46 protein-coding genes, 1 pseudogene and 1 riboswitch are annotated in these 52,188 nt (G+C 70.4%); of the genes and pseudogenes, 12 read left to right on the top strand and 35 right to left on the bottom strand.

Features of this window, described 5'->3' with window-relative positions; translation table 11 throughout:
* Both AC08OV_RS05885 and AC08OV_RS05880 read left to right on the top strand, forming a co-directional pair.
* Window positions 1-583, top strand: a 583-nt coding sequence (locus tag AC08OV_RS05885; RefSeq protein WP_476619420.1) for a carboxyl transferase domain-containing protein, incomplete at its 5' end; no start/stop codon positions are given.
* A 161-nt stretch (window positions 584-744) separates the two neighbouring features.
* Window positions 745-1,260: pseudogene (locus AC08OV_RS05880) on the top strand (esterase/lipase family protein); the annotation flags it as partial.
* A gap of 384 nt (window positions 1,261-1,644) precedes the next feature.
* Here AC08OV_RS05880 and pcrA read toward each other — a convergent pair.
* The 4 genes from pcrA to guaA form a co-directional block, all read right to left on the bottom strand.
* Entirely contained in the window at window positions 1,645-4,173 is a 2,529-nt protein-coding gene (pcrA, locus tag AC08OV_RS05875; RefSeq protein WP_476619419.1) for a DNA helicase PcrA, read from the bottom strand.
* Window positions 4,170-4,313, bottom strand: a complete 144-nt coding sequence (locus tag AC08OV_RS05870; RefSeq protein WP_476614864.1) for a hypothetical protein — start codon at window positions 4,311-4,313, stop codon at window positions 4,170-4,172. The genes pcrA and AC08OV_RS05870 overlap by 4 nt, the downstream gene beginning before the upstream one ends.
* Window positions 4,314-4,463: 150 nt before the next feature.
* Window positions 4,464-5,618, bottom strand: a complete 1,155-nt coding sequence (locus tag AC08OV_RS05865) for a threonine ammonia-lyase (protein ID WP_476614863.1) — start codon at window positions 5,616-5,618, stop codon at window positions 4,464-4,466.
* A gap of 232 nt (window positions 5,619-5,850) precedes the next feature.
* A complete protein-coding gene (gene guaA / locus AC08OV_RS05860; protein WP_462187523.1) occupies window positions 5,851-7,419 on the bottom strand; it encodes a glutamine-hydrolyzing GMP synthase in 1,569 nt (522 codons plus the stop codon).
* Between the two features lie 539 nt (window positions 7,420-7,958).
* Here guaA and AC08OV_RS05855 point away from each other — a divergent pair.
* The 4 genes from AC08OV_RS05855 to AC08OV_RS05840 are packed head-to-tail and all read left to right on the top strand — an operon-like array spanning window position 7,959 to window position 13,251.
* The gene (locus AC08OV_RS05855) at window positions 7,959-11,870 is read left to right on the top strand and encodes a nitrate- and nitrite sensing domain-containing protein (RefSeq protein WP_476619418.1); all 3,912 of its coding nucleotides are present in this window, start codon (window positions 7,959-7,961) and stop codon (window positions 11,868-11,870) included.
* Complete coding sequence (locus tag AC08OV_RS05850) at window positions 11,867-12,289, top strand: roadblock/LC7 domain-containing protein (protein ID WP_011435096.1); 423 nt, start codon at window positions 11,867-11,869, stop codon at window positions 12,287-12,289. The genes AC08OV_RS05855 and AC08OV_RS05850 overlap by 4 nt, the downstream gene beginning before the upstream one ends.
* A gap of 25 nt (window positions 12,290-12,314) precedes the next feature.
* Window positions 12,315-12,674, top strand: a complete 360-nt coding sequence (locus AC08OV_RS05845; protein ID WP_476615482.1) for a DUF742 domain-containing protein — start codon at window positions 12,315-12,317, stop codon at window positions 12,672-12,674.
* Window positions 12,655-13,251 carry a GTP-binding protein gene (locus AC08OV_RS05840; RefSeq protein ID WP_462185733.1) on the top strand — a complete coding sequence of 199 codons (597 nt, stop codon included), beginning with the start codon at window positions 12,655-12,657 and terminating at the stop codon, window positions 13,249-13,251. The genes AC08OV_RS05845 and AC08OV_RS05840 overlap by 20 nt, the downstream gene beginning before the upstream one ends.
* Window positions 13,252-13,310: 59 nt before the next feature.
* On the opposite strand, the gene AC08OV_RS05835 is transcribed toward AC08OV_RS05840, so the two are convergent.
* The 5 genes from AC08OV_RS05835 to guaB form a co-directional block, all read right to left on the bottom strand.
* Window positions 13,311-14,672, bottom strand: coding sequence for an ABC transporter substrate-binding protein (locus AC08OV_RS05835; RefSeq protein ID WP_476598502.1), 1,362 nt, complete (start codon window positions 14,670-14,672; stop codon window positions 13,311-13,313).
* A 194-nt stretch (window positions 14,673-14,866) separates the two neighbouring features.
* Entirely contained in the window at window positions 14,867-15,454 is a 588-nt protein-coding gene (locus AC08OV_RS05830) for a hypothetical protein (protein ID WP_476615481.1), read from the bottom strand.
* Between the two features lie 2,536 nt (window positions 15,455-17,990).
* The gene (locus tag AC08OV_RS05825; protein ID WP_476619417.1) at window positions 17,991-18,842 is read right to left on the bottom strand and encodes a hypothetical protein; all 852 of its coding nucleotides are present in this window, start codon (window positions 18,840-18,842) and stop codon (window positions 17,991-17,993) included.
* Window positions 18,843-19,384: 542 nt separating this feature from the next.
* On the bottom strand, window positions 19,385-20,515 hold the full coding sequence (locus AC08OV_RS05820) for a GuaB3 family IMP dehydrogenase-related protein (RefSeq protein ID WP_476613229.1): 1,131 nt from the start codon (window positions 20,513-20,515) through the stop codon (window positions 19,385-19,387).
* 182 nt (window positions 20,516-20,697) lie between these two features.
* Window positions 20,698-22,299: an IMP dehydrogenase gene (gene guaB / locus AC08OV_RS05815; protein ID WP_462185727.1), complete on the bottom strand. Its 1,602-nt coding sequence runs from the start codon at window positions 22,297-22,299 to the stop codon at window positions 20,698-20,700.
* A gap of 397 nt (window positions 22,300-22,696) precedes the next feature.
* Between guaB and AC08OV_RS05810 the strand changes: the two genes are divergently transcribed.
* Together AC08OV_RS05810 and AC08OV_RS05805 are read left to right on the top strand one after the other, a co-directional pair.
* Entirely contained in the window at window positions 22,697-23,113 is a 417-nt protein-coding gene (locus tag AC08OV_RS05810) for a DUF5319 domain-containing protein (RefSeq protein WP_462185726.1), read from the top strand.
* Between the two features lie 408 nt (window positions 23,114-23,521).
* Window positions 23,522-23,854 carry a WhiB family transcriptional regulator gene (locus AC08OV_RS05805; protein WP_462185725.1) on the top strand — a complete coding sequence of 111 codons (333 nt, stop codon included), beginning with the start codon at window positions 23,522-23,524 and terminating at the stop codon, window positions 23,852-23,854.
* A 216-nt stretch (window positions 23,855-24,070) separates the two neighbouring features.
* Here the strand turns inward: AC08OV_RS05805 and groL are convergent, their stop codons facing one another.
* Both groL and groES read right to left on the bottom strand, forming a co-directional pair.
* Window positions 24,071-25,711 (bottom strand): chaperonin GroEL, encoded by a 1,641-nt coding sequence (groL, locus tag AC08OV_RS05800; RefSeq protein WP_476613228.1) that lies wholly within the window; start codon window positions 25,709-25,711, stop codon window positions 24,071-24,073.
* A gap of 124 nt (window positions 25,712-25,835) precedes the next feature.
* The gene (gene groES / locus AC08OV_RS05795; RefSeq protein WP_011435085.1) at window positions 25,836-26,141 is read right to left on the bottom strand and encodes a co-chaperone GroES; all 306 of its coding nucleotides are present in this window, start codon (window positions 26,139-26,141) and stop codon (window positions 25,836-25,838) included.
* A 349-nt stretch (window positions 26,142-26,490) separates the two neighbouring features.
* On the opposite strand from groES, the gene AC08OV_RS05790 reads away from it, so the two are divergent.
* Entirely contained in the window at window positions 26,491-26,772 is a 282-nt protein-coding gene (locus AC08OV_RS05790) for a hypothetical protein (protein WP_476619416.1), read from the top strand.
* Here AC08OV_RS05790 and rimI read toward each other — a convergent pair.
* From rimI to AC08OV_RS05765, 5 genes are all read right to left on the bottom strand, one after another.
* Window positions 26,750-27,337, bottom strand: a complete 588-nt coding sequence (rimI, locus tag AC08OV_RS05785) for a ribosomal protein S18-alanine N-acetyltransferase (RefSeq protein ID WP_462185722.1) — start codon at window positions 27,335-27,337, stop codon at window positions 26,750-26,752. The genes AC08OV_RS05790 and rimI overlap by 23 nt on opposite strands.
* Complete coding sequence (gene tsaB / locus AC08OV_RS05780; protein WP_476613225.1) at window positions 27,334-28,098, bottom strand: tRNA (adenosine(37)-N6)-threonylcarbamoyltransferase complex dimerization subunit type 1 TsaB; 765 nt, start codon at window positions 28,096-28,098, stop codon at window positions 27,334-27,336. Before tsaB ends, rimI begins: the two co-directional genes overlap by 4 nt.
* A 112-nt stretch (window positions 28,099-28,210) precedes the next feature.
* Complete coding sequence (gene tsaE / locus AC08OV_RS05775) at window positions 28,211-28,684, bottom strand: tRNA (adenosine(37)-N6)-threonylcarbamoyltransferase complex ATPase subunit type 1 TsaE (RefSeq protein ID WP_476613224.1); 474 nt, start codon at window positions 28,682-28,684, stop codon at window positions 28,211-28,213.
* On the bottom strand, window positions 28,681-29,922 hold the full coding sequence (locus AC08OV_RS05770) for an alpha/beta fold hydrolase (protein WP_476613223.1): 1,242 nt from the start codon (window positions 29,920-29,922) through the stop codon (window positions 28,681-28,683). Before AC08OV_RS05770 ends, tsaE begins: the two co-directional genes overlap by 4 nt.
* A gap of 161 nt (window positions 29,923-30,083) precedes the next feature.
* Window positions 30,084-31,346 carry a serine hydroxymethyltransferase gene (locus AC08OV_RS05765; protein WP_476613232.1) on the bottom strand — a complete coding sequence of 421 codons (1,263 nt, stop codon included), beginning with the start codon at window positions 31,344-31,346 and terminating at the stop codon, window positions 30,084-30,086.
* Window positions 31,347-31,373: 27 nt separating this feature from the next.
* Window positions 31,374-31,460, bottom strand: a riboswitch (ZMP/ZTP riboswitch).
* Window positions 31,461-31,472: 12 nt separating this feature from the next.
* Between AC08OV_RS05765 and AC08OV_RS05760 the strand changes: the two genes are divergently transcribed.
* Window positions 31,473-32,054 carry a hypothetical protein gene (locus AC08OV_RS05760; RefSeq protein WP_476613222.1) on the top strand — a complete coding sequence of 194 codons (582 nt, stop codon included), beginning with the start codon at window positions 31,473-31,475 and terminating at the stop codon, window positions 32,052-32,054.
* Window positions 32,055-32,116: 62 nt separating this feature from the next.
* On the opposite strand, the gene alr is transcribed toward AC08OV_RS05760, so the two are convergent.
* The 4 genes from alr to AC08OV_RS05740 all read right to left on the bottom strand — a co-directional run bounded on the left by alr (window position 32,117) and on the right by AC08OV_RS05740 (window position 36,409).
* Window positions 32,117-33,271, bottom strand: coding sequence for an alanine racemase (gene alr / locus AC08OV_RS05755; RefSeq protein ID WP_476613221.1), 1,155 nt, complete (start codon window positions 33,269-33,271; stop codon window positions 32,117-32,119).
* Window positions 33,272-33,275: 4 nt separating this feature from the next.
* Window positions 33,276-34,904 (bottom strand): NAD(P)H-hydrate dehydratase, encoded by a 1,629-nt coding sequence (locus AC08OV_RS05750; protein WP_476613220.1) that lies wholly within the window; start codon window positions 34,902-34,904, stop codon window positions 33,276-33,278.
* A gap of 72 nt (window positions 34,905-34,976) precedes the next feature.
* Window positions 34,977-35,333: a holo-ACP synthase gene (locus AC08OV_RS05745; protein WP_476592311.1), complete on the bottom strand. Its 357-nt coding sequence runs from the start codon at window positions 35,331-35,333 to the stop codon at window positions 34,977-34,979.
* A 128-nt stretch (window positions 35,334-35,461) separates the two neighbouring features.
* Window positions 35,462-36,409 (bottom strand): PadR family transcriptional regulator, encoded by a 948-nt coding sequence (locus AC08OV_RS05740; protein WP_476613231.1) that lies wholly within the window; start codon window positions 36,407-36,409, stop codon window positions 35,462-35,464.
* Window positions 36,410-36,545: 136 nt separating this feature from the next.
* Here AC08OV_RS05740 and AC08OV_RS05735 point away from each other — a divergent pair, with 136 nt between their 5' ends.
* The gene (locus tag AC08OV_RS05735) at window positions 36,546-37,115 is read left to right on the top strand and encodes an SWIM zinc finger family protein (protein ID WP_476613219.1); all 570 of its coding nucleotides are present in this window, start codon (window positions 36,546-36,548) and stop codon (window positions 37,113-37,115) included.
* A gap of 201 nt (window positions 37,116-37,316) precedes the next feature.
* Here the strand turns inward: AC08OV_RS05735 and glmS are convergent, their stop codons facing one another.
* From glmS to rplM, 4 genes are all read right to left on the bottom strand, one after another.
* Window positions 37,317-39,209, bottom strand: coding sequence for a glutamine--fructose-6-phosphate transaminase (isomerizing) (glmS, locus tag AC08OV_RS05730; protein ID WP_476613812.1), 1,893 nt, complete (start codon window positions 39,207-39,209; stop codon window positions 37,317-37,319).
* A 105-nt stretch (window positions 39,210-39,314) separates the two neighbouring features.
* On the bottom strand, window positions 39,315-40,682 hold the full coding sequence (gene glmM / locus AC08OV_RS05725) for a phosphoglucosamine mutase (protein WP_476613813.1): 1,368 nt from the start codon (window positions 40,680-40,682) through the stop codon (window positions 39,315-39,317).
* A 108-nt stretch (window positions 40,683-40,790) separates the two neighbouring features.
* Complete coding sequence (gene rpsI / locus AC08OV_RS05720; protein WP_476598530.1) at window positions 40,791-41,198, bottom strand: 30S ribosomal protein S9; 408 nt, start codon at window positions 41,196-41,198, stop codon at window positions 40,791-40,793.
* A gap of 93 nt (window positions 41,199-41,291) precedes the next feature.
* Complete coding sequence (gene rplM, locus AC08OV_RS05715; protein ID WP_476619415.1) at window positions 41,292-41,849, bottom strand: 50S ribosomal protein L13; 558 nt, start codon at window positions 41,847-41,849, stop codon at window positions 41,292-41,294.
* A gap of 220 nt (window positions 41,850-42,069) precedes the next feature.
* Between rplM and AC08OV_RS05710 the strand changes: the two genes are divergently transcribed.
* Entirely contained in the window at window positions 42,070-43,494 is a 1,425-nt protein-coding gene (locus AC08OV_RS05710) for a hypothetical protein (RefSeq protein WP_476613814.1), read from the top strand.
* Window positions 43,495-43,535: 41 nt separating this feature from the next.
* Here AC08OV_RS05710 and truA read toward each other — a convergent pair whose 3' ends face one another.
* The 11 genes from truA to secY all read right to left on the bottom strand — a co-directional run bounded on the left by truA (window position 43,536) and on the right by secY (window position 51,966).
* Window positions 43,536-44,360 (bottom strand): tRNA pseudouridine(38-40) synthase TruA, encoded by an 825-nt coding sequence (gene truA / locus AC08OV_RS05705; protein WP_462202429.1) that lies wholly within the window; start codon window positions 44,358-44,360, stop codon window positions 43,536-43,538.
* A 222-nt stretch (window positions 44,361-44,582) separates the two neighbouring features.
* Window positions 44,583-45,182 carry a 50S ribosomal protein L17 gene (gene rplQ / locus AC08OV_RS05700; RefSeq protein WP_476613815.1) on the bottom strand — a complete coding sequence of 200 codons (600 nt, stop codon included), beginning with the start codon at window positions 45,180-45,182 and terminating at the stop codon, window positions 44,583-44,585.
* Window positions 45,183-45,314: 132 nt separating this feature from the next.
* On the bottom strand, window positions 45,315-46,364 hold the full coding sequence (locus AC08OV_RS05695; protein WP_476613816.1) for a DNA-directed RNA polymerase subunit alpha: 1,050 nt from the start codon (window positions 46,362-46,364) through the stop codon (window positions 45,315-45,317).
* A 177-nt stretch (window positions 46,365-46,541) separates the two neighbouring features.
* Entirely contained in the window at window positions 46,542-47,171 is a 630-nt protein-coding gene (gene rpsD / locus AC08OV_RS05690) for a 30S ribosomal protein S4 (RefSeq protein ID WP_011435062.1), read from the bottom strand.
* 95 nt (window positions 47,172-47,266) lie between these two features.
* Window positions 47,267-47,671, bottom strand: a complete 405-nt coding sequence (gene rpsK, locus AC08OV_RS05685; RefSeq protein WP_011435061.1) for a 30S ribosomal protein S11 — start codon at window positions 47,669-47,671, stop codon at window positions 47,267-47,269.
* An 81-nt stretch (window positions 47,672-47,752) separates the two neighbouring features.
* On the bottom strand, window positions 47,753-48,133 hold the full coding sequence (gene rpsM, locus AC08OV_RS05680; protein WP_462202433.1) for a 30S ribosomal protein S13: 381 nt from the start codon (window positions 48,131-48,133) through the stop codon (window positions 47,753-47,755).
* A 201-nt stretch (window positions 48,134-48,334) separates the two neighbouring features.
* On the bottom strand, window positions 48,335-48,448 hold the full coding sequence (gene rpmJ, locus AC08OV_RS05675; RefSeq protein WP_003956441.1) for a 50S ribosomal protein L36: 114 nt from the start codon (window positions 48,446-48,448) through the stop codon (window positions 48,335-48,337).
* Window positions 48,449-48,527: 79 nt separating this feature from the next.
* Window positions 48,528-48,749 carry a translation initiation factor IF-1 gene (gene infA / locus AC08OV_RS05670; protein WP_006541558.1) on the bottom strand — a complete coding sequence of 74 codons (222 nt, stop codon included), beginning with the start codon at window positions 48,747-48,749 and terminating at the stop codon, window positions 48,528-48,530.
* A 282-nt stretch (window positions 48,750-49,031) separates the two neighbouring features.
* The gene (gene map, locus AC08OV_RS05665; protein ID WP_462202436.1) at window positions 49,032-49,877 is read right to left on the bottom strand and encodes a type I methionyl aminopeptidase; all 846 of its coding nucleotides are present in this window, start codon (window positions 49,875-49,877) and stop codon (window positions 49,032-49,034) included.
* Between the two features lie 143 nt (window positions 49,878-50,020).
* Window positions 50,021-50,674: an adenylate kinase gene (locus AC08OV_RS05660; protein ID WP_462185702.1), complete on the bottom strand. Its 654-nt coding sequence runs from the start codon at window positions 50,672-50,674 to the stop codon at window positions 50,021-50,023.
* Complete coding sequence (secY, locus tag AC08OV_RS05655) at window positions 50,674-51,966, bottom strand: preprotein translocase subunit SecY (protein WP_476591756.1); 1,293 nt, start codon at window positions 51,964-51,966, stop codon at window positions 50,674-50,676. Before secY ends, AC08OV_RS05660 begins: the two co-directional genes overlap by 1 nt.
* Between the last annotated feature and the right edge of the window lie 222 nt (window positions 51,967-52,188).

The raw sequence follows: 52,188 nt of genomic DNA, 5'->3' as shown, positions 1-52,188 counted from the left end.
GCGGGGAGGGCCGATGCGTGCGGTGGTTGTAGCTGTCGGGGCCCGTCGCGGCGACGCCCCGGGGCCGGCCGGGTACCGGTTGTTGGTCCGCGCCGCCCGGCTCGCGGGGAAGCTGGGGATCGGTCTCGTGACCCTGGTCGACACGCCCGGCGCGGCGAACGACGCGGACGCCGAGGCCGCGGGCATCGCGGCGGCGATCGGGGACGCGATGGCCGCGGTGTTGGCCTGCCCCTCGCCGACGCTGTCGATCGTGTTGGGTGAGGGCGGCTCCGGCGGGGCTCTCGCCGCGGCGGTCACCGACATCGTGGCCATGACCCCGGACAGTTACTTCACCGCGCTCTCCCCGGAGGGCACCGCCGTCACGCTGCGGGTACCGGTCGAGCGGGCCGCAAACGTCTCCGGGCTACGGCCGACCGACCTAAACGCGCTGGGATTCGCCGATCGGCTCCTGTCCGCCACCACCGCGGCCGAGACGGCGCGCGACGCTGCATCGCTGCTCGCATCCCTGAGCCGGGAGGACCAGGGCGATCGGCTGCGCCGGCGGCAGGCTCGATGGTCGACAGGGCTACCTAACAGTCTGTAGTATCTCTCTCCGGTCTTTACTTGGTCACCGGGATATCTGCCGACCTGGGGGCGAGCACCACGGCTGGCGGCCCGGATGGTACGGCGAGGGAAGGCGAGCGGGCCATCGGCGAGCAGATACTGCCATCGTTGGCTGCGGCCACGGCCCGCCTGAGGCGGGCCGTGGCCGCAGACATCGTCGCCGCTCCAGGGCGGTCGGTCCTCCTCGGCCTGCGCACGACCCCGGTGAACGCCCGCGGGCTCGCCGTGGAAGCGGCCTGGATCGCCACCCACCTCGCCCTCTACCCGGCGAGTGCGCTGCGCCGGCAGCGCCCGCGCGAGCACGAGCCCTACTCGCTGAGCGCCCTCTCCCCCCTGCACCGCAGCCTGCTGGTCAACGCTCCCGACGCGGCAGGCACCCCGATCCTGCTGATCCACGGCCTGATCGACAACCGGTCCGTGTTCACCCGGTTGGGCCGGTCGCTGCGCCGCCGCGGTTTCCGCCGGGTGCGCACGGTGGAGCTGCCGCTGCTCGTACCGACAGTGCAGGACGCGGCGCTCCGACTCGCCGCGTCCGTGCACGCCGCCATGGCGGACAGCGGCAGGCAGCGCGTGCACATCGTCGCCCATTCACTCGGCGGGCTGGTGGCCCGTTACTACGTGCAGCAACTCGGGGGCGATCAGTACGTGGACACGCTGATCACTCTCGCGACGCCTCATTCCGGCACCCGTCTCGCCGGGCTTGTCCCCCGGTCGGTGCCGTACCGGCTCGTCACCCAGCTACGGCCGGGATCGGCGCTCCTACGCGAACTCGCCGCACCCGCCCCCGGCTGCCGGACCCGGTTCGTCGCGATCGGCGCCGGGCTGGACAGCGTGGTGCGGCCCGCCGAGGCGGCGCTCGACCATCCCGATCTCGACATCGAAAATCACACCGTGCCGGGCCTCGGGCATCATTCCCTGGCGTTCAGCGGCAAGGTTGCCCACCTGGTCGCGAGCTGCCTCGCCGGGGCGGCGGACCGGCCGGGACCGGTCCCCCGAGCGGAACGGTCCCGGCGGCCCGGACCGTCGGGACCCTCGGGACCGTCAGAGCTTCTCGACGGGGGCGTACCGCAGGAGCAGGCGCTTCGTGCCGGCGTTCTCGCCGAAGTCGATGGTCGCCTCGGCGGAGTCACCGACCCCGCCGGTGGCGACGACAACCCCGAGACCGAAACTGTCATGGGTCACCCGGTCGCCTTGGCGCAGTTCCAGGACGGCCCGCGCGGCCGGCCGCGCGCGGCCCGAGAACGGCGAGTTCGGTAGCGGTTTACGCGCCGCCGGGGCGTCGGCGGCGCCCCGGCGGGTCCCGCCCAGCCCAAACCCGCCAGACGAGCCCCAGGACGTCCCCGCGGGCGCCGGCGGGGGATCGGCCAGCCGACGCCAGTCAACCAGCGTGTCCGGCACCTCGCCAAGGAAGCGCGACGGCGGGTTGTAGGCCGGTTGGCCCCAGGCGCTGCGCATCACCGCGCGGGTCAGGTAGAGCCGGGTCCGGGCCCGGGTGACGCCCACATAGGCGAGCCGGCGTTCCTCCTCGAGCTGGGTGGGATCTCCCAAGGTCCGTAGGTGCGGGAAGACGCCGTCCTCGAGACCGGTGAGGAAGACGACGGGGAACTCGAGGCCCTTGGCGCTGTGCAGCGTCATAAGGGTGACCACACCATCGGAACCGTCGTCGGTCGGAACCTGGTCCGCGTCGGCGACGAGCGAGACCTGCTCGAGGAACTCCGCGAGCGTGCCCTCGGGCAGCCGCTGGGTGAACTCCTGGACCACTCCGACCAGTTCCTGCAGGTTCTCCACCCGGCCCTGGGACTCGACGGTGTCCTCGGCGAGGAGTTCCGACAGGTAGCCGGTGCGTTCAAGCACCGCCTCGACCACGGCCACCGGGTCGTCGGCCGCCACCGTGCGTAGCTCGGCGAGCAGCGCAGTAAACTCTCGCACCGCCTTCGCCGAGCGCGCGGCGATCCCCGGCACCTCGTCGACACGCTCCAGTGCCTGCGCGAACCCGATCCGCTCGACATCGGCGAAGCCCGCCAGGGCCGCCTCGGCCCGCTCGCCGATCCCGCGGCGGGGCACGTTCAGGATGCGACGCAGGTTCACCGTGTCGCTGGGATTGACGAGGACCCGCAGGTAGGCAAGGAGATCACGGATCTCCTTGCGCTCGTAGAACCGCACCCCGCCGACCACCCGGTAGGGCAGCCCGACCCGGACAAAGATCTCCTCAAACACCCGGCTCTGGGCGTTGGTCCGGTAGAACACCGCGACGTCGGCGGACCGCGCGAGCTTCGCGTCCGAGAGCCGGTCGACCTCCTCGGCGACAAAGGCCGCCTCGTCGTGCTCGTTGTCGGCGGCGAATCCGACGATCTTCTCACCGTCACCGGCGTCCGACCACAGCCGCTTGGCCTTGCGCTGGTTGTTACGCGCGATCATCGCGTTCGCGGCGGAGAGGATGGTCTGGGTGGAGCGGTAGTTCTGTTCCAGCAGGATCACCGCGGCGTTCGGGAAGTCCTCCTCGAACTCCACGATATTGCGGATGTTCGCCCCGCGGAAGGCGTAGATCGACTGGTCCGCGTCGCCAACCACGCACAGCTCCGCCGGTGGGACGGCGCCCGAGGCCCAGGTACCCGACCCGGCCGCTGGCTCGGCCGCCGGCTCCTCCGACTCCACCGGCGCGGACCCGCCACCGAAGTACGCCGGCTGGCCGACGAGCTCGCGCACCAAAACGTACTGCGCGTGGTTGGTGTCCTGGTACTCGTCCACGAGCACATGTCGGAAGCGGCGCCGGTAGTGCTCGGCGACGTCGGGGAACGCCTGGAGGAGGTTCACCGTCGTCATGATCAGATCGTCGAAGTCGAGGGCGTTGGCCTGAGCCAGCCGCTGTTGATAAGCGGCGTAGACCTCGGCGACGGTCCGCTCGAGGTGGTTCGTGGCCCGGTCCCGTGCGGCCTCCCAGTCGATCAGTTCGTTCTTCAGGTTGCTGATCTGTGCCGCCAGACCTCGGGCGGGATGCCGCTTGGGATCAAGATCGAGGTCGCGGGTGACCAGAGTGATCAGACGCTGCGCGTCGGCAGCGTCGTAGATGGAGAAGGTCGAGCTGAACCCGAGACTCTTCGCCTCGGACCTCAGGATGCGCACGCAGGCCGAGTGGAAGGTGCTCACCCACATCGCCCGCGCCCGAGGACCGACCAGTGCCGAGACCCGTTCGCGCATCTCGCTGGCGGCCTTGTTGGTGAACGTGATCGCCAGAATCTCCCCCGGCCGGACCCCCCGGGCAGCCAGCAGATACGCGATACGGTGAGTCAGCACCCGCGTCTTGCCGGACCCCGCGCCCGCGACGACAAGCAGGGGTGCTCCGATGTGCACCACCGCCGCCCGCTGCTGCAGGTTGAGCCCGTCGAGCAGACCCTCGGCATCCAGGCGCGGCGAGGAGGAGTCACCGGGCCCGTCCCCGCCCACCGGCGGCGCCAGCACCGCTGGGCCGAACAGGTCGTAGGGCACGTGCGCACCGCCGTGGACATCCGTCCCGACCGACCCGGCGATGCCGGATCCGCCGCCGTGGGAATCGCCGAAAAAGCCGCTCATGGGACTCCGATCGTACGTTCGACGTCGAGCGGGTCGGACCGCGGCATGCCCGGAGCGCACCCGACGACCCGGTTCGCGGTGTGGTTCGCGAGATGCACCGACAGCCCCACCCCGCCGCGGTCCTCGCGCGTCCGTGCCACCACATGACCATCACGCGTCCACGCCCAGTGGTCGTCGACCCGCGTGCTGACCAGCCTATTGTCCGTCGTTCCCGCCCCGCCCCGCGCGCGAGGGCGGGTCGTCGATGGCCGTGGTCCGCGTCAACGCCCGGCCCACCGGCGGTCACGCGGTCACGCGGTGCTCGACGCGCTCGGCGGGATGGCCGCGAGCGCCTTCACCCTGCTGGCCACCCCCGGGTCGATGTTGCCGCCCGACAGGATCGCCACCGTCGGGCCCTGCGCGAGATCACCTTGACGCAACAAAGCCGCAACCCCCGCGGCGCCGGCCGGTTCCACCTGGTGGCCGGCCCGGTGCAGCAACACCATCGCCTCCCAGAACGCTGCCTCATCGACCGTGACGATCTCGTCCACCAGGCGTGCGGCAAGGGCGAAGGTCAGAACCCCGGGAGCGTTCACCGCCATACCGTCGGCGATCGTGGTCAACGCCGAGACCACCCGTGACGAACGTGGCGCCGTCGGCTGTTCGGACGTCCGGCTGCCCGGAATCGTCCCGGCTTCCCACAGTGTTCCGGCACCAGGCGTCGTTCCGGCACCAGGCGTCACCACCCCACCGGGGGGCACCGGGAGCCGCCGGCCAGCCCGCAGCGACGCGGCGAACGCCGACGACAGCACGGACTGCACACCGACCACTCGCACATCGGGGCGCCGGGACCGCACCGCCGCAGCCAGCCCGCTGATCAGTCCTCCGCCGCCCACCCCGACCAGAACGGTGCCGAGATCGGGCACCTGATCGAGCAACTCCAAGCCGATCGTGCCCTGCCCGGCCACCACCCTCGGGTCGTCGAATGGGTGGACCAGCAGCCGGTCTCCCCGGGCGGCGAAGGCGGCGGCCGCCGCGAGCGCCGCCTCCACCCCCCCGGGTATCTTCTCGACCCGGGCGCCCCACCGGCGCGTCCGCGCCACTTTGACCGGATTGGCCCCCACCGGCACGAAGATGGTCGCCTCGACGCCGAAGGTCGCGGCCGCGAAGGCCACTCCCTGGGCGTGGTTACCGGCGCTGGCCGCCACCACCCCCCGGGCCCGCGTCGCCGGATCCGCGGTGGCCACCCGGTGGTAGGCACCCCGAAGCTTGAACGAACCGGTGTGCTGCTCGTGCTCACACTTGAGCCAGACGGGCGCACCGATCGCCGCCGACAGGGCGAGATCCCGGACGACTCTGGTCTGTCGTGCCACCCCGGCAAGGACGCGGGCCGCGGCGCGGATGTCCGACGCCCAGAGTTCGGCGTCCGGGGCTACCGATCGGTCGTCTGCGGCTGCTGCGGTCATGGAGCATCTCCCGGCGGCTGAGCGGCCACCCCACCATGACCGCGGCAACAAAAAAGCCCCCCACCAGGACAAGGCGGAAGGGCGAGGCGCGGACCCGATGATCGGTCGCGCGCCTAGGTAATGGCCATCTCGTGCGGGGTCACATCATCCAGGGTGCTCCGGTCCCGCCCGGACGTCAAACGTGCCCGTCGGCGGGGGTCGCCCGACGGGCACGCGCTCCGATCCGGGATCGTCACTCCCACTCAATCGTGCCGGGGGGCTTGGAGGTGATGTCGTACACCACCCGGTTGACCTGCGGCACCTCGTTGACCACCCGGTTCGAGATGCGTTCCAGCAGGCCGTAGGGCAGCCGGGCCCAGTCGGCGGTCATCGCGTCCTCGCTGGTGACCGCGCGCAGGACGATCGGGAAGCCGTACGTACGCTCGTCACCCTGGACGCCTACCGACCGCACGTCGGCGAGCAGCACCGCGAAGACCTGCCAGATCTCGCGGTCCAGGCCGGCCTTGCGAATCTCCTCCCGGATCACCGCGTCGGCCGCCCGCACCACGTCGAGCCGCTCGGGCGTGACCTCGCCGATGATGCGGACGGCGAGGCCCGGGCCCGGGAACGGCTGGCGCCAGACGATCTCCTCGGGCAGCCCGAGCTCCTCGCCGAGCCGACGGACCTCGTCCTTGAACAGGGTCCGAAGCGGCTCGACCAGACCGAACCGCAGGTCCTCGGGCAGTCCGCCGACGTTGTGATGAGACTTGATCTTCGCGGCCGTCGGCGAACCGGATTCGATCACGTCGGGATACAATGTCCCCTGCACGAGAAAGTCGATCGTCGCGCCCTCCGCCTCCGCCCGGGCCTCCAATTCGCGGGCGGACTCCTCGAAGACCCGGATGAACTCTCGGCCGATAATCTTCCTCTTCCGTTCCGGGTCGGTCACTCCGGACAGCGCGGCGGCAAACCGGTCGGCCGCCTTGACATGGACCAGATCCACACCGGTGGTCGCGACGAAATCGCGTTCGACCTGTTCCGCCTCGCCGGCCCGCAACAAACCATGATCGACAAAGACGCAGGTGAGCGCGTCTCCCACCGCCCGGTGCACGAGCGCGGCAGCGACCGCGGAGTCCACCCCGCCGGACAGGCCGCAGATCAACCGTCCGGTCCCGACCTGGGCCCGGACGGCCGCGACAGCCTCGTCAACAATGTTGATCATTGTCCAGGTGGGCCGGCAGCCCGCGCCCACGAACAGGAAGTGCCGCAGCACGTCCATGCCTCGCTCGCTGTGGACCACCTCCGGGTGGAACTGCACGCCGTAGAGACGACGCGCGGGGTCCTCAAAGGCGGCGACCGGGGCCGACGGTGTGGAAGCCGTCACCCGGAAGCCGGGCGGCGCGGCGGTCACCGAGTCGCCATGCGACATCCAGACCTGCTGGACAACGGGCAGACCGTCGAAGAGAACCCCGGGACCCGACACCGACAGACGAGTTGCTCCGTACTCGGCGGTTCCCGTGCGCGCGACGGCGCCGTCAAGCGCCTGAGCCATGACCTGATGGCCATAACAGATACCGAGAATAGGCACTCCGGTAGCGAACAACGCAGGATCCACCCGGGGCGCGCCAGGCGAGTAGACGGACTTCGGGCCGCCAGAAAGGATCAGTGCGGACGGACGCCGGGCGAGGATCTCGTCCACCGACATATCCCACGGGACGATCTCCGAATACACATGACATTCGCGTATGCGCCGGGCGATCAGTTGGGCATACTGGGCACCGAAATCGATCACCAGCACGGTGTCATAGCCCGGATGCCCCACCGCGGACGGGCCGGTGGGGCCGTCCGCCGGGGACCGCGGAACATCCCGAACCGCGCCGGTATCCGGCGGCTCCGCACCGCGACCAGCACTGCTACGCTGCAACTCACTCACCCCGCAAGCCTACGGACACGGCGACCCCACCGGTCCGCCCAGGCGCCCAACCATCTCCCACGGCCTTCACCGGAACAGACGAAGCACGCCGGACGCCGCCGCGAAGGCGGTAAGGGCTCATGTCGGAGATGTCTAGGATGCCGAGTTTGCGTCTTCAGTCCGGTTCACTGACCCCGACAAGCGCTTCGATCATCAGTGACGCCCGATGTCGGGCTTCCCCGGCGGTTACGGTAGTGGTGACTCCGCGCGCAGTAGCGACAACTGACGTGCAGCCACCAAGGCGCTTACGGTGGGCGCCTTTCGGATGCCGACTTCGTACCGCTATGGTGCCTGACAAGGGACATCCGGGCCCGATACCGAGCCATCCTGGTACGACCTGTTCCGGGAGGCTGGCGGAGAGGTTGCGAAGGTACGTGCGCAGACAACCGATGGCCAGCAGCACGGGCATCGCCGCAGACTCGGAGCCGACAGTGGCGCCGGGTTCGCCCGTGGACGCCGAAGACGGCGGGCAGCGCGATGGCCGATTCGCCGCGCCACCGAACCCAGCCGGGTCGGGACTGGCGCGCCTTCACCGCGCCGCCGCCAACCCCACCAACTGGCGGGTACGCACCAAGCTGATCGCGATTCTGGCCGTGCCTGTCATCGCGATCCTCGCCTACTCGTCCATCGAGGCGGGTACGGTGCTGACGAGCACGCGGGACGTCAACCGGATGTCCGACCTGACCGAGATCAGCCGCTCGGCGTCCGGGCTGGTCCACGCCCTGCAGGCCGAGCGCACCTACAGCACCGGATTCATCGCCAGCGGTCCCGTCGGCGCCCGGGACGGGAGCACGATTCCAACCCGCCGGGCGGCGGTCGATGAAGCTTACAAGGCGTACAAGTCAGCTGCCAGCGAGCGGCGAGGATCCTTCGGCAGCGAGGTACGCCGCGCCCTCGACGACATCAGCAGCCGGATGGACACGCTGCCCGCCAAGCGGCAGACGATCGAAAGGCTGATCGACAGGAAGGCGGTCGAGACCGCCTTTCAGCCGATCATCAACTCGCTGATCAACCTGATCCGGCTGATCCCGCAGGGAAATGACGACCAGGAGCTCAACGCCGGGGTCAACACGGCCTACTTCTTGATGTCCGGGACGGAGCTTCTCGCCGAGGAGCAGGCACTTATCCACGGCCTGCTCACCCGCAACGGGAACCATGTCCTCACGGCAGACGACTATCGCGAGTTCCTGTCGGCCGAGACCCAGCGGGGCCGCCAGCGCAACGATCTCGAGAACGTCGCTCTACCGGACCAGCTCGCGGTCTACGAACCGACGGTCGACACCGAGACCAACGGGGACATCCGCAACACCCAGAATTATGTCGAAGAAATTCTGAATGCGCCCATCGGTCAGCCGCTGACCGCGCTGGAAGCCGAGAAATGGGACCAGGCGACCCAGCAGACCATCGACACCGGTACGGAGGCCGTCGACAAGCTCTTGGGCCTCGTCGACGCCCGCATAGGCACCCTGCGGGGCAACATCCAGCGCCACGCGCTGCTGTCCGGTCTACTGATCGTGCTCATCCTGGCCCTCGCCCTGCTCGCCGCACTGGTCGTCGCGCGCTCGCTGGTCCGCCCCCTGCTGGCGCTGCGGACCGCCGCGCTGGACATCGCCGATCACCGGCTTCCCGAGGCCGTCCGTCGGTTGCGCGATTCCACCGAGCTGGACATCGACGACTCGATCGAACCGGTCGGTATCGACACTGACGAGGAGGTCGGCGAAGTCGCGCGGGCTTTCGACGAGGTTCACCGGGAGGCGATCCGGCTGGCCTCCGAACAGGCGTCGCTGCGGAACAACGTCAACGCGATGTTCGTGAACCTCTCCCGGCGCAGTCAGGGACTGGTCGAACGGCAGCTGCGTCTCATCGACGAGCTGGAGAACCGCGAGCAGGATCCGGACCAGTTGTCCAACCTGTTCAAGCTGGATCACCTCGCCACCCGTATGCGGCGGAACAACGAAAGCCTGCTCGTCCTCGCCGGCACGGACACCGCTCGGCGCTGGACACACCCCGTCCCGCTGAACGAGGTCGTACTGGCGGCCATCTCCGAGGTGGAGCAGTACACCAGGGTCAAGCAGACGTCGGCCGCCGCGGTGTCCATCGCCGGCAACGGTGTCAGCGACGTCGTCCACCTGGTCGCCGAGCTCCTCGAGAACGCCACCTCGTACTCGCCGCCGGCCACCAGCGTCCTCGTCACCAGCCGCTCGCTCGGTCCGGGGGCCGGGGCGATGATCGAGATCGAGGACCAGGGCATCGGCATGCCGGCCAAGGAACTCGAACGGGTCAACGACCGACTGGCGAACCCGCCGGTGGTCGACGTGTCGGTGTCACGGACCATGGGCCTGTTCGCGGTCGGTCGGCTGGCCAGCCGCCACGGCATCCACGTCCAGCTGCGTGAGTCCGCCTCCGGAGGTATCACCGCTGTCGTCCGGCTGCCCGCCAAGCTGGTGACCGGGGACGGCGGGGCCGGCACGGGACCGGGCCGGCCCACCGCGCCGACGCTAGGAACCCGCGCCGGCGACGCGCCGGCCATCCCCGGTTCCCCGACCGGACCGCGTGCACCGGAGCGGCCGGAGCGCACCGGCTCGGGAACTCCCGAACCGGTGGGCGGCAGGGTCGCGCCGACGAACGGCACCGGGGCCAACGGGCACCGGACCGCAGGTGAACCCGCCGGACCGGAAAGCCTTTTCGACGGCTCCAGTGGGCCCCGGCGGTTCCCCAGCACCGGGCCGTTCCCGCTCACCGGGCCGCTGGCCGCCGCTCAGCTCGGGTCCGACCGAACGGGTTCGCTGCCCACCGCGGATAATCGCGACTTCGGGCCGGACGACTTCACCCCCGGCCTCGACAGCGGCACCGAGCGCGACAGCGAGACGGATGGCACCAGCGCCGCTCCGCCGACCCTGCCGCACGATCTACTCGGGCGGGGAGGAAACGACGGGGACTACCCGGTCCCGGGAGCCCGGGACCGGGACCGGCCCGGCCCCGGTGGGCAGGACGGTCCCCGTGACCCACGGGAGCTCGACGACCGGGAACTCAACGACCGGGAACTCGACCTCGATGTCCTTCGCGGTCGCGGCGGCACCGCTCCCGGTGGCCGGCTCGACCCGGCCACCGACGCCGAACCGCCCCCCGACGTCGTACCGGACACCCAGACCATCGACCGGCGCGGATTCGGACGACGGGACGATCTGGTCACGGACGAGACGAGACCGGTGTCGTTCGGGGACAACCGCTGGGGGACCAAACCACGTCCCGGCGGCACCACCGGGCCCGGTCGGACCGAGCAGCCCGACACCGCCCCGGCACCGCCCGCCCCGGCACCGCCCGGCCCGAGACCGCCCGGCCAGACCCGGCCCGAGGCCGGTGAGCGGACCCCGTCGGCCGAGGAGCCGACCCCCGGGGCCGGCAGTGTGTTCGCCCGCTCCGAGAACCGGCCCGTTCCGCAGGAACGATCGGAGCCCATGGAGTCCACCGGTCCCCGCGACCGGCCGGCGTCGGCGCTCGGGTCCCGGCGGTTCCGCGATACCGGGGCGACGGAGGCGATCTCCGGCGAGGACACCGGCGAACAGACCACGGCGGACCGGGACACCGACGACATCGAGACGTCGCCGATCTTCGACTCCGTGTCGGCGTGGTTCCAGCGACGTTCGCCGTCCGGTCGGGCGCCCGCCCAGCATTCGACGGCAGCCGCGGCAGCCCACCCCACCGGGCCGGATGCCGGTACGGCGGCGCCACCGGCCCGTTCCCCGGTCCGTCCGGGGCTCGGTGGGGCCTTCGGGCAACGCGGCCCCGCCCGCTCCGGAGTCGATCCGCTCACGGGCACCCGGACACCGGCGCGGGAGGAGCCCGCGGCGGACGCGCCGTCGGCGGCTCCGCCCGTCCCGGCCTTCGCGGCCCAGCATCAGACGGCCCCGCGTCAGACGGCCCCGCACCATCAGACGGCAGGGCAGTACCAGCCAACACAGCACCAGGCAACACAGCACCAGGCAACGCCCCAGCAGACCCCGTCCCGGGAGAACTGGACATCTCCCGGGGACGCCGGCTGGCAGGCGGCCGAGTTGTTGCGTCAACCGAGCACAGGCGGCGTGACGCGGTCGGGCCTACCGGTGCGAGTTCCCATGACCCATCTCGTGCCCGGCAGCGCCGAACCCGCGCCCCGCCGGCGTCCCGCCGACACCTCGGCCAGATCTCCTGAGGCTGTAGGAGGCCGGCTTGCCAGCTTCTACCAGGGCGTACGGCAGGGACGTGATGTCGGAGTCGACACCGCGAGGAATCCTCGACGTGACGCGCAGGAGGAACGGTGACACCCGTGAGTTCTGAAGCCCAGAACCTCAACTGGTTGATCAACAATTTTGTCGATCGAGTCCCGGGTGTCGCCCACACCGTCGTGGTGTCCGCAGACGGCCTGCTACTCGCCGTCTCCGACGGCTTCCCCCGGGATCGCGCCGACCAGCTCGCCGCAGTGGCCTCGGGACTGGTGAGCCTGACCCAGGGCGCCGCCCGCGTCTTCGAGGCGGGCGGCGTCACCCAGACGGTCGTGGAGATGGAGCACGGCTTTCTCTTCATCATGGCAATCAGTGACGGCGCGAGCATGGCAGTGCTCGCGGCACCATCCTGCGACATCGGTCTGGTCGGCTATGAGATGGCACTGCTGGTCAGCCGGGCGAAGGACGTCCTGACCCCGGCGTTGCGCGCCGAGCTGCAGGGAACCCTTCCGCGGTGACCGGACGGCAACACAGGGAGTCAGGGTGAGTATCGATCCCGAGGGCACGCCCGGGCCGGTCGTCCGTCCGTACGCGATGACCGGTGGGCGCACTCGGTCGCGCTATGAACTCGCCATCGAGGCACTCGTCTTCACGACGCCTCTCGGCGAGGAACAAGCGATCGGCCTCAACCTGGAGCAACAGACCATCGCCGCCATGTGCCGGCAGGTGCGATCCATCGCGGAGATCGCCGCTGGCCTCCGGGTGCCCCTCGGGGTGGCCCGCGTGCTGGTAGGCGACATGGCGGACGAAGGCTTCGTCCGCGTCCACCAGCAGCCTGACCGCGACGAGGCACCGGATCTCGCGTTGCTCGAAAGGGTTCTCAGTGGCCTTCGAAAGCTCTGACAACAGGCGGGTCAACTCCGCCGTCGCCACGACCTCGGTGAAGATCGTAGTAGCGGGCGGGTTCGGCGCCGGAAAAACCACATTCGTGGGTTCGGTGTCCGAGATCGTCCCGCTGCGCACCGAGGCCGTCATGACCGAGGCGGGAGCCCACATCGACGACCTCACCCACCTGATGGACAAGACCACCACCACGGTCGCCATGGACTTCGGCCGAGTCTCGCTGGACGAGGATCTGATCCTGTACTTGTTCGGCACCCCCGGGCAGTACCGCTTCTGGTTCATGTGGGACGACATCGTGCGGGGAGCCATCGGTGCGATCGTGCTCGCCGACACCCGCCGACTGGCCGACTGCTTCGCCGCGGTCGACTACTTCGAGCAGCGGCAGTTGCCCTTCGTGATTGGCGTCAACTGCTTCGACGGGATTCTGCGGCACTCGATCGAGGACGTCCGGGAAGCACTGCAGATCAGCCCGGCCGTTCCCGTCATCACCTGCGACGCCCGCAACCGAGACTCCACCAAGAGCGCACTGATCGCGGTGGTCGAGCACACGATGTCGCGGGCAACCGCACGGACCTGAGGTGATCCCGCCCGGGGCGGCCGGTGCCAGTCGCCCCGGGCAAGCGAGCCGACCCGAGCTCAGACGGGCGAGGGAACTTTGCGGAGTTCGGCCTCCAGCGGGACCTTGGTGTTACCCGCATTATTGACGATCTTGAGGTTGAAATCGTTCGCCTGCTGGTTCTGGTTCCACTGACCACCGACGAGGGCGATGCGGGCCACGTTCTTCGGGACGTTGGGCTGAGCTCCGAACGCCACGGGTCCGACGATGGTCTGGGCGTCGACGTCGCGGATGGCCGTGGCGACGGCTTCCCGACTGTCGAGGGAGTCGACGTTGCTCAGCGCCTTGACGGCGACCTCGAACAGGGCGTACGAAAATCCCAGGGTCTGGGTCCACCCCTGACCGCGGGCGCTGGTGAAGTCGTTGGCCAGCTCCAGGGACGTCTTGTTCGTCAGCGAGCTACGGAAGGGATGCGCCGGTGACCACGCCACCTCGGTGGTAAGACCGTCACCACCGGTACCGAGGCCACGCACATCCTCCTGGAAGTAGATCGCCTTGGAGATCGTCAGAGCGTTCGGCGAGTAACCGGAGGCCCTGGTCTCCTTCCGGAAGGTGGCGAAGTCCGCGGCCCGGGACACGCCGACGACGGCCTGCACCCCGTTCTTCTTGAATTCATCGATATAGGTCTTGAATGAGGGCGCCCCGGTTGAGTAGCCGGCTGACATCGGCGATGTCAGCCGGAGGTTGTTGTAGTTGCGGATGGTGGGAATTCCGAAGTCCGGGTCGGCGAACGCGCGGCCGTCGTCGTCGTCCGGATACATGAGCCCCACCTTGGTGATCCCGAGCTGGCTCCACATCGCGACGTAAGTCGCCACCAGGTCCTCCATGCCCCAGAAAAAGTGGTAGGTCCAGCGGAAGGGCATGTCGACGTTGCCGCCCCGGCCATTCCACCAGGCCTGCCACGGGGCGATTGTGGAGATACAGGGAACCTGGTTGATCTCGCACTGGTCCGCGACAGGAATGGCGGTGTCGGAGGTGCCACCGACCAGCACGATGTCGACCTTGTCCTTGAAGATCAGGTCGGTTGTCGCGGTCCCGGCGCCATGGCGGTCCGACTCGGAGTCCCGGACGAAGATCTCGACGGGATAGGTGCGGTTCCCCACCTTCACGCCGTCGGCCAGGATCGTGCGCATCGTCTGCAGCACATACGAGTCGACCACGCTGTAACTGCGGAACGCCCCCGTCCGGGACGTCACATAGCCGAGACGTACCTTGCGCGTCGCGCTAGCCGAGGAGGATGAGCCCCCGCACGCGGCCAACAGCCCGGCGGCCGGTGCCGCGACCGCCGCGGTCCCGGCCCAGCGAAGCAGGCCGCGCCGGTTTACGGCCCGTCGGCCGCTCTCCCGGGGAGCGGGGACGCCCCCGTCCGCACCGCCAGCCACATCCGTCCTGCCAGCGGCGGGACACCGTCCGCCACCCTCACTACGGTCAGACCTGAGCATGGCACCTGATCCTGCCCCACGCCACCCTGAATCCGACAGCCGGGGTCGGAACTCGGCAGATCCCGGGCGACCAGGGGCGCCTTAGATCCGACATATCGGTGTTTCACTTACCGTCAGCATAGGGATGGATCTTCTCAGTTCACCCCGCAGTATCGGTGCGGCGCACTGCCACTCGCGGTGAGTTCCAGCGTGCCCTGCGCCTTGTCGCGGATTCCGGCCCCGGGCTTGGCGATGTGCACCCCGGAAAGATCCTTCAGTGGCCCGCCGGTGAACTTCACGTTGCCGATCACATTCCCGCCGTCATTACCGGCCACCGGCGTGATCGTGTACTGACCGGCGGTGCCGCCCCAACTGTAGGCACCGGCGGTCCATTCGACCACGAGCACACCGACGACATTGTCGGACAGCTTCAGGGGATTCGTCCCGGTAACAAGCCGGCATTCCCAGCTGCCATCAATCATCGCCTTGCCATTGATCGCGTCCGGGCTGGTCGTGGTGGGCGTCGGCGAGCCGATGGGGGGAGCCGGCGAAACCGACGGCGCGCTCTTGCCGTCGCCATCGCCGCGCAGGAGTGCATAGCCGCCAACCGCGAGCAACGCGAGGACCAACGCAACGGCCAAAGGACCGATCCAACCCTGATGAAGCCAGGCGAGGCGATCCTCGCCGGAGAGGTCCTCGTCGTCCGGCTCATCCCGGGCATCCCCCGGTTCCCGCAGCCCCACCGCGCGGGCATCACGCCCGGAGGCCCGCCGCCCAGGCCCGGAATGGCCGCCGGCCCCGGCGCCCTCCTCATACCGGCCAGCATGCCCACGGCTCCTGGCGCCGGTTCCGCCCGCGCGACCGGCCCGGTCCGCGGTGCCACGCCGGCGCTCGCCGCCGTTCGCCGCACCCCGCTCACCCGATCGCGTCGATCCGGATGACCGGATGGGCTGAGGAGCCGAGACCGGTTGGAGATTGTTGGTGTCGGTCACCGGATTCGGGGTGCGACGGCGGTCGGCAGGCACACTGCGACCACTCGGTTTGCGCACCGACCGGGAGGGCTGCCAGCCACTGTCGTCATCCGGCGCGGGGCCGGCACCTCTGGCCTTTCCCGATCCCCGCCGGGGCACCAGGGACGTCCTCTCCGAGGGAGACTCGGGTCGGCGCCCCACCGGCGGCAACGGAGTTCCGACCAGGCCACGCGCACCGGTCCCGGCCGGCGGCGCGGAGGCGTCTGGCCGATACAGCGGACGAGCGGTCGTCATCGTCTCCTCGACCCGAGGTACAGCCAGGTCGGCGGGCCGACCGCTGGCCCGCGACGCATCGGCGCCGGCCTCGGGAGCCGCCCGCCGCTCCGGGGCCGCGAGCGCCCGGTCGCGGTCCGGAGCGGGCAGCCCGTTCTGGCCGGGCAGCCGGTCAGTCGGACCGGCCAACGAGTCCCTCGGTCCAGATGCCCGATTCGCCGGCATCCGCCAGTCGCTCTCCGTCGCAGTCTCCACCCACGATCGTCGCCGGGCCACCGGGAGCGGTCCGGAGAGCGGGTCCTCACGGCCGGGGACCAGTCCGGCGATCCCGTTGGGCCCGTTGGGCGGGAGAGGACGGACGACGTCTTCGGTGCCGGACAGGGGAGTCCGCCAGCCTGCGAGATCCGCTCCGCCGTCGCGGGGGTCCCGCGGACGATCCTGGCGGGAGCGCAGACGGTCCTGGCGGGAGTGTGGGGGCAGTCCCCCGGAACCGCCGTTGCCCCCGGAACCGCCGTTCGGGCCCCTTCTTCCCGGAGCCGGGTCCCTGCCGGGACGACTCGACGCCGATCCCGGCAGATAGGCTGCCACGCCCCCGAATCCGCGGGGCGGAGTTGATGAGGTCGCGCCCGGACCGGCGGATCCACCGCCACCAGGACGGACCCCGCCGGCCTCCCGGTTCAGGGGGCCCGGGCCCGCTGCGGGCGCGCCCACACCGGGCAGTTGAACGCGGGGCGAGCTGTGCCCGTTCCAAGGATCCGTCGAAGAGTATGCGGTTCGGGGCCCGGCATCGGGCGGCGGCGCGGCGGCGGTCACGCCAAAGCTCCCGGGCACCACCGGGAAGGCCGGGCCGGTGACCCGGCTCGGGGTGCCCGACTGGCCCGGAGCTCTCCTGAGGTCCGCCGACGATGTGGGAACAGCCCGGGACGGTGGCGCGGGAACCGGTCGGGCGGAGATCGGAAACCCGCCGGTGAACGGGTCTGCGGAAGCGCCACCCCCCGATCTCGTCCCGGAGGTGGTCCCCGCCGCCCCGCCGGCCCGTGGGGAACGGCCCATGCGCACCGGTCCCGACGGCGGACCGGTCGGGACCGGATAGGCCTCTCGACCGGGCCCGCCCACCTGCAGGTCGGCCGGCCTCGCAGCCGTCCTGGACGCCGCGGGCGGTGGCGGGGACGCCGAGGGGAGGTAGGACGTCGGCCGGGACGCGGCCGGTGGCGGACCGGCGGAAACCCGAGGACCCCTGGGAACAGGAGGAACAGGAGGAGCCACCGGAGCGGCGGGTGACACCGCCGGGGTAGACGGGCCAGCGGGAAGGGGGGGGGTCACCGAGATGCCCGGCGGGCGTCCACCGGCGGGTCCCGGCGCCGGACCGTCCCAGGTGGTGGTCACGTCGAAGGGATCGGCGGGACGCGCACCGCCGCCTGCCGGCGGCATGGCCGGTCCCGGTCCCGGCGCCGGCTCACGCCGGGGCCAGGGAGTCGAATCCCAGGACGTGGGCGCGGGCTCACGGGAGACAGGACGGGCTGCCTGCTCGCCCACCCGCTCCACCGCGAAGAAATCGTCGTCACGACGGGAGGCAGCCGGGCGCCCCGTGGCACCGTCGCGGTCGGTGTCGTAGGTCGTCACAGAACTGTCACCCGCCTCCGGGCGCGGGCGCCGGACGTCGGCGACGTTATCCCGGATTCAGGCATCATGGCCACTGAACCGCTGTATTTGATCATAGGGCGGCATCTCCTGCCCCCCTGGTCAGCACGATGCGGGCAGTCATCGTGTGGACGTGCGTCGGGTAAATGTGTGATCTGGCCACGCCACCGGGTCCCCCGCCCGGGCGGACGAATGCACGTGGAGCAGCCTCGCTCCGGGAGGAGCGGTCTCGGGATGCGTCCCGGAGAACCGCACCGCCATGACCGCCCGTTGATACGTGAAGGACGTCTTATCACATCGCCGACGAAAAAGCAATAGCACTCTTGTCCGTCGTCCCGCAGCCTATCTAGGCATGTGATAATAGTTCTGTCAACCCACTGTACACCGGTAATCGTCATCGTTTGTCACGGCAGGCGGCATAGATCTCCCGCACGATGCGCTGCGACGACTCGGACTGGACGTTGTCGCTGAACCGCTGGTACTCCTCCTGGGTGTAGTCGGCTTCCAGCTTCTCCAGCGTGCAGGTGCAATAGCCTTCGTTACCGTTGCTGACGTCGAGGCACGAGCTGAGATATGCCTGACGGACCTCCGGGGAGTAACGGCCCTTCCCCACCGCGGCCGGCCCGGCCGCGGTCCCGGAGCCCGATCCACCGCCGCCGAGGGCGAGGAATCCGATGACGCCGAGCCCGAGGCAGACGAGAACGACGGCGGCGCCGATCAGCAGCGGCGGACGGTCGCGCACGTGCTGGACGAGCGCGGTGACCCGTGCCGGCAGCCCGCCGGCCTCGGCACGCCGGGCCGCCGCCCCGCGCCGAGCCGTCGCCCCGCGCCGGGAGGTGGGCCCGGACGGTGCCCATCCACTGTCGTGCTCGTCGAACGACCCGGCATACGGCTCCGGCCCGCCGTCCGGATCGCCGTCCCACCGCGGTGTGCCGTCCGCCGCACCACCGGTGGACGGGGCGTACGTCGCCGCCATGCCCCCGACACGCCGGATCTCGCCAGTCGAATCGCCGCCGCCCCAGGTCGTCTGCGCTGCGGCCGGCCCTGCGGCCGGCCCTGCGGGCGCAGCCACCGGATCGACGGGATCCGCCGCACCCGCGCAGCGGGCCGGACCGGTCAGATCGCCCCACTCCGACGGCCCGCGCGGTGCAATGACGTCCGCGGCCGGTTCCCCCCACCGGCCGCGCTGGCCGGTGGGGCCGTAGGGTGCCAGCCCCTGTGTGTCCGGCTCTGATGGCGTGGCCACCGGGCCGCCCATGGGACGGGGTGAATCGGTGAGCGCCCCGCCCCAGCTCGGCGGTGCCGGAGCCGCTTCCACGGCACCGGGCCCGGAATCGGGCGACAAGCCGGCAGCGCCGGGCCGCCCACCGAACGAACCGCCCTGCGCTCCTACATCGGACCCGGCCCGACCGGATCCAGGCTCCCCGACCGGACCGGCACCGAAGGCGGGCCCACCGGGATGGTTACCGAATCGCGCCAAGGCCGACGGACCGGCCGGCGGCGCTGCCGATGACGGCTGCCAGGTCTGGGCGGCCTCGTCCCAGACATAGGCACCGTCATCGCTGACCCAACGGCCGTGCTCGTCGAGAAGCATCTGTCGTCCTTCATGCCGGAGACGGACCGCTTCCAGGGTGCCATGTCGGGTAAGAGCCCGGATCGACCGGGTACCGCCGGTGGTTGGCACACCACGGGCACGCCCGTCGGGCTCGCGCACCAGCGAGCGATACCTCACGCGACGGCTACCGCCTCGCAGGACGCCCGACGACCACGCATGACGTGCATCGTCGGTCACGGACTGGCAGTCACCATGATCTCCGCCTTCTGGAACTCCTTCAAAGTTGCGTATCCCGTCGTCGCCATTGCCGTGCGCAGGCCGCCGGCCAGGTTGAGGACACCGGTTCTGGTCGCCGTGCCCGGACCGGTCACGATCTGCGCGAGCATCCCGGTCGGGGCCACCGGCGACCAGCGTCCCCGCGGCAGGTCGGAGTGCAGCACGTCCATCGGCCAGACCCCGCCCTGGCCCGGGGCCTCCTCTGCGGCCGCGAGCGCCGCGTCCACCATGACCGCGTCCGCGCCGCAGGCCACCGCCTTCGCGACGTCACCGCCAGTCCGAAGGTCACCATGCGCGACGACGTGGACGTAGCGGCCGCCCGACTCGTCGAGATAACGCATGCGCGCACCGGCCGCGTCCGCGATGGCGGTGGCGAGCGGCACGCCGACCCCGAGCTCGTCCCGGGTACGGTCACCGAAGCCGGACCCGACGCCCACGATGACACCGGCCGCCCCGGTGCGCATGAGGTGCAATGCGGTGGAGAACGACGCGCACCCGCCGACCAGCACCGGGATGTCCAGCTGCCCGATGAACCGTTTGAGGTTGAGCGGCTCACTGCGGCGGGACTGATGCTCCGCCGAAACCGCCGTACCGTGGATGACGAGCAGATCGATCCCGGCGGCCAGTACGTGCGGGCACAGGGCCTTGACCTTCTGCGGGCGCAGCGCCGCGGCCACGACCACCCCAGCGTCCCGAAGCTCGGTGAGACGCTGCGCGATCAGCCCCGGCTGGACCGGCGCGGAGTACAACGCGCGCAGCCGATCGGTTGCCGCGTCCGGGCCCTGGGCGGCCCCGATCTTGCTGAGCTCGGCGATGTGGTTCTCCGGCTCCTCGTACCGAGTCCACAGCCCCTCGATGTGCAGAACACCGAGACCACCGAGCCGGCCGAGCGCGATCGCCGACGCGGGTGAGGTCACCGCGTCGGCCGGAGCGGCCACGAGCGGCAGGTCGAACCGGTAGGCGTCGATCTCCCAGGCGAGCGAGACGTCCGCCGGGTCACGGGTCCGACGGGATGGAATGATGCCGACGGCGTCGAGACCATACGCGATCCGCGCGCTCTTGCCGATGCCGATCTCGATCTCTGCCACTGCTGGCGCCTCCTGATTGGGCCGGCAGGCTCGTGCCGACCGGAAAACCGACGTATCTGCTCCACGACTGACCGAACATCCCGGTGACCAGGTGACCAGGTGACCGCGCACAAGACGCGACGGCCGTCACCGGCCTGGGGACGGCCCGGCGACGGCCTGGTCGGTCGCGCGGCGCGACGGCGTCAGCGCGCGGAGTTGTAGTTCGGCGCCTCGACGGTCATCTGGATGTCGTGGGGGTGACTCTCGATCAGCCCCGCCGAGGTAATACGGATCAACTGCGCCTCATCCTGCATCCGCCGGATGGTGGGCGAGCCGGTGTAGCCCATCGCCGCCCGCAGACCGCCGACCAGCTGATGGGCCACGGCCGCCAGTGGACCCCGGTAGGGCACCTGGCCCTCGACGCCCTCGGGAACCAGTTTGTCATCGGAGAGCACGTCGTCCTGGAAGTACCGATCCTTCGAGTACGACCGCGCGCTGCCGCGGCTACGCATGGCGCCGAGCGAGCCCATGCCCCGGTAAGCCTTGTACTGCTTGCCGTTGATGAAGATCAACTCTCCTGGGCTCTCGTCGACACCGGCCAGCAGGCTGCCCAGCATGACCGTGTCGGCGCCGACGGCGATGGCCTTCGCGATGTCACCCGAGTACTGCAGGCCGCCGTCTCCGATCACCGGCACACCGTGCTCCCGGGCGACGCGCGATGCCTCGTAGATGGCCGTGACCTGGGGGACGCCGACGCCGCTCACCACCCGGGTGGTACAGATCGAGCCGGGCCCGACCCCGACCTTGATGGCGTCCGCCCCGGCCGCGATCAGCGCCGCCGCACCGGCCCCGGTCGCCACGTTGCCACCGATCACGTCGAGCGGCCGGCCGTCCACCCCGGTCGGCATGTCGGTCTTGATCCGGCGCACCACGTCGGGCACGGCTCGATGATGCCCGTGCGCGGTGTCCACGACGAGGAAGTCGACCCCGGCGGCGACGAGGACCTGGGCGCGCTTGTAGGCGTCCTCCCCCACACCGACGGCGGCGCCGACCATCAGCCGGCCATCGGTGTCCTTGGTGGCGTGCGGGTACTGCTCCCGCTTGGTGAAGTCCTTGACTGTGATCAGACCGCGCAGCCGGTCACGCTCGTCCACGATCGGCAGCTTCTCGACCTTGTGGCGGCGGAGCAGGGCGAGCGCGTCCTCCGGCGAGACGCCCACCGGTGCGGTGATCAGCGGCATCGGGGTCATGACGTCCTGCACTCGACGCGAGTAGTCCCGCTCGAAGCGGATGTCCCGGTTCGTCACAATGCCGACCAGCCGGCCGTCGGATTCCGTCACCGGGACACCCGAGATCCGGTACCTCGCCATGAGGACGTTCGCGTCCTCCAAGGTGGCGTCGGGCCCGCAGGTCACCGGTGCGGTGATCATCCCGGACTCGGAACGCTTCACCATGTCGACCTGCTGCGCCTGCTCGTCGATCGAGAGGTTGCGGTGCAGTACCCCGACCCCGCCCTGGCGCGCCATCGCGATGGCCATACGGGCCTCGGTCACCGTGTCCATGGCCGACGACACCAACGGCACGGCGAGATCGATGCTCCGCGACAGGCGGGTCGTCGTGTCCGCCTCCGCCGGTACCAGGTCGGAGGCGGCCGGAAGCAGCAGCACGTCGTCGAAGGTCAGCCCGAGCATCGCCAGCTTCGGCGGTACCGCGGCGGCATCGGCCCCCAGCAGGTCGGGACGCGCGCCGACGTGGGTGCCCACCCCGGCCGGCAACGTGAAATCGGTGGCGAGGGGACCGTTCATGGCACCTTCCATTCCGCGTTGACCGAGGCCGCGGACCCAGACCGACGCCGCGGCACGAGCCCCGCCCGCCGTCCTGGAGCGACGGGTCGCGCGCAACGGCGGAAAAGTATACCTACTACCAGAACCGGGCTACCAGAACCGGGCACCGAGCGGCGGCACAGACTCCATCGTAGAGGTCACCGGCACATATCGGCGGTTCCGGCGTGACCGACATCGCCCGTGACCGACATCGCCATGGATGACATTTCTCTATACCACAGCGCCGCCCACCGGGCCTGATCGGGACCCGCGCGCCCAGCAGAACAGCGGACCGACCGCGACGGACTATGTCCAGAGCGCCGCACATCGGTGCCGAGACTCCGGATCGGGACCACTAAGCAGTCCGGGCAAGCGTAGCGTGGTCGTCGTGAGCGACGAGCCTGTCGACCCCTTCGCGGGCGACCCCGAGGATCCGGCTGCCGAGCTCGCGCGCCTCGACTCCGTTGACGACCTCGACCTGCTCGAACCGCTGTCCTTGCACGAGCGGGAGGAAGTCCTCGCCGAGCTGGGAGACCTCGACGTCTTCCGCACGCTGCTCGAGCCGCGCGGCTACCGCGGCCTTGTCGTCGACTGCGAGGGCTGCGCCGAGCCCCACTTCTTCGACTGGGACCTGCTGGCTGGCAACCTGCGCAACCTTCTCAACGAGGGGCGGACGAGAGTCCACGAGCCGGCGTTCGCGCCGGACCCGTCGTGCTACGTCAGCTGGGATTACGCCCGCGGCTTCGCCGACGGGATCTACGAGGCATCCGCCGCCTCGGAGGCGGACTCGCGCTGAGGCGGCCTCGCGTCGCCGCCTGACCGGACACCCGGCCGGGGTGGATGCTGCGCGCCGACGGAGCGCGGCCGGCGGTGGCCACGCTAATTCCCGCTCAGGCCGTGTGACCAGCCGACCACCGGGGTAGGCGTTCGACCGTCAACAAAAGTTCCGCCGGACCTGCGGATCCGGCGCGGTCGGTCAGCCATGACGGAACACGGCGCCGGCCGGAAGTCCCGCGGCCGACTCGGACCCTGATCCGCCTGAGATCCCTGGACATCCAGGGACTTCCCGACCGTGCAACGGCCGGGCGGAACGACCCGTGACGCGGGCTCACCCGGGTGAAATTTCAAGATCACTCAGAGGGTGACCCGGTACTACGGTGAAGTGGCGGCGCTTGCCGCTCAGGTCGAAAGGGGGCTCAGATCGATGACCGACGTCCGACGACTTCCAGGCCCCGGCGCGGAGAAGTGGGAATGGCAGCTGCACGGGGCGTGCCGTGGTGAGAGCACGGAGCTCTTCTTCCACCCGGAGGGCGAACGGGGGCCGGCCAGAGCCGCCCGTGAGGCCGCGGCCAAGGCGGTCTGCGCCCGCTGCCCAGTCATCCGCGCCTGCGGTGAGTACGCGCTGACCGCCCGGGAGCCCTATGGCGTATGGGGCGGGCTGAGCGAGTCCGAACGGGATGCGATCCTCACCGGCCGCTCCCGGCGGGGGGCCACGAGACGCACCCCGGCCCGGCCCGGACTCGCACCGGCCTGCTGAGAGAGGGCGGCCAGGGGCCGATAGGCGGACGGGTCGGGATATCCGGTCCTGATCTCCTGGACCACCCACGACGGGTGAGCGACCCGACAGCGACCCGACGCGGCGGCGGCCCAACGCGCCGGAGCCCGGTCGATCATCAAGGACCGACCGGGCTCCGGACGTACCGGGGCCCGGGGGCCGGGCCGCACCCGGCGGGGCCCCACGACGCCGATCCGGTCAGAAACCCGGGCCCTGCGGGTGACTGTGCCCGTGCCCGTGGCCGCGGCCGTCCTGGGGAGCGGGCTCCGCCGGCTTCTCGACGACCAGGCCCTCGGTGGTGATGAGCAGAGCCGCGATCGAGGCGGCGTTCGCCACCGCCGACCGGGTGACCTTGACCGGGTCGACGACGCCGGCCGCGATCAGATCGGTGTACTCGCCGGTGGCCGCGTTGTACCCACGACCCGGCTCGAGCTCCTTGACCTTGGAGACGATGACCGCGCCCTCCAGACCAGCGTTGCGCGCGATCCACGACAGCGGGGCGTCGAGCGCGGAGCGCACGATCCGTACCCCGGCGAGCTCGTCCCCGGTACGGCCAAGCCCGTCGTCGAGCACGGACGCCACGTGGGTGAGCGCGGAACCGCCGCCGGCGATGATGCCCTCCTCGATGGCCGCGCGGGTGGCCGACACGGCGTCCTCGAGGCGGTGCTTCTTCTCCTTGAGCTCCACCTCGGTGGCGGCGCCGACGCGGATGACCGCGACCCCACCGGCGAGCTTGGCCAACCGCTCCTGCAGCTTCTCGCGGTCCCAGTCGGAGTCGCTGACCTCGATCTCCTGCTTGAGCTGACGCACCCGATCTGCGATCGAGGAGGCCTCGCCAGCCCCGTCGACGATGGTGGTGTTGTCCTTGTCCACCGTGACCCGCCGGGCCCGGCCCAGGTCGGCCAACGTCACCGCATCGAGGGAGAGACCGACCTCCGAGGCCACCACCTGGCCGCCGGTGAGCACGGCAATGTCCTGCAGCAGCGCCTTGCGGCGGTCCCCGAACCCGGGAGCCTTGACCGCGACGACCTGGAAGGTCTTGCGGATCGAGTTCACCACCAGGGTGGACAGGGCCTCGCCCTCGACCTCCTCGGCGATGATCAGCAGCGGCTTGCGCTCCTGGACGACCTGCTCCAGCACGGGCAGGATTTCGTTCAGCGCCGAGATCTTGCCCGGGTAGAGCAGGACGTAGGCGTCCTCAAGCACGGCCTCCTGGGCCTCGGCGTCCGTGACGAAGTACGGCGAGATGTAGCCCTTGTCGAACTGCATGCCCTCGGTCAGTTCAAGATCCAGTCCGAGGGTCTGGCTCTCCTCGACCGTGATGACGCCATCCTTGCCGATCTTGTCGATCGCCTCGGCGATCAGTTCCCCGACCTGCGAGTCCTGAGCGGAGATGGCGGCGACCTGGGCGATGGTCTCCTTCGAGTTGACCTCGATGGCCTGCTTCAGCAGGGCCGCGGAGACGGCCTCGACGGCGGCCTCGATGCCCAGCTTCAGCGCCAGTGGGGCGGCCCCCGCGGTCACCTGCTTGAGACCGAAGCGCACCATTTCCTGGGCCAGCACGGTCGCCGTCGTGGTGCCGTCGCCAGCCACGTCGTTGGTCTTGGTGGCGACTTCCTTCGCGAGCTGGGCGCCCAGGTTCTCGTAGGGGTCCTCCAGCTCGATCTCGCGCGCGATCGTCACCCCGTCATTGGTGATCGTCGCGACGCCGTAGTGCTTGTCGATGACGACGTTGCGACCACGCGGGCCGATCGTCACCTTGACCGCGTTGGCCAGGGCGTTCACCCCGTGCTCGAGCGCGCGGCGGGCGTCCTCGTTGAACGTCAGAATCTTCGACATACCTGGTTGTCCTCCCGACACCGAATACCGGTGGAAAACAGCAGGGGCGCGCCCCGCCGGCGGGCCCGGCGGGAACCGGGCGGCCGCCAGCGGGACGCGCCCCTTGGTGCTACCGGCGAGCGGCCTACTTCTCGATGATCGCGAGAACGTCGCGAGCGGAGAGCACGAGGTACTCCTCGCCCGAGTACTTGACCTCGGTGCCGCCGTACTTGCTGTAGAGCACCACGTCGCCGACCTTGACGTCGAGCGGGACGCGCTTGCCGTCCTCGAACCGACCCGGGCCGACCGCGAGAACGATGCCCTCCTGGGGCTTCTCCTTCGCCGTGTCCGGAATCACGATCCCGGACGCGGTGGTCTGCTCCGCGTCGGAGGGCTGCACGACGATACGGTCCTCGAGAGGCTTGATAGCAACCTTGGTGGCGGTCGTCACGATCGACCTCCCCCTTCCTGCGCTGGATGAGAGAGCGACCCTGGCGGCCTGCCGTCGCGGGTGAACAGGCGCCTGTTGTCGCTGGCACTCTCACGTGCCGAGTGCCAACTTAGCACCCGCGCCGCAGACGTCAACCAAGACGGTCGGATCTGACAAGACGGCGGGAATTCAGGTCGTCCCGAGCCGGCCCCTGGCCAAGACCCGGCCCCCTTCGCGGCGGCCCGCTCCCACCGGTCGGCGCCCGGCGCCACGAGGCCACATGAGCACATGAGCACATGAGCACATGAGCACATGAGCACATGAGCACATGAGCACATGAGCACACGGGGACATGGGGCACCATGAGGACATGATCTGGATGTGGGAGGCCAAGGCTGCGGCCGGCCGGGCGGGTGGCCTGCGGGACTGGGCGATCGATGCGCTTGCGGAGCGCGACGGCGAGGTCTACGTCAGCAGCCAACGGGGCGAGGATCTCGTCGTCATCATGCTGCGGACGCCGCCCGATGCGGGCACGTCCGCGCAGACTACCGGGGACACCCGCTGCCCGCTGCCGGAGCCACCGGCCGAGCTGACGAACGGCGATCCGCGTGCCTGGCGGTTCGAACAGGTCAGGGCTCGGCCCGAGAGGTGATGAGCAACGTCGCCTCGACGCGGTCGAGCAGCTCCGCGTAACCAATGGTGTCGATCTTCCGGACCCGCATCACGTAGGCATCTCCGCCGGAAGGCTGGTAGTAACCGCGACGCAGCCCAATGTCGACAAAACCGAGCCGGCTGTAGAGGGCGCGGGCCGCCTGGTTGTCGGTGCGGACCTCCAGCCCGCAGCTGCGGGCACCCGCCCGCCGGGCGTCACGCAGCAGGGCGATCATCAGACGGGCGCCCACCCCCCGCCCGCGCATCCGGGGCACAACGCCGATCGTCTGGATGTAGGCGCCGTCCTCGGCGAGCGCCAGCCCCGCATAACCGACGATCGCGGACGTGTCGTGCGTCGGGACGCCCTGTGGACGCCACAGCGCCGTCAGGTACCGTCGCTGCTCGCCCTGCGCGAGTTCGGACCAGAACAGCTCGGCCGTCCACGGATCGATGTCGAATACCGTCTGCTCCAGCTCGGCGACCATCGCCACGTGCCACCAGCGCATTGGAACGAGGAGCAGATCCGGCCCATCCGGACCGGTAGGGTGTGATCGCGGCTGCGTCAAACCGTGACCGGCTTCGGTGTGTGCGGTTCGGTCGCGTCCGGCCGCCGCAGGTAGAGCGGGACGAGGGGCTGGGGAGCGCGCCCGGCCAGCACGTCGGCCCCGGCGAGACCGACGAGCAGCTCTGGCCGGGGATAGCCGTCGTCCGGCTGGCCTGCGCCGGGCGCGGGCGCCTCCCCGGCCGTGGTACCGGCCGCGGCCGCGGCGAGTTCGGCGAAGATCTCCGGGTAGAGCACCGTTCCCGGGCCGACGACGCGGTCGACACCGAGGCCGCGCAGGAACCGGACGACGTCGGCCGGACGGCCAACGGCCGGATCGCCGACCCGCACCCCGTCGCGGTAACAGGCCCAGAAGACCTCGCGCCGACGGGCATCCGTCACGACGGCGACGGAGCCGCCGGTGGCGGCACCGATGGCATCCAGTGAGCACACCCCGTGCACCGGCACGCCCAGTGCGTCGGCGAAGGCGGCGGCGGTCACCATCCCGACCCGCAGACTGGTGAACGGCCCGGGACCGGCGCCCACAACCACGGCGTCGAGATCGGTGGGGCGGGCACCCCCCTCGGCGAGCACCGCGCGCATCGACGACGCCAGCAACTCCCCGTGGCGGCGGGCGTCAACGGTGACCATGACCGCTCGCGGCCACACGTGCACCCCGAGCGCGGCGCGCTCGCCACCCGTCCCACTCACCGGCCGCGCGGGGTCGGACGACGTCAGCTCGGCAAGCGCGACCGAGCACGCTGCCGTGGATGTGTCAAGAGCCATCACCAGCACTCGTCCAGACTACGGATCGCCTCGCCGACCACGGCGGGCACCCGCCCCACCACCACGATGCCACCGATGTCACGCCGCGCGCGGCGGGTCGATGCGGGGAGTCTCAACTCACCGGCGCACGTGCGCGCAGCCGTTCGATCCAGCTGGCCCCGGACGGGACGAGGCGGACTATCCGCGTCTCCCCGACCTCGTCGGCACGTGGCCGGGAGATCATGATCTCCAGATGATCCTGCGTGAGACGTTCCACGAGACCGACGCCCCACTCGACCACGGTGACCGAGGTGTCGACGTCGGCGTCGAGGTCGAGATCGTCGACCTCGGCGACCCCACCGAGCCGGTAGGCGTCCACGTGCACGAGGGGAATCCGCCCGTCCGGGTAGATCCGGGCCAGCACGAACGTCGGCGAGGTGACCGTTTCCCGCACGCCCAGCCCGGCCGCGATCCCCTGGGCCAGGACCGTCTTGCCCGCGCCAAGCGGGCCGGAGAGCACGAGCAGGTCCCCGGGTCGCAGCAGGGTGGCCAACCAGGCCCCGAACTCCCGCATGCGCTCCGCCGTGGACACCTCGACCGTGTTCATGTGCCTTCCGTCGTCGCCTCGCTCCGGGGCCCGCGTGGGGAAACGGAGAATGTCTCGGCCCGTGCCGACCGACCGGCCCGTGCCGACCCCGACCGACCGGTCCGTCCCGACCGACCGGTCTGTGCCGGCGCCGACCGGTCGGCCCGTGCCGACCGCGGGCGCGGCATGGCGCGTGGCACCATCGCCTGCCGTGCCATCTCCCGGATGGCGGCGTTCACCACGTCCGGGCGTTCCAACATGATGGCGTGCCCGGCGCCCTCCTCGACGATGAGCTCCGCCCGGGGCAACACCTCCGCCAGGGTGCGGCTGTGGGCAAGCGGGGTCATCAGGTCGGCGTCCCCGACGATGAGCACGGTCGGGATCTCCGCCAGCCGCTCGGCCGCCACGAGCCGATCGTGGTCGAGCAGGGTGGGCAGGAACGCCGCGATGACCGGGATCGGGGTGTCCGCGACCATGGTCTCCAGGAAGGAGACCACCGACGGCGGTAGTTCGGTCGATCCGAACCCGATGCGCCGCGTCAGCTCCCACGACAGGTCGCTGCCCCGCCGCCGGGCACGTTCGAGCAGGCTCGGCGCGTGCCGCATACCGACCGCGAAACCCGGCAGAACGCGGCGCACCACCCCGGTCACCGACGCCGGCAGCCCGAAGGTCAGCCGGGCCAGCTCACCGGCGCTGGTGGCGAGCAGGGCCACCCCGACGATGCGGTCATCGAACAGTTCCGGGTGGGTGTCGGCCAGACCCAGCACCGTCATGCCGCCCATCGAATGGCCCACCAGGATGATCGGCCCCCGGGGGACCCGCTCGGTGATCACTCGGAAGAGGTCGTCGGCGAGTACGTCGATGGTGCAGTTCTTGACCTCGGACGGCCCGGAACGCCCATGCGCCCGCTGATCATAGAAGACCATCCGGCCGAGGTCCGTGAGCGCCCGCTGCTGCAGGATCCAGGAATCGGCCGTGACGCAGAACCCGTGGACGAACACCAGCGTCACCGGGGCGTCCGACGGGCCGATCTCCTCGATGTACAGCGGAACACCGTCCCCCGCGATCACGGTGGTGACCCAACCCCTGATCGGCTCGATCCGCGCGTCGGACGCGAGATCGGCCATCCCACGCCGACGGCGGATCATCCGCCGCTCGGCGACCAGGCCCGCCGCGACGGCAGCGGCACCGACCACCCCGAGCGACCCCGTGGCCCGAGCCGAGCGGGAACCCGCGATCGCACCCACGGTCTTCGCCATCGGCGCCACCTCTCCTCGGTGCCTCTTCTGCACCGATGATGCACCCGGCCACGCCGGCCGACGGGCCCCCCGGCCGGGACGTGGGGGGCGTCAGCCGGGGCCTGGGGAGCGTCGGATGCGCGGCCGGGGAAGCTTACCGGGCCTGTACGCGGATCCCGTGCTCAGGCGAAGCCCGGCATCGGGAAGGCGGCGGTCAGCTCGGTGACCTGCTCCCGGACCCGGGTGATGGTCGCGGTGTCGCCGGCCACGGCGGCCTTGACGACATCGTCGATCCAGCCGGCGAGCACCGGCATGTGACCGGCGCCCAGGCCGCGGGTGGTGATGGCGGCGGTTCCCAGTCGGATACCGGACGGGTCGAAGGGCCTGCGCTGGTCGAAGGGCACCGCGTTGTAGTTCAGCTCGATCCCGGCCTGGTCGAGCGCCCGGGCCGCGGGCTTGCCGCCGATGTCCCTGCCGGTCAGGTCGATCAGGATCAGATGGTTGTCGGTACCGCCGGTGACCAGGTCGAAGCCCCGCTCCACCAGGGCCTCGGCCAGCGCGCGGGCGTTCGCCACGACCGCGTGCGCGTAGTCGCGGAACGCGGGTGCCGCCGCCTCGCGCAGGGCGACGGCGATCGCCGCGGTGGTGTGGTTGTGCGGCCCGCCCTGCAGGCCCGGGAACACCGCCTTGTCGATCGCGGTGGCGTGCTCGGCGTCGGAGAGGAGCATCGCCCCGCGCGGGCCGCGCAGCGTCTTGTGCGTGGTGGTGGAGATCACCGGGGCGTGCCCCACCGGCGAGGGGTGTGCCCCACCCGCGATCAGCCCGGCGATGTGCGCGATGTCCGCGACGAGCACCGCCCCGACCTCCCGCGCGATCGCGGCGAACCCCGGGAAGTCGATCGTCCGCGGGATCGCCGTACCGCCGCAGAAAATAATCCTGGGACGCTCGGCCAGGGCGAGGTCGCGCACCTCGTCCAGGTCGATGCGGCCGGTGCCGGCGCGCACGCCGTACCGGACGCTGCGGAACCACGTGCCGGTCGCGGAGACGCTCCAGCCGTGGGTCAGATGGCCGCCCATCGGCAACGACAGGCCCATCACGGTGTCCCCTGGCTCGGCGAAGGCCAGATAGACGGCGAGGTTCGCCGGGGAACCCGAGTACGGCTGGACGTTGGCGTGCTCGACCCCGAACAGCGCCTTGGCACGGTCGACCGCAAGCGTCTCGATCGGATCGATGACCTGCTGGCCCTCGTAGTAACGCCGACCGACGTAGCCCTCGGAGTACTTGTTGGTCAGCACGGAGCCGGACGCCTCCAGCACCGCGGTAGAGACGTAGTTCTCCGACGCGATCAGCCTGATCGACGAGAACTGGCGCATGGCTTCGGCCTCGACGAGACCGGCGAGTTCGGGATCGGCGACGGCGAGGTGGGGAATCGGTGGTTGATGCACCTTGACCTCCGGCAGGTCTGATCCGGCCGGGGGTGCCCAGGCGCGCGGCACCGTTCCGCTCGATCGCTCCCCGGTGGTCAGTTCCACCTCGATGCGCCAGTCACGACTCCGGGCCGAGTCTAGGGGATGGGCCCCGCCCCACGGCACCGGATCCACGCCGGTGCGACGCGTCGTGACGGCACCGAGCGTCGTGAAGACGACAAACGTCGTGAAGAAGACAAGCCGGGCGTAGGCCACAGCGCCGACGCCCGCCGGACCGGGTGGGAGCGGGCCGACTACCGTGGAAGTGCCGCCCCCGGCTGGATCGACTGGATCGAGAAGCCGGGAGCGGGCGGATCCGGTGGGATCAGATCGATCAGCGGGTGTGGACCGGAGGCGGAGATCGTGCGGCTGAGGTGGCACAGGAGCAAGGACATCCCGGCGAGCGCCGGCCGTCGTCTGACGGGCCCGGAGCGCGCCGCCGCACTGGGGGTGCCAGACGACACCGAGCCGGCCGAGGGCCCCGGCGCCGCGGCTCCGGCTCCGGTGTCGGCCGGGCCGGTGATGCTGACACTGACTACCCGTTCCCGCCTCGAGGAGGCCGAGCGCGAGGCCGCCGTCTCCCGCCCCGTGCGTCGGCGGATGGAGCGCGGCTCGCTCGGCGGCCACGTGTCGCCCACCGGCGGTCACGGTTCCGGCGGTGCCTGCGGCCCCGGCGGCTGCGGCTGAGCCCGCATCCCGCATCTTCGACTCGTCCGGCGCCGCCCGAGAGGCCGCCCGACGGGCCGTCATCAGACGTAGCGGCGGGGGACCCGAGCCCCGACCCGGCTGACGATCTCGTAGTTGATGGTGCCCAGCGCCGCAGCCCAGTCGTCCGCGGTCGGTTCGCCGCGGTCACCGGGGCCGAAGAGCAGCACCTCATCGCCGGCCGCCACCTGGTCGTCACCCACATCGAGGACGAACTGATCCATGCAGACCGTGCCGGCGATGCGTCGGCGCCGCCCGCCGAACAGCACCTCCGCGGTGTTCGTCGCGGACCTGGGGATGCCGTCGGCGTAGCCCAGCGGCACCACGGCGAGCGTCGTCTCGCGTGTTGTCGTGTACCGGTGCGCGTAGGAGACGCCGGTTCCCGCCGGTACCCGCTTGGTCAACGCGGCGTGCGTCGTCAGCGTCATCGCGGGGCGCAGACCGAAGGCCGCCGACGGCCCGACCTCCGGGCCCGGGGACAGTCCGTAAACGGACACTCCCGGTCGAACCAGGTCGAAATGCGCCTCCGGGCTGACCAGGGTGGCCGCCGAGTTCGCCAGATGCCGCACGGACGGGTGTAGCCCCGCCTTCGTGGCGATGTCGATCGCATCCCGGAAACGCCCGATCTGACCCTGCACCGTGGGATGCCCGGGGGCATCGGCGAACGCGAAGTGGCTCCACACGCCGATCACCTCGATCACGCCCTCGGCCTCGAGTGCCGCCGCGGCGTCGCACAGCGCCGGCCAGTCGGCCTCCGTGGCTCCCGCCCGGCCGAGGCCCGTGTCCGCCTTGAGGTGCACCCGGGCGGTACGGCCGGTCCGCCGGGCCGCCGCGGCGGCCTCCTCGAGCGCCCAGCCCGCGGACGCGGACAGGTCGACATCCGCGGCGATGGCGGCGGCGAACGATTCACCGGGCGCCGCGAGCCAGGACAGCACCGGGACGGTGAACCCGGCCGCGCGCAGGGCAAACGCCTCCTCGAGGAACGCCGTGCCGAGCCAGGTGGCCCCGCCCTCCAGGGCCGCCCGCGCGCACGGGATCATGCCATGGCCGTAGCCGTCAGCCTTGACGACCGCCATGGTGGCGGCGTCGCCTGCCCGGGCGACGAGGGCGGCCACCGACGTGCGGACCGCGTCGAGATCGATGGCGGCATAGGAACGAAGATCATTCCTGGCAGGAGGATCGGCCCGCTGTTCGGTCACGCCGTCACGCTACTCCGCGTGGCATCCGTCGCTGGTCGAGCAGGTCGCCGATGACCTGGGGCAGGATGGCGGGCAGATCATTCGCTGCCAGCGGCACGGGGGCCCGCTCGGCGGCCCGGCCGTGCAGATAGGCGCCGACCGCCCCGGCCGTCGCCGGGGCGAGCCCGGCGGCGAGCAGTGAGCCGATCAGGCCGGTCAGCACGTCACCGGTCCCGGCGGTCCCCAGCCATGCCGATCCGGTCGTGTTGACCAGCGCCCATCCATCCGGCCGCACGACGAGCGTGCGGGCGCCCTTGAGCAGGATCACCGCTCCCGTCGCCGCCGCGGCCCGCCGGAGAACGGCGAGCCGATCGTCGGCGAGTTCGGCGGCGGTGGTCTGCGCATCCCCGCCAAGGGCGACCGAGACGAACCGCTGGAACTCGCCCTCATGCGGTGTGATCAGCACCGGCGCCGCCCGCTCGGCGACGGCAGCGGGCCGCGCCGCGATGATCTCGGCAAGCGGGTCGAGGCCTCCCGCGTCGACCAGGACCGGAAGGTCCGTCGCCAGCAACGCCGTCAGCAAGGTACGGACCGCGGGTCCCGGCGCCAGGCCCGGGCCGATCGCCCAGGCCTGGACCCGGCCGGCGGCCAGCATCGCGTCGGCGTCACCGGCCTCGATGGCGGTCACGACGGCCTCGGGATGCGACATCCGCACGAAATCGCCGGCCCTGCTCACGACCGCGCCGATGGCCTCGCCCGCGGCCTTCTCGGCGTGCCCCTCGGCCTTCTCAGCGTGCCCCTCGGTCACTACCCGCAGATACCCGGCGCCGCCGCGCAGCGCGCCGCCGACCGCGAGCACCGCGGCGCCCGGATAGGCGCCGCTGCCGGCAACGAGGCCGAGGACCCCGCGACTGTACTTGGACGCCCTCGGGCTGGGAACGGGCAGCGTCGCGGCAACGTCGGCATCGTCGAGAGCGCACAGGTCGGGTTCAGGCAGGTTCAGTCCGATGTCGACCAGCTCGACGGGACCGGTGTGGGCGGCACCGGGCATGAGCCACAAGCCGCGTTTGCGGGTACCGAAGGTGACAGTACTGCTCGCCCGGACCGCCGGCCCCGCGACGGCCCCGGTATCCGCGTCCACCCCGCTGGGGACGTCGACCGCCACCGTCCGTTCGGGGGGCGCCAGAGCGGCGAGCCGGGCGTACGGCCCGCGCAGCCCGCCCCGGCCACCGATGCCGAGCAACCCGTCCAGCACCAGATCGGCGGCGGCGAACAGAATACGCAGCCGCTCATCGTCGATCGGCTGCCCCGCACCCGCCGGACCGCCCGCGCCCACCACCGGACCCGGATGGTGCAGTCGACCACCGGCCGCGAGCAGGGCGGCGGTGCCTTCCGGATGGGTGCGGCCGGGTGCCACCGCATCAACCCGCGCCCCTCGGGCGGCCAGCCGCGCTCCGGCCCAGAGGGCGTCACCACCGTTGTCGCCACCGCCGGCGAGCACGACGACGCGGGCACCGTAGACCCGCCCGAGGCGTCGTGCGGCGTGCGCGACGAGCCCGTGCACCGCCCGCTGCATCAGAGCGCCGGGGGGCAGCGAGGCGAGCAGCGGCGCCTCGGCACCTCGAACCTGTTCAACCGTATGGGCATTGCGCATGCCGACATGCTGCCCCGCTCCGATCCGCGGGCGCCCGACAGGCCGGCACGGGCCCACCGGACCCGACCATGCTCAGGTCTCGGCAACGACCATCGCCACGGCCACGCCGCCGTCGTGGGTGAGCGAGAGATGCCAGGACGCGATGCCGAGCCGGGCCGCCGCGGCGGCCACCGTGCCGATGATCCGTAACGACGGTCGCCCCCCGGTACCGAGAACCACCTCGGTGTCGTGCCACTCGAGACCGGGGGGTGCGCCGAGAACCTTGGCGACCGCCTCCTTCGCCGCGAACCGGGCGGCCAACCGCTCGGGCCGGGCGAGGCTCCGTTCGGTCGCGGTGAACAGCCTCATCGCGATGCCCGGCGTGCGTGCCAGCGTCACGGCGAACCGGTCAACATCCACCACGTCCACTCCGACGCCCACCACCGCCACCTGGGAAGGTTCCCACAAACGCGGTGTTACCCCGCCGTCGGCACCGGGACGGCCGGTGAGGTCCCCGCTAGCCGGTTCACGCCCACCTCGCCGAGGCGCCCGCGCCCCGCTGATCAACGCTTCGTCGATCAGCGCGTCGCAGCCCGCCCCGGGGCCGATCCGCCGTTGCCGTCATCCTTGCTGCCACCATCGGGAGCGGTGCGGCCCTTGTCCGCGCCGGTACCCGTGGCGGCACCCTCCGGTCTCATCGGGGGCTCGACATCGTCCCCGGCGAGGATCCGGTAGAGACCACGGCGGGTCTCGGCGAGCAGGGACCGCGCCGCGGCGATCTGCGCTTCGTCTCCGGCCTGGGCCACCTGGACGATGGCCGCACCGACGGCGAACGCCAGCGTTCGCAAACTGGTGAGATCGTCATCGACCGCCGCCGCGGCGGTCTCCCACGGCTTGCGCCCCCCTGCGCGTGCCTCGACGTGCGCCCGCCCGGCGTCGGTGAGATGGAAGACTCGCTTGCCCTCCGCCTCCTCCGCGCGCACGAGCCCCTCGTCGGCCAGCAGCGACAGGACCGGGTAGACCGACCCCGGGCTCGGCCGCCAGATGCCACCACTACGCTCCGCGAGCTCACGGATCATCTGGTAGCCGTGCATGGGCTCCTCGGCCAGCAGCGCGAGCAGCGCCTCCCGGACGTCACCCCGCCCCACCTTCGGCCCACGGCCGAAGCTGCCGGGACCGCCAAAACCGGGGCCGCCGAACCCCGGACCGAACCCCGGACCGAACCCCGGGCCGGGAAAGCCGCCGAACGGCCAGCCCGGTCCGCCCCGGCGGCCTCTCGGCCCGCCTCCTCCGTGCCCACCGTGCTCACGATGCCCACCGTGCTCACGATGCCCACCGCGGCCACCACGGCCGGCGCGACCGCTCTCGGAGTGGTCCTGCTCGCCGGCCACCGCCTCCGACCGGCCACCACACTCCCCCCAGGCGCTCACCGCCTCGAAGAAGTCCCGCAGCCGGGACGGGCCGAACCCGGCCTCGCATCCCCAGCGGCCCCATGGGCCCGGCATCACCTGTGAAACCACGATCATTCCCTTCGGGTCGGCGCGACCGGAGCCATCCGCCCACACCTCATCACGTAGGCTCACGATATATCGCGATGCAATCGACAACAAGACCTACTCGCCTAGGCATCCCCGAACCGCGCGAATTCCGTAGGATTGAGCAGTGATCATTTCGGGGTCCGGGGAGAACGGGCACGGCGGAGACGCCGTCACCCCGCTCGAGGCAGCCTTCGAGGAACGTGCCTGCGCACAGCACGCCGGCACCGACGTCTTCATAGAAGGGGTGAATCTGGCCCTTCTCGGTCGAGTCGAACAACTCCGCATCCGCCCCACCAACGCATCCGGCACGGTGGACGACGACGGTTCGTACGAGGTCCGCCTGGAGGCGGCCGACGACGGGCCACGGACGGGCTGTACCTGCACCGAGGGATCCACCGGCTCGTTCTGCCGGCATGCGGTCGCGGTCGCCCTCGTGGCCACCGGCTCGGCGGGACTCGCCGAGGACGACGAGGACATCGAGGGGGAGGACGGCGCGATCCTCGGTGAGGAGACCCTCTTCACCGACGACCCGGTCCACGCCGCGATGCGCGTCTTCCTCAGCCGCGCCCCTCGCGCCGAACTCGTCGAGACCCTGCTCGACGCCGCCGACGACAACGACGCCGTCGCCGATGCGCTGTGGGAGGCGACGGTCGCCTGGCACGGCCGTCAGCACGGAGCGACGCCGTCCACCTGACCAGGCAGGCCCGAGCCCAGCCCCCGCCGCGCCGGTACGCCGCCCGATGCCAGGGGTCCCCACACCGCGCCGGAGGCGCCAACGGCTCCCCCCCGACGACTCCCCCAGGAAGCTCGCCGAAGGCGAGCTGACAGAAACCCCGAACGGCCCCCGATGCCAGGGGTCCCCACACCGCGCCGGAGGCGCCGTGTGGGGAAGGGCTTATTCGACTGTGACCGACTTCGCCAGGTTACGCGGCTGATCGACATCGAGGCCGCGCGCAAGCGCCAGCTCGCACGCGAAGACCTGCAGCGGTAGCGTCGTAACCAGGGGCGCGAACAGCGACGCGGTCGCGGGCACGCGGATGAGATGATCGGCGAACGGTTCGACGGCGGTGTCGCTCTCTTCCGCGATCACAATCGTGCGGGCGCCACGCGCCCGGACTTCCTGGATGTTGGAAACGATCTTTCCGTGCAGGTTGGCACGACCCCGTGGGGACGGCACAACGACGAACACCGGCAGGCCGGGCTCGATGAGCGCGATCGGCCCGTGCTTGAGCTCCCCCGCCGGGAACCCCTCGGCGTGCATATAGGCGAGTTCCTTGAGCTTGAGGGCCCCTTCCAGGGCCACCGGGTACCCCACATGACGACCGAGGAAGAGCACCGCCCTCGCGTCGGCCAAGGCACGGGCGAGCTCCCGCACCGGCTCGACCGTTCCCAGCGTCCGTTCGATCAGCTCGGGCATACGCTGGAGCCGCTCGACGTACGCAGCGACCTCGTCGCCGTAGAGCACGCCGCGCACCTGGGCCAGGAACAGGCCAACGAGAAGGCACGCGGCGACCTGCCCGAGGAAGGTCTTGGTGGACGCGACCCCCACCTCCGGGCCGCAGCGGGTGTACAGCACCGCATCGGACTCCCGAGGGATCGTAGAACCGTTGGTGTTGCAGATGGCCAGCACCCGTGCCTTCTGCTCGCGCGCGTGTTTGACCGCCATCAGCGTGTCCAGCGTCTCGCCGCTCTGGCTGATCGCGATGACGAGGGTGGACCGGTCGAGCACCGGGTCGCGGTAGCGAAACTCCGAGGCCATCTCGACCTCGCAGGGCAGCCTGGTCCAGTGCTCGATCGCGTACTTTGCGATGAGGCCGGCGTGGTAGGCGGTGCCGCAGGCGACGATGAAGACCTTGTCCACGTCCCGGAAATCCTGGACAGACAGCCGCTCCTCGTCGAGCACGATCGCACCATCGGCGGAAAGCCGACCGCGCAGCGTGTCTGCCAGGGCGGTCGGCTGCTCGCTGATCTCCTTGAGCATGAAGTACGGGTAGCCGCCCTTCTCGGCGGCGCTGGCATCCCAGTCGACGTGGTACCGCCGGCCCTCGATGATCTGGCCGCCGAAGTCGGTCACCGTCACGCCGTCCCGGCGGGCCTCGACCACCTGATCCTGCCCGATCTCCAGCGCCTCCCGGGTGTGGGCGATGAAGGCCGAGACGTCGCTGGCGAGGAAGGTCTCCCCCTGACCGAGCCCCACGACTAGCGGGCTGTTGCGCCGGGCCCCGACAACCACCTCCGGGAAGTCGCGGTGCAGCACGACCAGGGTGAACGCGCCTTCCAGCCGCCGGCAGACCCGTCGCAGCGCGGCGGTCAGCGGATGCGCGCCCCCGTCGTACCCGCGGTCGGCACCAGCGCCGGCACCAGCAAGCTCGACTTCGAGGAGATGGGCGACGACCTCCGTGTCGGTCTCACTGGCGAGCTCGTGGCCGACCGTCTCCAGCTCGACCCGCAATGCGGCAAAGTTCTCGATGATCCCGTTGTGGATGACGGCGATAGCGCCGGTGCAGTCGGTGTGCGGATGGGCGTTCGCATCGGTCGGTCCACCGTGCGTGGCCCACCGGGTATGCCCCATGCCGGTGGTGCCGGGCATCAGCCTGGAATCCGGATTCTCGGCGAGCAGCTTCTCGAGGTTGGACAGCTTGCCGGCACGACGCGCCGTCCGCAGTGCCCCGGCGCCGACCACGGCGACACCCGACGAGTCGTAACCCCGGTACTCCAACCGCCGCAGACCGTTCAATGCGACATCCAGTGCCGCCTGGTCGCCGACGTAACCGATGATCCCGCACATGCGGCTCAGCGTACGCAGGTTCCCGGAGGTGAGAGCGTACCGGGGGACGCTCGGGGCAAGGTGTCCGCTTGTCGCCGCGGCGGGACCGGTCAGCGACGGGATCGGTCAGCGCGCCGGCGGCAACGCGGTGCGCACGACGGCAGCGAGCCGCTGTGCGACCGCCCGCGCGGCGGCGTCGGTGCCCGCCTCGACCATCACCCGCACGAGGGGTTCGGTGCCGGACGACCGCAGCAGCACCCGACCCTCGTCACCGAGTTCCGCCTTGGCCAGGGCGACGGCCCGCAGCAGTTCCTCATTGGTGTCCACCTGCGTCCGGTCGACGCCACGCACGTTCACCAACACCTGGGGCAACCGGGTCATCGCCTTGGTGAGCTCGCCGAGCGGTTGTCCGGTCTCGGCGACCCGGCCCAGGATCCGCAACGCCGTCAACAACCCGTCGCCGGTCGTCGCGTAGTCCAGGAACACCACGTGCCCGCTCTGCTCACCGCCGAGCACGTAGCCTCCGGCGCGCATCGCCTCCAGCACGTACCGGTCCCCGACGGGTGTGGTGACGACGGTGATACCGGCCTCCCGCATCGCGTGGTGAAAGCCCAGATTCGACATCACGGTGACCACCACCGTGTCGTCGACCAGCTCACCCCGCTCGGCCAGCGCCAGAGCACACATCGCCAGGATCTGGTCGCCGTCGACGACCTCACCGGTCGCGTCCACGGCGAGGCAACGGTCCGCGTCGCCGTCGTGGGCGATGCCGACGTCGGCACCGTACGCCACGACCGCGGCACGCAGGCTGTCGAGATGGGTGGCACCGCTGCCGTCGTTGATCGCTGTCCCGTCGCCGTCGGCGTGCAGCGCGACGACATCGGCTCCGGCCGCCCGCAGCACCCGAGGGGCCAAGGTGGAGGCGGCGCCCTGGGCACAGTCGACGACGACCCGCAGGCCGTCGAGCGGCACCGGCAGCGTGGCCAGCAGATGCGCCGCATACCGGTCGAGGAGAACCGGTTCGTCGTGGACCCGACCGACGTCGGCGCCGACGGGACGGCGGCTGGGAGGTAGGGCCATCCGCCGCTCGATGGCGTCCTCGACCTCGTCGGGCAGTTTGAGGCCGCCGGCGGCGAACAGCTTGATGCCGTTGTCCGGCATCGGGTTGTGGCTGGCGGAGAGCATGACACCGAACATCGCGCCGCTGGCTGCGACGGCGTAAGCCACCGCGGGCGTGGGTGCCACCCCGATCCGGGCCACGTCGGCACCGGAGGCTGCGAGCCCGGCGACCACCGCGGCCTCCAGGAACTCCCCGGAGGGCCGCGTGTCCCGGCCGACGACCACTACCGGCTTACCGGACCTGGAGGGCCCACTCGCCCGGTTCGGCCCAGCGAGAACCTCGACCGCCGCGGAAGCCAGCGACAACGCCTGCTCGGCGGTCAGATCGATGTTGGCGACACCTCGGACGCCGTCGGTGCCAAAGAGCCTCACCATTGAGGTCTCCCTTGTCGAAGATCGTGGCGGAGACCGAGGGGGCACCGGTGGCACCGATCCCCTCCAGGAGCGCGCCTCCGGGGGCACGCCCGCGAAGGGGATCCAAGGTCAGCGCTTGCTGTACTGCGGAGCCTTGCGGGCCTTCTTGAGCCCGTACTTCTTACGCTCCTTGACCCGAGCGTCACGGGTCAGGAAGCCGGCCTTCTTCAGGGTAGGCCGGGACTCCTCCTCCGCCAGCGTCAACGCGCGGGCGAGGGCGAGCCGCAGCGCACCGGCCTGCCCGGAGACGCCGCCGCCGTGCAGCCGGGCGACGATGTCGTACGACTCCGTCCGATCCAGTGCCTTGAGCGGCTCGTTGACGAGCTGCTGGTGCACCTTGTTCGGGAAATACTGCTCAAGCGTGCGCCCGTTGAGCGTCCACTGCCCGGTCCCCGGGAGCAGACGCACCCGGACGACCGCCTCCTTGCGCCGCCCGGTGGCGCGGGGATTGCCCTGTACGTCGGTCACGACAGCCACGTCGCGTTCCTTCCTCGGTTGATGCGTGGTTCCCGGGGCCGGTACCGGCGGGCGGGAGGACCCCGCCCGGCGACCGGCTCAGGAGGTCCGCGGCTACTGCGCGACCTGGATGATCTCGAATGGGGTGGGCTGCTGCGCCTGATGCGGGTGGGTCGGACCCGCATAGACCTTCAGCTTGGTCCCCTGGGCTCGGCCGAGTTTGTTCTTCGGCAGCATGCCCTTGATCGCCTTCTCGACGATAATCTGCGGACGGGTATCGAGCAGCTCCCCGTAGGAGGTGCTGCGCAGACCGCCCGGGAAACCGGAGTGCCGGTGGTACTGGGCCTGCTCCCGCTTGTTCCCACTCAGGGCGACCTTGCCCGCGTTGATCACGACGACGAAGTCGCCGGTGTCGATGTGTGGAGCGAAGTACGGCTTGTGCTTTCCACGCAGGAGCGTGGCGGCCTGGGTCGCCAGCCGACCGAGCACCACGTCGGTGGCATCGATGACGTGCCACACACGCTGGACATCCGCGGGCTTGGGCTGGTACGTGCGCACAGGTCTGCCTTCTCGTTCGGACGATCCCGCCAGGAGACTCCCAAGGGGCCTCTCACGGATCTCGTCAAGAATGATCTCGTCAAGAATGTGGAGCGCGCAGACGGGACGTGTCACGCGCAGCAGTCTTTGAGGTTACCAGGCGATCGGAGCGGTCCACCCGGGGGGCCGGTCCACCCGGGGGGCACGGAAAGCGGCAGTACCGGCAGTACCGGCAGTACCGGCAGTGCGGACATGCAGGGGAGACGGACATGCAGGCGGCCCGGCCACCGACCATGGACACCTGACCGCGCTGAATCTCGCCGACAAGCTGGCTATTCTCACCAGGATGACGGAGATGGGCAGCGGGCGATCCGACGGGCGCGAGGGGCACGAAGCCCCCGGGCACGAGGGGCCGACCCCGCTGTCCGGAGGCGCCGGCCACGATCGGACCTTTCCCGCGCCGGCCGAGGGCCGCCGGTCGGCCGGCGCGCCGGAGGGCGGCGGTCCGGCAACCGGTCCGGCCGACCGGGGAGGCACCACGGGCCCGACAGCAGTGACGATTCCCCGCCCGGGTGGCCCGCACCCCGACCTCGACGGCTGGACTCCCCCGGCCGACGATCCCCTGTTCGGGGGATCCCGGACGTACTCGTTCTCGCCGAAGCCGACCTCCCTGCGGATCACACCGCCCGACACCACGCAGCCCAACACCACACCGCTCGGCATAACACCGTCCCCGACCACCACGAGCTTGGGCACGGAGCCAGCCGGGACCGGCGCCGCATCCGTACCGCCGTCCGGTCCGACCCGCTATGAGCGCCCGGCATCCCGTCCACGGGACTCGGACACGCCGGCCTATCCGGGTGTCTCCCCCGGCACAGATGCCGTTACTGGCGGTCCCACCCGCATCGGTGAAACCGGCGAATCCCACCTACCCGCCGCGGCTGATGGCGGATTCGGCGACGGCGATCCGGTCGACGGGTCGGCACCGTCCGCCACCGCCGCATCGAGCGCCCGTGGCGCGTACCCGTCGAGGTGGGGGCGGAGCACTCAGGACCAGGCCGGGGACCGTGGGGTCCGCGGCGCTCGGCGGTTGCTGGCCGGCGTCGCCGGGGCCGTCCTCGTCCTCGTCGCGGCGGTCGCGGTCGTGGCGGTGCGCAGCGGGGACAACGGGCACGAGACGCCCACCACTCGGCAGACGCTCCCACCAATCCCGGCCGGCTTCCTCAACAGCGCGACCCTCGACTCCGACCCGGTAACCGCCGACGAGTTCTTCTCCGACGAGCAGGTCGAGGCCGAGGGACGGAACTACCGGCGGCTCGCCCGCAAACTGGACAACGGCTGCCCAGATCTCACCGGTGGTCTGGTCACGCAGCTCAAGGACCGGCGCTGCCGGCAGGTGGTGCGGACGCTGTTCCTCAGCACCCCGGGGGACAGCGGACACCAGGTGCTGGCCGGTGTCACCGTCTTCGTCCTCGACGAGCTCGCCACCGCCACCGCCACCGCGGGCATCCTCAACCAGGGGCGCGGTGGCATCGTGCCCCTCCCCGTCCCGGCCAACTCGATTCCGAACGCGCGGATCACCGGCCCGGGTGGGAACAACTCGTGGCGGGGCGCGATCACCCGCGGGCACTACCTCATCTACACGCAGGTCGCCTACACCGACGGCACCCAGGGAGCAGGGACCGATCCCGCGCTGCGGAACGCCCAGACCGATCTGAGCACACTCGCGACCGAGCCCATCGGAGACCGAGCAGTACTCGGCCACGGCCCGCGCCACTGACCCACCGGCGACCAGGCCCCACCGGCGACCAGGCCCCACCCTCAACCGGACGGCGTGGGGGGAATCCGAACGGCCCGGGTGACCTCGGCTCGGGCGGCCAACTCGGGATCGGGCGGGTAACGCACGTCCACCAACGTCAGGCCGTGCGCCGGCGCAACGGTGACGGCAGGGTCCCGGACGCCTCGGTGCAGCACCGCCGCGGGCCACTGGGGCGGCTTGCGGCCCTCCCCGACGGCAAGCAGGGCGCCGACCAGCGCCCGGACCATGGAGTGGCAGAAGGCGTCGGCCTCGACGTCGGCCACGACGACCCCGTCAGGCCGGCGGAGCACATCGAGGCGCAGCAGCGTGCGGACGGTCGTCGCGCCTTCCCGGCGCCGGCAGAACGCGGCGAAGTCATGCTCGCCAACCAGGAACAGCGCCGCCGCCGCCATCGCGGGCACGTCGAGCGGACGAGGCCAGGCCAGGGTGTCGAAGCGCCGCAGGGGTTCGGCTCCATACGGAGCGTCGGTGATGCGGTAGACGTAGCGGCGGGAGAGTGCGGAGAATCTGGCGTCGAAGCCGGGCGGTGCCGGGGCGAGCCCGATGATCCGCACGGCCCGGTCCAGGACACCGTTCAGCCGCCGCGCGAGGCCGCCGAGCGGCACGTCGTCCGGGAGATCAACATGCGCTACCTGGCCGACGGCGTGGACGCCCGAATCGGTCCGTCCGGCGACGGTGAGCCGTACCGCCGGCAACCGCGCCACCCGCATAAGGGCATCCTCCACATCGCCCTGCACGGTGCGTTGGCCGGGCTGGCGGGCCCATCCTGCGAACGGCGTCCCGTCGTAGGAGAGGTTCAGCCGCAGCCGAACCAGCCCGTCGGTCATCGTCATCACCGGCGGGCAGCCGCCTCGCGACCCGCGGGACATCGTCCCGCGGAAACTCCCGGATCGGACATCTGTCTCTCCCCCGTGCAAGCGACGACGCGGCGGTGCGACGGCACTAAAACGAAAGCCCGCCGCCCATCATGGGCGGCGGGCCTGCGCGGATCTACTCCAAGACGCGAGATCCGGGCCGAAGGCCGAAGATTCCGGCCTTCGGCCCGGATCTCAGTTTGCGGAGTCCTCCCCGGTGCCGGAGTCGTCCGCCTGCCCGGTCGTCGGCTTGCCGGCGGCCCCTTCGGCGGGGGTGTCCACCGGCTCCGCGGCCTCGGCTGCCACAACAGCCGCGGTCGGCGACTCCTGGGCCAAGTCCTCCGCAGCCTCCGCGGTGGCGCCGGTGGGCTTGCGACGAGCCTCGAAACGAGTGTCCCGCGCCCGCTCGGCTTCACTGACGGCCTGCTGGCCGATAGTCAGCGCCTCGACCAGCTCGATCCGGGCCAGCGGGGCGTTGTCACCCTTCCGGTTGCCGATCTTGATGATCCGGGTGTAGCCACCGTTCCGGTTCGCGTAGCGCGGACCGATCTCGGTGAACAGGGTGTGCACGACCGAGTTGTCGCGTACCTGGCGCATGACGCGCCGGCGGGCGTGCAGGTCCCCCCGCTTGGCGAAGGTCACCAAACGCTCGGCGTACGGACGCAGCCGCTTGGCCTTCGCCTCGGTGGTGGTGATGCCGCCGTGCTCGAACAGCGCGGTGGCGAGGTTGGCCAGCAGCAGCCGCTCATGTGCGGGGCTGCCGCCGAGCCGGGCGCCCTTGGTTGGCGTGGGCATGATGAGTGCTCCTCGTTCCTTTCACTGTCCTGCTGGTCACCGGCCTAGCCAGGCTGCCCGCCCGAAGGACGCGGCTCTCGCCACCGGAGGGTCGCCGAGGGCCCCCGCCGGAAGCGGAGGCCCTCGTGGAGATCAGTACTGCTCGGTCTCGACGAACTCCGCGCCGTCGTCGGACGGGTCGGAGAACGACGGGCTGTACGCGTCGGTGCCGTAGGTGTCCACGGCCTGGCGCGGGTCGAACCCGGGCGGGGAGTCCTTGAGCTGCAGGCCCATCGCGCCCAGCTTCGTCTTGACCTCATCGATCGACTTCTGCCCGAAGTTACGGATGTCGAGCAGGTCGGCCTCGCTACGGGAGACCAGCTCGCCGATCGTGTGGATGCCCTCACGCTTGAGGCAGTTGTAGGAGCGGACGGTCAGGTCCATCTCCTCGATGGGCAACGCGAGGTCGGCCGCCAGCGCCGCGTCCGCGGCGGACGGGCCGATGTCGACGCCCTCCGCCTCGGCGTTGAGCTCCTGCGCCAGCCCGAACAGGCCGACCAGGGTCTTGCCGGCGCTGGCCATCGCGTCTCGCGGGGAGATCGACGGCTTGGTCTCGACGTCAACGATGAGCCGGTCGAAGTCGGTCCGCTGCTCGACGCGGGTGGCCTCGACCTTGTAGGTCACCTTCAGCACCGGCGAGTAGATCGAGTCGATCGGGATCCGCCCGATCTCCTGGCCGGCCTGCTTGTTCTGGGCCGCGCTGACGTACCCGCGCCCCCGCTCGACGGTCAGCTCGATCTCGAGCTTGCCCTTGTCGTTCAGAATGGCGAGCCGCAGCTCGGGGTTGTGCACCTCGACGCCCGCCGGCGGGGCGATGTCCGCCGCCGTGACCTCGCCGGGGCCCTGCTTGCGCAGGTACATCACGGTCGGCTCGTCGTTGTCGGAGCTGACGACCAGTTCCTTGAGGTTCAGGATCAGGTCGGTCACGTCCTCCTTGACGCCGGGCACGGTGGAGAACTCGTGCAGCACGCCGTCGATGCGGATGCTGGTGACCGAGGCACCGGGAATGGAGGACAACAGGGTCCGGCGCAACGAGTTACCGAGGGTGTAGCCGAAGCCCGGCTCCAGCGGCTCGATCACGAAGCGTGAACGGAACTCGGAGATCGGGTCTTCGATGAGGGTGGGACGCTGAGCGATCAACATGAGAACGTCCTTCCGACCACGGCGACCGCCATATGACGCCGTGTGGTGCAGGCCCCCTGACGGGAGCCGGTGAGCGGAACATCGGTCCGTTCCGCCCACGGGGTGGTGTCCGGGCGGAGGCCCGCCCGGACTCCAGTGTGCTCCGCCCCCTGACTGCGGGGACGACGCCGGCAGACCCTACTTGGAGTAGAGCTCGACGATCAGCTGTTCCTGCACCTGAGTGTCGATCACCTGCCGCGCCGGCAGCGAGTGCACCAGGATCCGCAGCTGGCTCGGGATCACCTCCAGCCAGGCCGGAACGGCCCGACCCTGACCCGCGGTCTCCCGGGCCACGATGAACGGGGTGAGCTCCCGGGCCTTCGGCGCGATCTCGACGATGTCGTTCTCGCTGATCCGATAGCTGGGGATGTCGACCTTGCGGCCGTTCACCTGGACGTGGCCGTGCCGGACGGCCTGACGGGCGGCGTCCCGCGAGGGTGCGAAGCCACCCCGGTACACGACGTTGTCGAGCCGCGACTCAAGGATCTTCAGCAGCTCGTCACCGGTCTTGCCGGCCCGGCGATTCGCCTCGTCGTAGTAGCCCCGGAACTGCTTCTCCAGCACGCCGTAGATTCGGGCGCACTTCTGCTTCTCGCGCTTCTGCAGCAGGTACTCGGAGTCCTTGGTGCGGCCACGGCCGTGCTCGCCCGGCGGGTAGGGCCGGATCTCGATCGGGCACTTCGGGGTGTCGCACTTGCTGCCCTTGAGGAACAGCTTGGTCTTCTCGCGGCGGCAACGCTTGCAGTCCGCGCCGGTGTAACGGGCCATCTAATCCTTCTCTCTCGTTTCCTGGCGCGAACTCGAACGCAACGCCACGACACCGGCCGGCGTGGAGCTCCGGCCGCGACCGCCTCGCCGCATGGTCACACCCTGCGCCGCTTGGGCGGGCGGCAACCGTTGTGCGGGGTCGGGGTGACGTCCTGGATCGCACCGACCTCGAGGCCCGCGGCCTGCAGGGAACGAATCGCGGTCTCCCGGCCGGAACCCGGGCCCTTTACGAAGACGTCGACCTTGCGCATCCCGTGCTCCTGCGCCTTGCGGGCCGCGTTCTCGGCCGCCATCTGGGCGGCGAAGGGCGTGGACTTGCGGGAGCCCTTGAAGCCGACATGGCCCGCCGAGGCCCAGGAGATCACGTTCCCGGACGGGTCGGTGATGGAGACGATCGTGTTGTTAAACGTGCTCTTGATGTGAGCATGTCCGTGGGCGACGTTCTTCTTTTCCTTGCGCCGGACCTTCTTGGCGCCGGCTGCGCGCGTCTTGGGAGGCATGTTCGCGTGTGGTCTCCGTGTACGAGGTCGTCGATCAGTGGTCGGCGGCGGCGGGCCCGAGCGGTCCGCCGGGGACCCTGACTACTTCTTGCCGGCCTTCTTCTTGCCGGCGATGGCGCGGCGCGGGCCCTTGCGGGTGCGCGCGTTGGTGTGCGTGCGCTGGCCGTGGACGGGCAGGTTACGCCGGTGACGGAGCCCCTGGTAGCATCCGATCTCCATCTTGCGGCGAATGTCCTGCTTGATCTCCCGGTTGAGGTCACCCTCGACCCGGTAGTTCGCGTCGATCCAGTCGCGCAGTCTGACGATCTCTTCCTCGCTCAGATCACGAACACGCGTGTCCGGGTTGACCCCGGTGGCGGCGAGGGTGTCCCGGGAGCGGCTGCGGCCGATCCCGAAGATGTAGGTCAGAGCGATCTCAACCCGCTTCTCGCGGGGAAGGTCGACGCCGGAGAGGCGTGCCATGAACGGATGTTTCCTTCCTGCGGCCGGAGGTCTCGGGCGATGCCGTCCCGGCCGGCGCCGGGCCGGGCGGGCCCCGGCCTCCGACCGGGGGTGGGTCGTCCCGGATGGGACGCCTGGCATCGCTTGGATGCGGTGGGCCGCCTCTCGGCGGGCGGCACGTGCTGCGCCACCCGCCGGGACGAGGCCGCACCCGTCAGGACATCAGCCCTGACGCTGCTTGTGACGAAGGTTGTCGCAGATGACCATGACTCGCCCGTGGCGACGGATCACCTTGCACTTGTCGCAGATCTTCTTGACGCTGGGCTTGACCTTCACGGCTGTTGCGGACCTCCTGCGCAGCCGCGGGCCGCGCGTGGCGATTGAGTGGAGCTACGGGCGAGTGAGAAGAGATCGACTACTTGTAGCGGTAGACGATGCGGCCGCGGGACAGGTCGTAGGGCGAGAGCTCGACCACGACGCGGTCCTCCGGCAGGATCCGGATGTAGTGCTGGCGCATCTTCCCGCTGATGTGGGCGAGAACACGATGACCGTTCTGGAGCTCCACCCGGAACATCGCGTTCGGGAGCGGCTCCACCACACGGCCTTCGATCTCGATGGCCCCGTCCTTCTTCGGCATGTCCTCCGCTGTCCTGACGTCGGCTATGGGACGGCGGCTCGGCCGCGACCGGTCGGCCCTCCGAAATATTCGGAAAAGCCAAGGTCAGAGGCTTGAACTACCCCGAGAGGAGCCCGAACCCACCAACCACACTGCCACCGACCGCAACTGCCATGGACAGGACTGCTATCGACACGGTGGAGCACACCGGCGTGAGAAGACCGCCAGCTAAAGAGTGTACGCGGCGACCCCCGTCAAGGGTCAACACGACCCCCGCTCAGAGTCGACGCGACCTCAGCCGGTTCAGCCGGTTCCAGACGGGGCGTCAGCCGGCTGCCCGCAGGCGACCCCGAGCTCGGTGAGTTTCGCCGCTCCGCCGTCCGGCGCCGTCAGCACCCACGGCCCACGCGGAGTGATTGCCACCGAGTGCTCGATGTGGGCGGCGAGGCTGCCGTCGCGGGTCACGACGGTCCAGTCGTCGGGGAGCACGGCCGTGTCCGGCGACCCCATGGTGATCATGGGCTCGATGGCCAGCGCAAGGCCCTCGATCAGCCGGATGCCACGGCCGGGCCGGCCGTGGTTGAGCACGTGGGGGGGCTGGTGCATCTCGCTGCCGATGCCGTGGCCCCCGTAGTGATCGACGATGCCGTAGCCATGTGGACGGACATGCCGCTCGACGGCGGCGCTGATGTCGGTGAGCTTTCCACCGAGCTGGGCGGCGGCGAGGCCCGCCCACAGCGCGCCCTCGCACGTGTCGATCATCGCGAGAACCTCCGGGGCGACCTCACCGACCGGCACGGTGATCGCGGCGTCCCCATGCCAGCCGTCCACGATCGCCCCGCAGTCGATCGAGATGATGTCGCCCTCGCGCAGCACCCGCTTGCGGGTGGGGATGGCGTGCACCACCTCGTTGTTGACCGAGCTGCAGATCGAGGCCGGATACGGCGGCTGGGCATAGCCCTTGAAGGACGGGATACCGCCGTCGTCCCGGATCGTCTTCTCGGCAAGGGCGTCCAGCTCGGCCGTGGTGACCCCGGGGACGACCGCGTCACGCAGCCGCGCCAGCGTCTTCGCGACGAGCAGGCCAGCAACCCGCATCTTGGCGATCTCCGCCGCCGTCTTGATCTGGACGTGTTCTCGTCGCGCCACGCTCGTCGCCCCGGTCCGTGTTCGTGTTGTGTCCGTTTCCGATGTTAGCCGCCGACCCCCGCAGGACGTACTCCAACGATCTTCCGCGAAAAGCTCGGGAGCCACGTTCAGCCTGGTCCGCGGCCCGGACCAGGCCGACGGGTTCAGTCGCCGTAGTGCCGCAGGGCGTCGAGCGCGCGGTCGGTGACGTTGTCCACCGGTCCGGTGGCGTCGATACCGATCAGGATGCCCTTTTCGGCGTAGTACGCCACCAGCGGCGACGTCTGGTCCGCGTAGACCTCGAGCCGATGACGGACCGTCTCCGACCGGTCGTCGTCGCGCTGGAACAGCTCGCCACCACACCGGTCACAGACGCCCTCGACCGACGGCGGGTCGAAGTCGATGTGCCAGATATGACCGCAGTTCCGACAGGTTCGCCGACCGGACAGCCGGCGCACCACCTCGTCGTCGTCGACGACGAGCTCGAGCACCACGTCCAGACGGGTCCCCATGCCATCGAGCATCTGCCCGAGCACCTCGGCCTGCGGGACGTTGCGAGGGAAACCATCGAGCAGGAATCCCTTGACCGCGTCGTCCTCGGCCAAGCGGTTGCGGACCATACCGATGGTGATCTCGTCCGGTACGAGATCACCGGCATCCATGAAGGCCTTGGCCTTGACGCCCAGTTCCGTTCCCTGTCGCACATTCGCCCGGAAGATGTCCCCGGTGGAGATCTTGGGGATCGACCGCGCCTGGGCAATGAACGCGGCCTGGGTGCCCTTTCCGGCACCGGGCGGCCCGACCAGTACGAGGCGCACTACCGGAGGAAACCTTCGTAATTACGGAGCATGAGCTGGCTTTCGATCTGCTTCACGGTTTCCAGCCCAACCCCCACCATGATCAAAACCGACGTGCCCGCGAAGGGGAACGGCTGGTCCTTGGTCAGGTTCAGCAGTGCCAACGGAAGAACCGTGATCACGCCAAGGAACAGCGATCCCGGGAGCGTGATTCGGTCGAGTACATGTTTGAGGTACTCCGCCGTCGGGTTCCCCGGCCTGATCCCGGGGATGAACCCACCATACTTCTTCATATTGTCCGCGACCTCCGTCGGGTTGAAGGTGATCGCAACATAAAAATAGGTGAAGAAGATGATGAGTGCAAAATATGTCACCAGATAGAGTGGATGGTCTCCCCTGGAGAGGTATCTTTGCTCGAAGTCCTGGAAGCTCTGGTTGCTCCACACCTGTCCGGCGAGCTGAGGGAGCTGCAGCAGCGAGGACGCGAAGATGACGGGGATGATCCCGGCCTGGTTGACCTTGATCGGCAGGTAGGTCGACGTCCCGCCGTACATCCGCCGCCCGATCAGACGCTTGGCGTACTGGACCGGGATGCGACGCTGAGACTGCTCGACGAACACGACGAACACGACGATCGCGAGACCGAGCAGGAGCACCAGGCCAAACACCACACCGCCGGCGACCTGGAGAATGCGTCCGCCTTCGGAGGGAAGCCTCGCCGCGATCGAGGTGAAGATCAGCAGCGACATGCCGTTGCCGACCCCTCGGGCGGTGATCAGCTCACCCATCCACATGATGACCGAGGTACCCGCTGTCATCGTGATGACAATTGTCGCGATCCGGAACAGGCTCGTGTCCGGGATGATGGCGGCCGAACAGTCGGGGAACAGCCGGCCGCTGCGGGCCAGCGCCACGATGCCGGTGGCCTGCAGAAGACCGAGGGCGATCGTCAGGTACCGGGTGTACTGCGTAAGCTTCTGCTCGCCCGAGCTGCCCTCCTTCTTCAGCTGCTCCAGCCGAGGGATCACCACAACGAGCAACTGAATGATGATACTCGATGTGATATACGGCATGATGCCAAGCGCGAAGATGGACAGCTGCAGCAGAGCCCCACCACTGAACAGGTTGATCAGCGAGTAGACGTTGCTGCTGTCGGCACTCGCCGAGTCCAGGCAGGTGTTCACTGCCGACGTCGAGACACCCGGCGACGGCATGACGCTGCCGAACCGGAACAGCACCACGATACCGACGGTGAACAGCAGCTTCTTGCGCAGGTCAGGCGTGCGGAATGCCCGCGTGAAGGCGGTGAGCACGGCTCCTCCTGCTGGGATTGCGGACCGACGGGAAGTGGACATCCTGCCCAGTGCGGATCGCCTCCCCCGGCCGGTCGCCGAGGTCGGTTAGGCGACTGTAACAGGACACCCGGCCCACTCGTCCCGACATCACCATGGGTAAGCGATGGTGGACGGCAAGAGACGGCTGACGCCGAGGCGCACGGCCGCCTGGCGAGGGGTCCGGACGGGCGGGGCCGGGGT

This window comes from Frankia sp. CeTa3Moorea (assembly GCF_978021225.1).
Note: the sequence above shows the minus strand (reverse complement) of the source record. Positions and strands in the feature narration are given on the sequence as shown.

Excerpts from the sequence above, each read along its gene's own strand:
- AC08OV_RS05855 (WP_476619418.1), top strand. The coding sequence starts at position 7,959 with ATGGCCAGCAGCACGGGCATCGCCGCAGACTCGGAGCCGACAGTGGCG.
- truA (WP_462202429.1), bottom strand. The coding sequence starts at position 44,360 with ATGACCGACGGGCTGGTTCGGCTGCGGCTGAACCTCTCCTACGACGGG.
- tsaE (WP_476613224.1), bottom strand. The coding sequence starts at position 28,684 with ATGAACACGGTCGAGGTGTCCACGGCGGAGCGCATGCGGGAGTTCGGG.
- tsaB (WP_476613225.1), bottom strand. The coding sequence starts at position 28,098 with ATGGCTCTTGACACATCCACGGCAGCGTGCTCGGTCGCGCTTGCCGAG.
- AC08OV_RS05750 (WP_476613220.1), bottom strand. The coding sequence starts at position 34,904 with ATGCGCAATGCCCATACGGTTGAACAGGTTCGAGGTGCCGAGGCGCCG.
- AC08OV_RS05790 (WP_476619416.1), top strand. The coding sequence starts at position 26,491 with ATGATCTGGATGTGGGAGGCCAAGGCTGCGGCCGGCCGGGCGGGTGGC.
- AC08OV_RS05760 (WP_476613222.1), top strand. The coding sequence starts at position 31,473 with ATGGGCCCCGCCCCACGGCACCGGATCCACGCCGGTGCGACGCGTCGT.
- AC08OV_RS05740 (WP_476613231.1), bottom strand. The coding sequence starts at position 36,409 with ATGATCGTGGTTTCACAGGTGATGCCGGGCCCATGGGGCCGCTGGGGA.
- rplQ (WP_476613815.1), bottom strand. The coding sequence starts at position 45,182 with ATGCCCACGCCAACCAAGGGCGCCCGGCTCGGCGGCAGCCCCGCACAT.
- AC08OV_RS05865 (WP_476614863.1), bottom strand. The coding sequence starts at position 5,618 with ATGACCGCAGCAGCCGCAGACGACCGATCGGTAGCCCCGGACGCCGAA.
- rpsK (WP_011435061.1), bottom strand. The coding sequence starts at position 47,671 with ATGCCTCCCAAGACGCGCGCAGCCGGCGCCAAGAAGGTCCGGCGCAAG.
- glmM (WP_476613813.1), bottom strand. The coding sequence starts at position 40,682 with ATGGTGAGGCTCTTTGGCACCGACGGCGTCCGAGGTGTCGCCAACATC.
- AC08OV_RS05695 (WP_476613816.1), bottom strand. The coding sequence starts at position 46,364 with ATGTTGATCGCTCAGCGTCCCACCCTCATCGAAGACCCGATCTCCGAG.
- glmS (WP_476613812.1), bottom strand. The coding sequence starts at position 39,209 with ATGTGCGGGATCATCGGTTACGTCGGCGACCAGGCGGCACTGGATGTC.
- AC08OV_RS05805 (WP_462185725.1), top strand. The coding sequence starts at position 23,522 with ATGACCGACGTCCGACGACTTCCAGGCCCCGGCGCGGAGAAGTGGGAA.
- AC08OV_RS05710 (WP_476613814.1), top strand. The coding sequence starts at position 42,070 with ATGGGCAGCGGGCGATCCGACGGGCGCGAGGGGCACGAAGCCCCCGGG.
- infA (WP_006541558.1), bottom strand. The coding sequence starts at position 48,749 with ATGCCGAAGAAGGACGGGGCCATCGAGATCGAAGGCCGTGTGGTGGAG.
- AC08OV_RS05770 (WP_476613223.1), bottom strand. The coding sequence starts at position 29,922 with ATGGCGAAGACCGTGGGTGCGATCGCGGGTTCCCGCTCGGCTCGGGCC.
- guaB (WP_462185727.1), bottom strand. The coding sequence starts at position 22,299 with ATGAACGGTCCCCTCGCCACCGATTTCACGTTGCCGGCCGGGGTGGGC.
- rpsD (WP_011435062.1), bottom strand. The coding sequence starts at position 47,171 with ATGGCCCGTTACACCGGCGCGGACTGCAAGCGTTGCCGCCGCGAGAAG.
- groL (WP_476613228.1), bottom strand. The coding sequence starts at position 25,711 with ATGTCGAAGATTCTGACGTTCAACGAGGACGCCCGCCGCGCGCTCGAG.
- rpsM (WP_462202433.1), bottom strand. The coding sequence starts at position 48,133 with ATGGCACGCCTCTCCGGCGTCGACCTTCCCCGCGAGAAGCGGGTTGAG.
- pcrA (WP_476619419.1), bottom strand. The coding sequence starts at position 4,173 with ATGAGCGGCTTTTTCGGCGATTCCCACGGCGGCGGATCCGGCATCGCC.